This is a genomic window from Zoogloea dura (assembly GCF_012927165.1).
Lineage (GTDB): Bacteria > Pseudomonadota > Gammaproteobacteria > Burkholderiales > Rhodocyclaceae > Zoogloea > Zoogloea dura.
Genome location: NZ_JABBGA010000017.1, coordinates 56,320 through 111,572 on the forward strand (window position 1 = coordinate 56,320; position 55,253 = coordinate 111,572).

General features: G+C 65.8%; 50 protein-coding genes, 1 tRNA gene, 1 rRNA gene and 1 pseudogene (1 of these 53 running past the window's edge). 22 read left to right on the forward strand and 31 right to left on the reverse strand.

All coding sequences use genetic code 11. The annotated features are described in order from the left end of the window. On the reverse strand, nt 1-1,076 hold the 5' portion of the coding sequence (locus tag HHL15_RS18135; RefSeq protein ID WP_206198847.1) for a PHA/PHB synthase family protein. Its footprint begins 562 nt before the window's first position; 1,076 of the gene's 1,638 nt are visible here — the first part of the coding sequence; its start codon is at nt 1,074-1,076; the stop codon falls past the left edge of the window. Nucleotides 1,077-1,354: 278 nt separating this feature from the next. Between HHL15_RS18135 and HHL15_RS18140 the strand changes: the two genes are divergently transcribed. Then, nucleotides 1,355-1,798: a universal stress protein gene (locus HHL15_RS18140; RefSeq protein ID WP_169147217.1), complete on the forward strand. Its 444-nt coding sequence runs from the start codon at nt 1,355-1,357 to the stop codon at nt 1,796-1,798. 68 nt (nt 1,799-1,866) lie between these two features. Here HHL15_RS18140 and HHL15_RS18145 read toward each other — a convergent pair whose 3' ends face one another. From HHL15_RS18145 to rpsD, 10 genes and pseudogenes are all read right to left on the reverse strand, one after another. Then, nucleotides 1,867-2,109: a hypothetical protein gene (locus tag HHL15_RS18145; RefSeq protein WP_169147218.1), complete on the reverse strand. Its 243-nt coding sequence runs from the start codon at nt 2,107-2,109 to the stop codon at nt 1,867-1,869. A gap of 37 nt (nt 2,110-2,146) precedes the next feature. Continuing rightward, a complete protein-coding gene (locus HHL15_RS18150; RefSeq protein ID WP_169147219.1) occupies nt 2,147-2,287 on the reverse strand; it encodes a DUF3149 domain-containing protein in 141 nt (46 codons plus the stop codon). Between the two features lie 12 nt (nt 2,288-2,299). Beyond that, complete coding sequence (locus HHL15_RS18155; protein WP_169147220.1) at nt 2,300-2,833, reverse strand: FixH family protein; 534 nt, start codon at nt 2,831-2,833, stop codon at nt 2,300-2,302. 13 nt (nt 2,834-2,846) lie between these two features. Further along, nucleotides 2,847-4,286, reverse strand: a complete 1,440-nt coding sequence (gene ccoG, locus HHL15_RS18160) for a cytochrome c oxidase accessory protein CcoG (RefSeq protein WP_169147221.1) — start codon at nt 4,284-4,286, stop codon at nt 2,847-2,849. Between the two features lie 97 nt (nt 4,287-4,383). Then, the gene (gene ccoP / locus HHL15_RS18165) at nt 4,384-5,304 is read right to left on the reverse strand and encodes a cytochrome-c oxidase, cbb3-type subunit III (RefSeq protein ID WP_169147222.1); all 921 of its coding nucleotides are present in this window, start codon (nt 5,302-5,304) and stop codon (nt 4,384-4,386) included. Continuing rightward, nucleotides 5,297-5,488 (reverse strand): cbb3-type cytochrome oxidase subunit 3, encoded by a 192-nt coding sequence (locus tag HHL15_RS18170; RefSeq protein ID WP_169147223.1) that lies wholly within the window; start codon nt 5,486-5,488, stop codon nt 5,297-5,299. The genes ccoP and HHL15_RS18170 overlap by 8 nt, the downstream gene beginning before the upstream one ends. A gap of 138 nt (nt 5,489-5,626) precedes the next feature. Continuing rightward, nucleotides 5,627-6,229 (reverse strand): annotated as a pseudogene (gene ccoO / locus HHL15_RS18175) (cytochrome-c oxidase, cbb3-type subunit II); the annotation flags it as partial. Between the two features lie 19 nt (nt 6,230-6,248). Beyond that, entirely contained in the window at nt 6,249-7,670 is a 1,422-nt protein-coding gene (gene ccoN, locus HHL15_RS18180; protein WP_169147225.1) for a cytochrome-c oxidase, cbb3-type subunit I, read from the reverse strand. A gap of 357 nt (nt 7,671-8,027) precedes the next feature. Next, nucleotides 8,028-8,333 (reverse strand): hypothetical protein, encoded by a 306-nt coding sequence (locus HHL15_RS18185; RefSeq protein WP_169147226.1) that lies wholly within the window; start codon nt 8,331-8,333, stop codon nt 8,028-8,030. After that, entirely contained in the window at nt 8,330-8,941 is a 612-nt protein-coding gene (gene rpsD, locus HHL15_RS18190; protein ID WP_169147227.1) for a 30S ribosomal protein S4, read from the reverse strand. The genes HHL15_RS18185 and rpsD overlap by 4 nt, the downstream gene beginning before the upstream one ends. 341 nt (nt 8,942-9,282) lie before the next feature. Here rpsD and HHL15_RS18195 point away from each other — a divergent pair, with 341 nt between their 5' ends. The 6 genes from HHL15_RS18195 (at nt 9,283) to HHL15_RS18220 (ending at nt 18,339) form a co-directional block, all read left to right on the forward strand. Continuing rightward, nucleotides 9,283-11,562: a TonB-dependent hemoglobin/transferrin/lactoferrin family receptor gene (locus tag HHL15_RS18195; RefSeq protein WP_169147228.1), complete on the forward strand. Its 2,280-nt coding sequence runs from the start codon at nt 9,283-9,285 to the stop codon at nt 11,560-11,562. 2 nt (nt 11,563-11,564) lie between these two features. Then, entirely contained in the window at nt 11,565-15,542 is a 3,978-nt protein-coding gene (gene cobN / locus HHL15_RS18200) for a cobaltochelatase subunit CobN (protein WP_169147229.1), read from the forward strand. 17 nt (nt 15,543-15,559) lie between these two features. Further along, nucleotides 15,560-16,039: a MotA/TolQ/ExbB proton channel family protein gene (locus tag HHL15_RS18205; RefSeq protein ID WP_169147230.1), complete on the forward strand. Its 480-nt coding sequence runs from the start codon at nt 15,560-15,562 to the stop codon at nt 16,037-16,039. Nucleotides 16,040-16,042: 3 nt separating this feature from the next. Then, complete coding sequence (locus HHL15_RS18210; RefSeq protein ID WP_169147231.1) at nt 16,043-16,378, forward strand: DUF2149 domain-containing protein; 336 nt, start codon at nt 16,043-16,045, stop codon at nt 16,376-16,378. A gap of 39 nt (nt 16,379-16,417) precedes the next feature. After that, nucleotides 16,418-17,278, forward strand: a complete 861-nt coding sequence (locus HHL15_RS18215) for a ChaN family lipoprotein (RefSeq protein ID WP_169147232.1) — start codon at nt 16,418-16,420, stop codon at nt 17,276-17,278. A gap of 104 nt (nt 17,279-17,382) precedes the next feature. Further along, entirely contained in the window at nt 17,383-18,339 is a 957-nt protein-coding gene (locus tag HHL15_RS18220; protein WP_169147233.1) for a Tim44 domain-containing protein, read from the forward strand. A gap of 134 nt (nt 18,340-18,473) precedes the next feature. Here the strand turns inward: HHL15_RS18220 and nhaR are convergent, their stop codons facing one another. Then, entirely contained in the window at nt 18,474-19,418 is a 945-nt protein-coding gene (gene nhaR / locus HHL15_RS18225) for a transcriptional activator NhaR (protein WP_169147234.1), read from the reverse strand. Between the two features lie 131 nt (nt 19,419-19,549). On the opposite strand from nhaR, the gene HHL15_RS18230 reads away from it, so the two are divergent. Both HHL15_RS18230 and HHL15_RS18235 read left to right on the forward strand, forming a co-directional pair. Continuing rightward, nucleotides 19,550-19,900 (forward strand): HPF/RaiA family ribosome-associated protein, encoded by a 351-nt coding sequence (locus HHL15_RS18230; RefSeq protein WP_169147235.1) that lies wholly within the window; start codon nt 19,550-19,552, stop codon nt 19,898-19,900. A 167-nt stretch (nt 19,901-20,067) separates the two neighbouring features. After that, the gene (locus HHL15_RS18235; RefSeq protein ID WP_169147266.1) at nt 20,068-21,669 is read left to right on the forward strand and encodes an NAD(P)/FAD-dependent oxidoreductase; all 1,602 of its coding nucleotides are present in this window, start codon (nt 20,068-20,070) and stop codon (nt 21,667-21,669) included. A gap of 712 nt (nt 21,670-22,381) precedes the next feature. On the opposite strand, the gene HHL15_RS18240 is transcribed toward HHL15_RS18235, so the two are convergent. The 5 genes from HHL15_RS18240 to HHL15_RS18260 form a co-directional block, all read right to left on the reverse strand. Beyond that, a complete protein-coding gene (locus HHL15_RS18240; RefSeq protein WP_169147236.1) occupies nt 22,382-23,737 on the reverse strand; it encodes a porin in 1,356 nt (451 codons plus the stop codon). 112 nt (nt 23,738-23,849) lie between these two features. Then, complete coding sequence (locus HHL15_RS18245; RefSeq protein ID WP_169147237.1) at nt 23,850-24,914, reverse strand: AbrB family transcriptional regulator; 1,065 nt, start codon at nt 24,912-24,914, stop codon at nt 23,850-23,852. Between the two features lie 133 nt (nt 24,915-25,047). Further along, nucleotides 25,048-26,115, reverse strand: coding sequence for an ABC transporter ATP-binding protein (locus tag HHL15_RS18250; RefSeq protein WP_169147238.1), 1,068 nt, complete (start codon nt 26,113-26,115; stop codon nt 25,048-25,050). Beyond that, nucleotides 26,108-27,778 (reverse strand): ABC transporter permease, encoded by a 1,671-nt coding sequence (locus HHL15_RS18255; protein WP_169147239.1) that lies wholly within the window; start codon nt 27,776-27,778, stop codon nt 26,108-26,110. Before HHL15_RS18255 ends, HHL15_RS18250 begins: the two co-directional genes overlap by 8 nt. Nucleotides 27,779-27,881: 103 nt before the next feature. After that, complete coding sequence (locus HHL15_RS18260; RefSeq protein ID WP_169147240.1) at nt 27,882-28,985, reverse strand: ABC transporter substrate-binding protein; 1,104 nt, start codon at nt 28,983-28,985, stop codon at nt 27,882-27,884. Nucleotides 28,986-29,171: 186 nt separating this feature from the next. On the opposite strand from HHL15_RS18260, the gene HHL15_RS18265 reads away from it, so the two are divergent. After that, nucleotides 29,172-29,852, forward strand: a complete 681-nt coding sequence (locus HHL15_RS18265; RefSeq protein ID WP_169147241.1) for a response regulator — start codon at nt 29,172-29,174, stop codon at nt 29,850-29,852. After that, nucleotides 29,849-31,261 (forward strand): sensor histidine kinase, encoded by a 1,413-nt coding sequence (locus tag HHL15_RS18270; protein WP_169147242.1) that lies wholly within the window; start codon nt 29,849-29,851, stop codon nt 31,259-31,261. Before HHL15_RS18265 ends, HHL15_RS18270 begins: the two co-directional genes overlap by 4 nt. Here the strand turns inward: HHL15_RS18270 and HHL15_RS18275 are convergent. Continuing rightward, nucleotides 31,253-32,254, reverse strand: a complete 1,002-nt coding sequence (locus tag HHL15_RS18275) for a hypothetical protein (RefSeq protein WP_169147243.1) — start codon at nt 32,252-32,254, stop codon at nt 31,253-31,255. The two genes, HHL15_RS18270 and HHL15_RS18275, sit on opposite strands and share 9 nt — an antisense overlap. Before the next feature lie 150 nt (nt 32,255-32,404). Beyond that, a complete protein-coding gene (locus tag HHL15_RS18280; protein WP_169147244.1) occupies nt 32,405-33,310 on the reverse strand; it encodes a LysR family transcriptional regulator in 906 nt (301 codons plus the stop codon). A 121-nt stretch (nt 33,311-33,431) separates the two neighbouring features. Between HHL15_RS18280 and HHL15_RS18285 the strand changes: the two genes are divergently transcribed. Together HHL15_RS18285 and HHL15_RS18290 are read left to right on the forward strand one after the other, a co-directional pair. Further along, complete coding sequence (locus HHL15_RS18285; protein ID WP_169147245.1) at nt 33,432-35,015, forward strand: amidase; 1,584 nt, start codon at nt 33,432-33,434, stop codon at nt 35,013-35,015. A 26-nt stretch (nt 35,016-35,041) separates the two neighbouring features. Continuing rightward, entirely contained in the window at nt 35,042-36,403 is a 1,362-nt protein-coding gene (locus tag HHL15_RS18290) for a DcaP family trimeric outer membrane transporter (protein ID WP_235943482.1), read from the forward strand. A 25-nt stretch (nt 36,404-36,428) separates the two neighbouring features. Here HHL15_RS18290 and HHL15_RS18295 read toward each other — a convergent pair whose 3' ends face one another. Then, nucleotides 36,429-36,749 (reverse strand): DMT family transporter, encoded by a 321-nt coding sequence (locus HHL15_RS18295; RefSeq protein WP_169147246.1) that lies wholly within the window; start codon nt 36,747-36,749, stop codon nt 36,429-36,431. A gap of 140 nt (nt 36,750-36,889) precedes the next feature. Next, nucleotides 36,890-36,977 (reverse strand) — tRNA-Ser (locus HHL15_RS18300). A 132-nt stretch (nt 36,978-37,109) separates the two neighbouring features. Here HHL15_RS18300 and HHL15_RS18305 point away from each other — a divergent pair. Further along, a complete protein-coding gene (locus HHL15_RS18305) occupies nt 37,110-37,796 on the forward strand; it encodes a Bax inhibitor-1/YccA family protein (protein ID WP_169147247.1) in 687 nt (228 codons plus the stop codon). A gap of 66 nt (nt 37,797-37,862) precedes the next feature. Here the strand turns inward: HHL15_RS18305 and rlmD are convergent, their stop codons facing one another. Continuing rightward, nucleotides 37,863-39,176 carry a 23S rRNA (uracil(1939)-C(5))-methyltransferase RlmD gene (gene rlmD / locus HHL15_RS18310; RefSeq protein WP_169147248.1) on the reverse strand — a complete coding sequence of 438 codons (1,314 nt, stop codon included), beginning with the start codon at nt 39,174-39,176 and terminating at the stop codon, nt 37,863-37,865. An 85-nt stretch (nt 39,177-39,261) separates the two neighbouring features. Between rlmD and HHL15_RS18315 the strand changes: the two genes are divergently transcribed. Both HHL15_RS18315 and HHL15_RS18320 read left to right on the forward strand, forming a co-directional pair. Then, nucleotides 39,262-40,392, forward strand: coding sequence for a cupin domain-containing protein (locus HHL15_RS18315; protein ID WP_169147249.1), 1,131 nt, complete (start codon nt 39,262-39,264; stop codon nt 40,390-40,392). Between the two features lie 179 nt (nt 40,393-40,571). Further along, nucleotides 40,572-40,835, forward strand: a complete 264-nt coding sequence (locus HHL15_RS18320; RefSeq protein WP_169147250.1) for a hypothetical protein — start codon at nt 40,572-40,574, stop codon at nt 40,833-40,835. Nucleotides 40,836-40,956: 121 nt separating this feature from the next. Here HHL15_RS18320 and bamC read toward each other — a convergent pair whose 3' ends face one another. The 3 genes from bamC to HHL15_RS18335 form a co-directional block, all read right to left on the reverse strand. Continuing rightward, nucleotides 40,957-42,129: an outer membrane protein assembly factor BamC gene (bamC, locus tag HHL15_RS18325; RefSeq protein ID WP_169147251.1), complete on the reverse strand. Its 1,173-nt coding sequence runs from the start codon at nt 42,127-42,129 to the stop codon at nt 40,957-40,959. Between the two features lie 29 nt (nt 42,130-42,158). After that, the gene (gene dapA / locus HHL15_RS18330; protein ID WP_169147252.1) at nt 42,159-43,037 is read right to left on the reverse strand and encodes a 4-hydroxy-tetrahydrodipicolinate synthase; all 879 of its coding nucleotides are present in this window, start codon (nt 43,035-43,037) and stop codon (nt 42,159-42,161) included. 152 nt (nt 43,038-43,189) lie between these two features. Continuing rightward, nucleotides 43,190-44,116, reverse strand: a complete 927-nt coding sequence (locus HHL15_RS18335; protein WP_169147253.1) for a histone deacetylase family protein — start codon at nt 44,114-44,116, stop codon at nt 43,190-43,192. Between the two features lie 177 nt (nt 44,117-44,293). Between HHL15_RS18335 and HHL15_RS18340 the strand changes: the two genes are divergently transcribed. Genes HHL15_RS18340 through mltB form a run of 4 tightly spaced genes read left to right on the forward strand, consistent with a single transcriptional unit; the run spans nt 44,294 to nt 49,155 of the window. Next, nucleotides 44,294-45,214, forward strand: coding sequence for an AAA family ATPase (locus HHL15_RS18340; RefSeq protein ID WP_169147254.1), 921 nt, complete (start codon nt 44,294-44,296; stop codon nt 45,212-45,214). Then, complete coding sequence (locus tag HHL15_RS18345; protein ID WP_169147255.1) at nt 45,211-46,185, forward strand: DUF58 domain-containing protein; 975 nt, start codon at nt 45,211-45,213, stop codon at nt 46,183-46,185. The genes HHL15_RS18340 and HHL15_RS18345 overlap by 4 nt, the downstream gene beginning before the upstream one ends. Then, nucleotides 46,178-48,121: a transglutaminase TgpA family protein gene (locus tag HHL15_RS18350; RefSeq protein WP_169147256.1), complete on the forward strand. Its 1,944-nt coding sequence runs from the start codon at nt 46,178-46,180 to the stop codon at nt 48,119-48,121. The genes HHL15_RS18345 and HHL15_RS18350 overlap by 8 nt, the downstream gene beginning before the upstream one ends. Further along, on the forward strand, nt 48,118-49,155 hold the full coding sequence (gene mltB / locus HHL15_RS18355) for a lytic murein transglycosylase B (RefSeq protein WP_169147257.1): 1,038 nt from the start codon (nt 48,118-48,120) through the stop codon (nt 49,153-49,155). Before HHL15_RS18350 ends, mltB begins: the two co-directional genes overlap by 4 nt. On the opposite strand, the gene arsC is transcribed toward mltB, so the two are convergent. From arsC to surE, 5 genes are read right to left on the reverse strand one after another with little or no spacing between them, the layout of a single operon-like run. Continuing rightward, nucleotides 49,156-49,515, reverse strand: a complete 360-nt coding sequence (arsC, locus tag HHL15_RS18360) for an arsenate reductase (glutaredoxin) (RefSeq protein WP_169147258.1) — start codon at nt 49,513-49,515, stop codon at nt 49,156-49,158. 36 nt (nt 49,516-49,551) lie between these two features. Further along, nucleotides 49,552-50,487 carry an RNA polymerase sigma factor RpoS gene (rpoS, locus tag HHL15_RS18365; RefSeq protein WP_169147259.1) on the reverse strand — a complete coding sequence of 312 codons (936 nt, stop codon included), beginning with the start codon at nt 50,485-50,487 and terminating at the stop codon, nt 49,552-49,554. 38 nt (nt 50,488-50,525) lie between these two features. Next, a complete protein-coding gene (locus HHL15_RS18370; RefSeq protein WP_169147260.1) occupies nt 50,526-51,554 on the reverse strand; it encodes a peptidoglycan DD-metalloendopeptidase family protein in 1,029 nt (342 codons plus the stop codon). A 14-nt stretch (nt 51,555-51,568) separates the two neighbouring features. Then, the gene (locus HHL15_RS18375) at nt 51,569-52,228 is read right to left on the reverse strand and encodes a protein-L-isoaspartate(D-aspartate) O-methyltransferase (RefSeq protein ID WP_169147261.1); all 660 of its coding nucleotides are present in this window, start codon (nt 52,226-52,228) and stop codon (nt 51,569-51,571) included. After that, entirely contained in the window at nt 52,225-52,968 is a 744-nt protein-coding gene (gene surE, locus HHL15_RS18380; protein ID WP_169147262.1) for a 5'/3'-nucleotidase SurE, read from the reverse strand. The genes HHL15_RS18375 and surE overlap by 4 nt, the downstream gene beginning before the upstream one ends. A gap of 285 nt (nt 52,969-53,253) precedes the next feature. On the opposite strand from surE, the gene msrP reads away from it, so the two are divergent. Together msrP and HHL15_RS18390 are read left to right on the forward strand one after the other, a co-directional pair. Beyond that, nucleotides 53,254-54,177 carry a protein-methionine-sulfoxide reductase catalytic subunit MsrP gene (msrP, locus tag HHL15_RS18385; RefSeq protein WP_169147263.1) on the forward strand — a complete coding sequence of 308 codons (924 nt, stop codon included), beginning with the start codon at nt 53,254-53,256 and terminating at the stop codon, nt 54,175-54,177. Between the two features lie 9 nt (nt 54,178-54,186). Further along, complete coding sequence (locus tag HHL15_RS18390; protein WP_169147264.1) at nt 54,187-54,855, forward strand: protein-methionine-sulfoxide reductase heme-binding subunit MsrQ; 669 nt, start codon at nt 54,187-54,189, stop codon at nt 54,853-54,855. Nucleotides 54,856-54,981: 126 nt separating this feature from the next. Here the strand turns inward: HHL15_RS18390 and rrf are convergent. Continuing rightward, nucleotides 54,982-55,094 (reverse strand): 5S ribosomal RNA (rrf, locus tag HHL15_RS18395). Nucleotides 55,095-55,253 lie beyond the last annotated feature (159 nt).

Genomic DNA, 55,253 nt, shown 5'->3' on the forward strand with positions numbered 1-55,253 from the left:
ATCAGGCTGTTGGAACGGAGCAGGCGGAAGGAGGAAGCCATCTCGGCGCCATCGAGATAGCCCTTCCGCTCCATGTTCTGGGTGATGTAGCGGATGCTGCCCTCATCCACGAAGACCTCGATGTCGCCAGGCTTGTGGAAATCGACCAGCGTGGTGAACAGGGTCCAGTGGGCCACCGGGACCTCCTCGGGGGCGAATTGGCGATTGGCCCAGGCCATGTAGGTGCTCAGGGCGGTGCCCCCGATGCAGTAGCCGACTGCATGGACTTTGGGCGACCCGGTGAGCCCCCTCGCCGTATCCACCAGCGCCTGGATCCCTTCCACCAGGTAATCGTCGAAACGGACATCGCGCATCTCCGCACCGGGATTCTTCCAGCTGGTGATGAAGACGTCGAAGCCCTGCTCGAGCAGGTAGCGGATCATGCTCTTCCTGGGGGTCAGGTCGAGGATGTAGAACTTGTTGATCCACGGCGTGACGATCACGATGGGCGTGCGGTGCACCTTGCTGGCGACCGGCGTGTAATGCAGCACCTCGAGCAGGCGGTTGCGGAACACCACCTTGCCCGGCGTGACGGCGAGGTTCTCGCCGACCTTGAAATCCTCGGGGTCGGTCATGCGGATGTTGCCCGCCTCAAGGTCCGCCAGAAAGTTGTGAAAGCCCTTGCTCAGGCTCTCGCCGCGGGTTTCAACAGCCAGGCGCATCGCCACCGGGTTGGTGATCAGGAAGTTCGTGGGTGCCACCGCATTGAGCCAGTTACGCCACCAGAACGCTGCCCGGCGTCTCTCCGTCTGGGACAGGCCAGGGGTTTCGTAAAGCATGTCCTGCATATGGTGGGTCAGCACCAGATACCACTGCTTGACCAGATCCCAGGTGGGGGATTCGGCCCACACCGGATCTGAAAAGCGGGTGTCGTCGGAGTGAGGCTTGAGCGGGTCGGTGCTCGGCAGGCCCATCAGCCGGCGCCAACTGTGCCACTGGAGATCCCACAAGCTCGACGAAACCTTGGTCAGGGCTTCGGCGAGTTCCTGGGGATGCGCCGCCCAGGCCAGCTGGGCATGGACAAGGGGTGCCGTCATACCCAGGGGATCTATCGACGACTCCACCGAATCGTGGAGCTGCCTGATCGACTTGCGGGCCAGATCGAGCGGCGGCGCGGAGCCATGACGTGCCATGATGAATCCTCCTCAAACTCTGTAGGGGGCGGATCGGCCTGAATCGTGGGTGCAGGCGTGCCGCAGACTTGACTGGAATGCTGACCCAGGCTTTCGGTAGGACGATTGACTTTGGTCAAGCCTGTAGCGATCAGGCCCGGTCGTATAATGGACTCACCCCATCGCCCAAAAGGAGTTGCGCCATGTTCAAGAACATTCTGGTCCCCACCGACGGCTCGGAGCTTTCTGAATCCACCGTGGCAAGAGCCATCACTTTTGCCAAGGAGGCCGGCGCCCGGGTCACTTTCTTCTACGCACAACCCGACTTTCCGATGCCGATCTATGGGGAAGGCGCATTGATCGACCCCACCACGCCCGAACAGTTCAGTCGGGCCGCGCAAGCCGAGGCAGAACGCATCCTGTCCAAGGCCCGGGAGGCCGCCGCCCTCGCTGAGGTCACCTCCAGCGGTGACACGGTGGTCAGCGAAGTCCCCTACGAGGCGATCATCGAATCCGCCGAGCGCAACGCCTGCGACCTGATCTTCATGGCATCCCACGGCCGCCGCGGCCTGAGCGGATTCCTGCTTGGCAGCGAGACCCAGAAGGTGCTGACTCACAGCAAGATTCCCGTGCTGGTCTATCGCTGAACGCTTTCCGCGGACCCATGGAAAAAGGCCACGCGATGCGTGGCCTTTTTTGCGTCAGAACACCTGCCTCAGTCCTGGGATAGTCTGTTCACCTCTTCCGAAGTCCGCTGGAAGAAGAGCGTGGTGAGACTGGATGCCGCACACACGAGCCAGAAACCGAAGAAGCCGATCGAATAGGTGGCAATGGGCGAGAAATGAACCGGCTGCCCGAACAGGTAAAGCTCCTGCGGGGCGATCACGGTGAAGAACAGTATCTCGACAAGCCCGGCCACAAGAAAGGATGGCCACAAGACCTGAATCAGTTTCTGCATGTTCTGGCTCCCGGATAGGCATCAAGTCGATCACACATCATGTGTGCGACCGCTTCTCGTCCTCTGCGATATGCTGTTTGGCGAAGCGGTACAGATACCCCCCCATCACCACAACGAAACCGATGGTGAACAGGCTGAGCAGTCCGATATCGGTACTAAAAAGTTCTTTCCAGGCCATATTTCCTCCATATCAGTCAACGGGCTTGAGATCGGCCGAATTGATCCGGATCTCCGTCTCTGCGGGGAGGAATGCGTTCCCTGACAGCCGCCAGCTGTGGGACTCATCTTCTATTAGAATTTTCCAGTGCGCCGAGTTTAGGGCAACCGGGATCGACCCCTGGTACTTACCGCCCACACCCTCTATCTGCAGCTTCTGATCAAGCCCTGCCCGGGTCGGGTGGGCCAGGGTCACGTCCAGACGTTGCGGCAGGGCAACACCCGGGTTGGCCGTGAGTTCGATCACCAACGCCTCGGCCGAGAAGCGCACGGCGGCGACCAACCCCTTTTCCTGGGCGGCGGAGGCGCGGGCCAGCGTCTGGTTGATCGCCAGGCCCTGCTTGTAATAGTCGTCTGCCACAAGACCATCGAAAGTTGTCACCGCCAGCCACATGGTGATACTGCCGGCAATGACGGCGGTGGCAGGCATCACCATCAGCAGCCAAGTCCACCTCTCCTTGTACCAGGGGTTGCGGATGGAAGTGGCTTGGGGTGCAGGAGTGCTCATCGAATGGATCTCTTTATTGCGGAATCAGGAATGCGGTTTTCTCGCGAACGGAAACGGTTTCGTCGTCGAGGGCCTTGACCTCGATATACACCGTGTTGGAACCCGGCTTGCCGGATTCGGGCGGTACGGCAACCTCAACGGTGACGGAACGGTGACCTGCAGGATCAACCTCGAACGGCACATTCGGCGTGATCTTGATGCCATCCATGCCGCTTGCACTCAGCGCAAAGCGACGCGGCTTCTCGGTCATGTTCATCACCTGGAGATTGTACACGTTGGCAATCAGGCCACCCTCCACTTCCCGGCTCAGGGTCGAACGATCCTTGATCACATCGACGCGCAGGGTTGAACGGGTTGCCAGCCCCCACACAAAGGCAATGCAGAGGGCGATCAGCACCCCGGCGTAGATCAGGATGCGCGGGCGCATCACATGGCCGATGATCTCGCGGCGCCCCCAGTGGCGCTTCATCGCATTCTCGGTGGTGTAGCGGATGAGCCCCTTCGGGTAGTTCATCTTCTCCATCACTTGGTCACAGGCATCAATGCAGGCAGCACAGCCGATGCATTCGTACTGCATGCCGTTGCGGATATCGATGCCGGTCGGACAGACCTGCACGCAGATACCACAATCCACGCAGTCGCCCTTGGCCACACTCTTCGGCTCCACGCCCTTGCGACGCGGGCCGCGGGGCTCACCCCGCTCCGGGTCATAGGTGATGACCAGGGTATCCGGATCGAACATCACCCCCTGAAAGCGGGCGTAGGGACACATGTACTTGCAGACCTGCTCGCGCATCACACCGGCGAACAGATAGGTGAAACCACCGTAGAAGAGGATCCAGAACAGTTCCCAGGGACCGAAGCTGAAGCTGAGAGCCTCCTTGAACAAGTCCTGGATCGGCGTGAAGTAACCGACCAGCGTAAAGCCTGTCCATAGAGAGAGTGCGCCCCAGGCTCCGAACTTGGCAGCCTTGAGACCCAGCTTGCGGGCGCTCATCGACTCCTGATCAAGCTTCATGCGCTTGCTGCGATTACCTTCGATCTTCTCCTCGATCCACATGAAGATCTCGGTATAGACGGTCTGCGGACAGGCATATCCGCACCACAGGCGTCCCGCCACCGCGGTGAAGAAGAACAGGGAATAGGCGCTGATGATCAGCAGGATGGCCAGGAAGAACACGTCCTGGGGCCAGAACACCCAGCCGAAGATATAGAACTTGCGCTCGACAAGATCGAGCAGCACGGCCTGCCGGTCACCCCAGGGCAACCAGCACAGTCCGTAAAAGATCACCTGGGTCGCCCAGACGAGGATCCAGCGCCAGGTGGCGAAACGACCGCTTACCGCCCGGGGGTAAACCTTTTGCCGTACCGCATAAAGGGTGTCATCCAGTTCCTGACCGGCCTTTGATTGCGAATCGGCACTCTTCGGGGATTGTGTGTCTGGCTGGCTCATGATTGCCAATTAATAATATTCTAATATTTTAGGTCAAAAACTCCCCGGGTTTCCCCGGGGAATCGCTGACCAGGAACACATCGGCTCCCGGACAGGCTTACTTCTGGGCTTCCGCCGGCGCTGCCGCCTTCGAGAGGCTCAGCACATAACCGGCCAGCAAGTGTACCTTGTCTTCTCCCAGGAAGGCCTGGAAGGCAGGCATCTGGTTGGTGCGACCCTTCGTCACGGTCTCGATGATCGTGGCCTCGGAAGAGCCATACAGCCAGGTCTTGTCGGTCAGGTTGGGGGCACCCATGGCCGGCGTCCCCTTGCCTTCCGGACCGTGGCAAGCCGCACAGTTCTGGGAGAACAGCTCCTTGCCGCGCTGAGCGCGCAGGGAGTCGTGGGCGAGGCCGGACAGGGAGCGGACATAGTTCGCCACATCCTTGGTACCGTCGGCGCCGAGAGCCGGGCCGAACGGGGGCATCATGCCCATGCGGCCACCCAGAACCGTGGTCTTGATGGTCTCCGGCTCACCGCCATACAGCCAGTCAGAGTCGGTGAGGTTGGGGAAGCCCTTGGCACCCTTGGCATCTGCACCGTGACACTGGGCGCAGTAGGTCAGGAACAGGCGCTGCCCCATCGCATTGGCTTCCTTGTCGGCAGCCACGGCGTTGAGGTCCATACCCTTGTACTTGGCGAAGATCGGGCCGTACTTCTCGGCCGCAGCCTTCTGCTCGGCTTCCCACTGACCAACGGCAGACCAGCCCAGCTTGCCCTGGTTGTTGCCGAAGCCCGGGTACATGCTCAGGTAAACGATCGCGAAGACGATCGTGATCCAGAACATGTACATCCACCAGCGCGGCAGCGGGTTGTTGTATTCCTGCAGGGTTTCGTCCCACACGTGGTCATGCAGGCCAACCGGCCCGGAGGGACGCTTCGTCATGTTCGAGACAAGCACGAACACGCAGAAACTGATACTCAGGAACACCAGCACCATGACGTAGGCGTTCCAGAAACCGCTAACAAAGTCAGCCATTTTTATTTCCTTCCTTGGTTTGCCGGCCCGCGTCGGGAACCGGCAAGTCGTCCTCGCTGAACGGCAGGAGCGCAGCCTCGTCGAACCCCTTTCGCGCGCGACCGCTATACGCCCACAGGGCAATGCCGATGAAGCACACAAACCCGAAGACAGTCAGTGCTGCACGTGCGTCGTTGATATCCACAGTTGCGCTCCCTTTCGTTCGCCGAATCGGTTACTTGTTTTCCGGTGCGGCAGCCGGGGCCGGCGCTGCAGCTTCAGCCGGCGCGGCGGCGGGCGCCTCGGCCGGAGCAGCGGAAACCGCAACCGAAGGCTTGCCCGCATTCAGCGCGGTGCCCAGACCCTGCAGGTAGGCAATCACTGCCTCCAACTCGGTCTTGCCTTCCAGGGCCTTGCGAGCACCCTGGATTTCTTCGTCCGAGTAGGGGACGCCAACCTTGCGCAGGGCGTTCATCTTGGCCTCGATGTCATCGGACTTGGCCGGGCGGTCAAGCCACGGGAAAGCCGGCATATTGGACTCGGGAACGACGTCGCGGGGGTTCAGCAGGTGAATGCGATGCCACTGGTCGGAGTAACGGCCGCCGACGCGGTGCAGATCCGGGCCTGTACGCTTGGAGCCCCACTGGAAGGGGTGGTCATAAACGTACTCGCCAGCCACGGAGTAGTGGCCATAGCGTTCGGTTTCGGCACGGAAGGGACGGATCATCTGGGAGTGGCAGTTGTAGCAGCCTTCCCGGATGTAGATGTCGCGACCAACGAGGCGAACGGGATCGTAGGGCTTGAGGCCTTCCACCGGAGTGGTGGTGGACTTCATGTGGAACAGCGGAACGATTTCCACCAGACCGCCGACGCTCACGGTAAGGAGCGTGAAGACGATCAGCCAGCCAACCTTGCGTTCAATAAAATCGTGTTTCGATTGAGCCATGATTATTCATTCCTCCCGATCAGGCGTGGGCACCGGCAGGCGCCAGCACCGGAGCTTCATAGGGCTTCTGACCGGCAATGGTCTTCACCATGTTGTAGAACATGATCAGCATGCCGGTCAGGAACAACACGCCGCCGACGACGCGGATGGTCCAGAACGGGTAGCTGGCCTTGACTGACTCGACGAAGGAGTAGGTCAGGGTGCCATCCGGGTTGGTGGCACGCCACATCAGGCCCTGCATCACACCGGAGATCCACATGGAGGCGATGTACAGCACGATGCCGATGGTCGCGATCCAGAAGTGGGTGGTGATCAGCTTGGTGGAATACATCTCGGTCTTGCCGTACATGCGCGGGATCAGGTAGTACATGGCGCCGATGGACACCATGGCAACCCAGCCCAGGGCACCGGAGTGCACGTGACCGACGGTCCAGTCGGTGTAGTGGGACAGGGCATTGACCGTCTTGATGGACATCATCGGACCTTCGAAGGTCGACATGCCGTAGAAGGACAGGGAGGTGATCAGGAACTTCAGGATCGGGTCGGTGCGCAGCTTATGCCAGGCGCCGGACAGGGTCATGATGCCGTTGATCATGCCACCCCAGGACGGAGCCAGCAGGATCAGCGAGAAGACCATGCCGATCGACTGGGTCCAGTCGGGCAGCGCGGTGTAGTGCAGGTGGTGCGGGCCCGCCCACATGTAGGTGAAGATCAGCGCCCAGAAGTGCACCACCGACAGGCGGTAGGAGTACACCGGACGGCCGGCCTGCTTCGGCACGAAGTAGTACATCATGCCCAGGAAGCCTGCGGTCAGGAAGAAGCCCACCGCGTTGTGGCCGTACCACCATTGGATCATGGCGTCCTGCACACCGGCGTAGGCGGAGTAGGACTTGGTCAGGGAAACCGGGATTTCGGCGCTATTGACCAGATGCAGCAAGGCAACGGTCAGGATGAAGCCGCCATAGAACCAGTTCGCCACATAGATGTGTGTGGTCTTGCGGGTGGCGACCGTACCGAAGAACACAACGGCGTAGGAAACCCAGACAAGGGTGATCAGGATGTCGATCGGCCACTCGAGTTCGGCGTATTCCTTGCCGGAGGTGAAACCAAGCGGCAGCGAGATCGCGGCCAGCAGGATGACCAGTTGCCAGCCCCAGAAGGTGAAGGCAGCAAGGCCCGGGGCGAACAAGCGGGTGTGACAGGTACGCTGCACACAGTAGTACGACGTTGCAAAGAGAGCACAGCCACCAAACGCAAAGATCACTGCATTGGTGTGGAGCGGGCGAAGCCGTCCAAAGTGCAGCCATTCGGCAGCGTTCAATTCAGGCCACACGAGCTGTGCTGCGACGATAACGCCGACCAGCATGCCCACGATGCCCCATACCACCGTCATGATGGCGAACTGCCGCACGACTTTATAGTTGTAAGTCTGCGATTGCATTGTGAGTCACCTCATCTAAGAAAAACAAAACCCCCCGACTGCGCGATGGCGGACCACCGGCAGGCATCCGCGGAAGGATACGCCGCGACAAGGGCGACATTTTGACACAGATCAACTCGGCTGCGCCCCGTCACGGGCGGGAGTCGTTACTGTATGGGGCTCTCCGGGGAGCGCTGCCAAAGAGCAAAAGCGCGCGTACATGTCGCTCTGCTGGCGTCGGACAGGCTGGATATCGCGGTGCACCAAGGCACGGCAGGGAATTAGCGAAAACACTAAAAATGACAAACGGGCAGGCCGGATACCCATAATGGCATCCCACCTACCCGCTTTTGGGTATCCCGAAAATCTGGACGTGTTCTAGTTGACGCCCGGAGGCGTTGCGAGCGCCAGCGGCCCGGCTACCGGCAGGGAGAGCAGTTCGAGGGCCTGCCAGTTGCACATGAGCTGGGCTGCGCAATCCCGCAGCAAACCGTCGAGGCGCGGATCGGCGCTGACAACCTGCAGATGAGAAATGATGGAACGCGCCACCGCAGGCGAGCGACGCGCCGGAAAGCTCGTCATCAGGCTGAGCAGTGCGGCGAGCGCCAATTCCGGGGAGGATTCGTAGGCAGGCAGAAGGCTCTCATCCCCGTCCTCGCCAAAACAGTCGCACGGATCGCTCATAGCCGCACCGCGTAGTATTCGACGACATGCTGGACCTCGACCGGGAACGGCACCTCGTCCGCCTCCGGCAGCCGGGTCATGGTCGCAGCGGCCACCTGGCCGTTGAAGGCCAGCCACTCGGGTACAGCCAGGGAAGGCTGCTCCAGGCTCTCCCTCACCATCGGGATCCGTTGGCCACGTTCGCTGAGGGCGATCGCGTCGCCGGGCGCGACCCGGATCGAGGGGATGTTCACCACCCGTCCGTTGAGGATCACGTGCTTGTGGCGGATCAATTGGCGCGCCGCCACCGTGGTTGGCGCAAAGCCTGCCCGGAAAACCACATTGTCCAGCCGCCGCTCCAACAGTTCGAGCAACTTCCCGCCGGTCGGCGCCTTGGCCCGCTTGGCCTCGCGGAACAGGCGCTGGATCTGGGATTCGGTCAGGCCGTAGTTCATCCGCAGCTTCTGCTTTTCCATCAGCTTGATGCCGAAGTCCGACTTGCGGCGGGCACGCTGGCCATGCTGGCCCGGCGGATAGTCCCGCTCACCCACGGATTTCCGGGACAAACCGGGCAATTCGCACCCGAGAGCGCGCATGACCTTCAGACGGGGGCCAGTGTATCGGGACATCGTGTGTGCATTCCTTTGCTACAGAGTGTTTGAGGGATCGCGGCGTTACCGGCTCAAAACGGGCCGCCCGCGAGGACTCCGGCCAACAGAAGGCCAAGCACACAGACATTGATCAGCATCGAGCGCATCGGATGACCCCTGGGAACGGAAACCGGATTGCATCCTAGGCGAGACAAAACGAAATGTAAACGATAATGATTTGCATTTATAAATCTGCTCCGTTACATTCCGCTTTTCCGGCAGGCCTGCTTGCCTCTTCCCCCTCACCCGCGTCAAGCCAGCCACCACGGGATCGCCCGGTCGCCAGCTAGCCAGATGCCCTCTACATCTGGAGATAGACCGTGTCCGGTACCCGCCTTCCTTCCTGCTTCAGGAAACGTCACCTTCCCCTCCTTGTCAGCGCAGCGCTTGCCGGAAGCCCCTGCCTGGCCAATCCGGCTGATGCCGACCCGACGCTCGCCCGCGTCGTGGTCTCGGCAACCCGTACCGAGACGACTGCCGACACCGTCCCCACCACAATCACTGTATTGACCCAGGAAGACCTCGCCCGGCGCATGCCCCACGACGAGGCCGCCCTCTTCGTCGATGAACCCGACGTGGTGGTCGCCCGTGACCTGCGCCGCTTTGGTGCCGGCTCGGTGAACATCCGCGGCATCGAGGGCAACCGCGTCCTCCAGCAGGTGGACGGCGTGCGCCTACCCGACTACTACAACGGCGGCGGCCCCTCCAATGCCACCACATCCAGCTCGGACAGCCCCGAGTTCGACTTTCTCAAGCGGGTCGAAGTCCTGCGCGGCCCGGCCTCCAGCCTGTATGGTTCGGACGCTCTCGGCGGCGTGGTCAGCTACCTCACCCTCGATCCCCGCGACATCCTCGGCAGTCGTGACGTGGCCGCCCGCTACAAGGGCACCTGGCGCGGCGCCGACAACAGCTTCCAGAACACCGCCTACTTTGCCGGCGGCAACGAGCAGGTAGAGGCCCTGCTGGCCCTCACCCGGCGCGCCGGCAGCGAACTCGACAACCGGGGCGAAGCCGGTGGCAGCAGTGCCGGCCGCGAGCAGCCCAATCCCCAGGAGAACAGCTCCCGGGGCACCCTCGCCCGCCTGGTGGTGAAACCCGCGCCCGGCCACCGCCTGCGCTTCACCTACGAAGACCGCCACCAGCAGGCCGACAGCGAACTGCTGCGCCTGGCCACATCGCTGCCGCGTGTCAGCGCCGCCAACGGCAGCGAGGACGCCCGCCGCGAACGCGTCTCCTTCGACTGGGAATGGAAGCCTGCCGCCGGCTTCGTCGACCGTCTGCTCCTCAGCGCCTATCACCAGAGCGCCGCCAACCACACCAACACCCTGCAGACCCGCAGCAGCACCACCGCAACCTGCTCCGGCACCACCCGTGGCAGCAACACCTGCCTGATCGACATGAACTTCGACTTTCGGCAACAGACCACCGGGGCCAGCCTGCAGCTGGAGCAAGGCCTTGTCACCGGCGCCCTCGAGCACTTCCTGGTCCTCGGGGCAGACTGGCGGCGTCACCAGCTCGACGAGCTCCGCGACTACCTGATCACCAACCAGACCACCGGCACCGTCAGCAAGAGCCTCGCCGGCGACACCTACCCCCTGCGCGACTTCGCTCCCGGCGAGTCCACCAGCCTGGGCCTGTTCGCCCAGGACGAGATCGGCTTCGGCCGGCTGACCCTCACCCCGGGCCTGCGTCTGGACAGCGTCAAGCTGCGCCCCGACCCGCTCGCCAAGACCATCGGCGGCCAGACCTTCAGCGCCACCGGCCAGGACCACTCGGCCGCCTCGCCCAAGCTCGCCGCCATCTGGCGCCACAGCCCCGCACTGTCCTTCTACGGCCAGGTCGTGCGCGGCTTCCGGGCGCCTAATTACGAGGAGGTGAACGGCCTCTTCTACAACTCCGCCCAGAACTACGCGAGCCTGCCCAACCCTGATCTCAAACCGGAAACCAGCACGGGCGTCGAGGTGGGCAGCCGCTTCAAGCTCGCCGGCGGCGATGTGCACATCGCGCTGTACAACAACAAGTACAGCAACTTCATCAGCAATGAGCTGATCTGCTCGACCCCCTCCGGCGCCAGTCAGCCAGCCTGCCTGGGCAATGCCGTGCGCTCCGTGTATCAATCCATCAACCTCGCCAGCGTCCGCATACGCGGTGCGGAACTGCGCGGCAACTGGGCCCTGCCCGGCGGCTTCCGCAGCGCTGGCGCCATCGCCTGGTCCCAGGGCGATGTCACTTCCGCCGACCAACCGCTCAATACCGTCGATCCTGCCCGCCTCTATCTCAACCTGGGCTGGGATGGCAGCGTCGCTGGCCGCCCCCTGGCCGTCGACACCCGGCTGCGTGCCGCCCGCAAGAAGGACCGGGTGGACAGCTCCGAGGTGGACTACTTCCGAAGCCCCGGCTATGCCGTGATGGACCTGTCCGCCAGTCTGCAGATCCACCCCAGGGCCCGCCTCAACGTCGCTCTCAACAACCTCTTCGACAAGAAGTACTGGCTGTGGAGCGACATCCGCCAGGTCGGCCTCGCCAGCACCGACGCCGGCCCGGCCTTCTTCACCCAGCCGGGCCGCAACCTCGCCACGTCCCTGCAGGTGGACTTCTGAGCATGGCGCGCCTGCCCCATGCCCTCGGGCGCCTGCCCGCACTGTTGGCGCTGCCCCTGCTGTGCCTGCTGCTGCTCACCGGCAGCGGCCCGGTGGCGGCCGCGCGCATCCTGGTCATCAGCACCTCGCCCGTCCAGCCCGGCAAGTTTCTCAAGCTGGCCGACAGCGCCCTGAGCCACGGCCTGCAGCTGGATGCCCGCTTCGCCGAGAAGCTGGCGCCGGAAACCGGCCCGGAACTGTTCCGGGGCTATGATCTGGTTCTCTTCGACACGCCCCGGGACCACCTCCAGGCCTTTGTTGAAACCCGTCTGGCCACGGCACTCCCCGGTCTCAGGGGCCCGGCCCTGTGGCTGCACGACAGCCAACCCCGCTGGCAAGGCCTGCCGGACGCTCTGGCCCGGCGCTTGCACACCTATTATGTAAACGGCGGCCGCCTCAACTTCGACGCATTTCTGGCCACGCTCGCCGCACGCCTGGACGGCAAGCAGGCCGGCGGCGTCCGGGACCCCATCGTCTTCCCCAAGAGTGGCCTCTACCACCCGGACTACCCCGGCCTGGTGTTCGCCGAACCCGCCACCTACCTGCGCTGGAAGACCGGCTCCGATCAGCCCACCGCCCCGGTCATCGCCATCGCCCTGCACCAGCAGTACATCGCCGCCGAACAGACCGCCTTCATCGACGACCTGATCCGCCGCATCGAGAAGGCCGGCGCCGTGCCCCTGCCCTTCTACAGCCCGGTGATGGACTCGGACGCCGTCCGGCGCATGGTCCGCGTCGGAGATCGAACCCTCCCCCGGGCCCTGATCAACACCCAGATCATGCTCAACCCGGACGGCCGCCGCGCCGAGTTCGTCGAGCTGGGTATCCCGGTCGTACAGGCCATGCCCTACCGCAAGGGCGACGAAGCCGCCTGGGCGGCCGACCCGCAGGGCGTGGCGCTGATGGACGTGCCCTTCTACCTGGCCCAGGCCGAATACGCCGGCGTGGTGGACATCCAGATCGCCGCGGCCACCCGCAAGTCCGACGACCAGATCGCCCCCGTCGCCGGCCAGGCCGATGCCGTGGTGGGCAAGGCCCTGCGCCTCGCCCGCCTGCAGACCCTGCCCAACGCCGACAAACGGGTGACGCTGTTCTTCTGGAACTACCCCCCCGGTGAAAAGAACCTCTCCGCTTCCTTCATGAACCTGCCGCGCAGCCTGGTCGGCACCCTCGCAGCCCTCAAGGCCCGCGGCTACACCACCGAAACTCCGGGCGAGACCGAGCTCACCCTGTCCCTGCAGCGCCTCCTCGCGCCCTACTACCAGCCCGCCGACGACCTGCGCGAGCTGGAATCCCTGCTGCGCGACGGCCTCGCCGAGCGGCTGTCCGTCACCACCTACCGACGCTGGCTGAAGACCCTGCCGGACGGCGTCCGGCAGCAGCTCCAGGCGCGCTGGGGCGAACCGGAGCGCTCCTCCATGGTCATCCGCCAGAACGGCGAAGCCTGGTTCGTGATCCCCCGCCTCAAGCTGGGCCACCTGCACCTGCTGCCCCAACCACCCCGCGGCGAACGCTGGGAGGACAAGGAGAAGGCCCTCTACCATTCCACCAGCGCCGCCCCCTCCCACTTCTACCTGGCCGCCTACCTGTGGGCGCGGGAACAGGCCCGCAGCGACGCGCTCATCCACTACGGCACCCACGGCAGCCAGGAATGGCTGCCCGGCAAGGAGCGCGGGCTGTCGGTAACCGACTTCCCGATGCTGGCGGTCGGCGATGTGCCGGTGCTCTACCCCTACATCGTGGACAACATCGGCGAGGCCACCCAAGCCAAACGCCGCGGCCGCGCCACCATCATCAGCCACCAGACGCCGCCCTTCGCCCCGGCCGGCCTGCACGCCGCACTGACCCACATTCACGACCAGCTGCATGCCTGGCTGGCCCAGGACGACGGTGCCGTGAAGGACAAGATCCGCGCCGAACTCCTCAGCGCCGTGCGCAAGGAGCGCATCGACCAGGACCTGGGCTGGAACGAGGCGCGCATCCGCACCGACTTCCCCGCCTTCGTCACCGAGGTCCACGCCCACCTCCACGAGCTCGCCCGCAGCGCCCAGCCCATGGGCCTGCACACCTTCGGCCAGGGCGCCGGCGACGAATGGCGCCTCGCCACCGTGCTGATGATGGCCGGCAAGACCTTCTGGGAGGGCGTCGCCAACCCGGGCGAGGAAGCCGACGAGATGCTGGTCGGCGACTACACCCGCCTCAAGGAGAGTACGCCCTACCGCCGCCTGGCCGATCTCGTGGGCGGGCGCCTCGATCCGGCCAGCCTGCCCGCCCCGGCCCGCGCGGCAGCCGAACAGGCCCGCCAGCGGTATGCCGCCCTCGATGCCGCCCCCGAAATGGCGGCCCTGCTGGCCGGCCTGGAAGGGCGCCACATCCCCACCAGCTACGGCGGCGACCCGATCAAGAATCCGGACGCCCTGCCCACCGGCCGCAACCTGTACGGCTTCGATCCCTCCCGGGTGCCTACACAGGCCGCCTGGGAAGCCGGCCGCGAGGCCTTCGACCAGCTTCTCGCCGCCCACCGCGGCAAGACCGGCAAGGCCCCGCAGAAGCTCACCTTCACCCTGTGGTCGGTGGAAACCATGCGCCACTTCGGCCTGCTCGAAGCCCAGGCCCTGTGGGCCCTCGGCGTCGAGCCGGTGTGGGACGCCGGCGGCCGGGTCAGCGACGTGCGCCTGGTGCCCCGCGCCACCCTCGGCCGCCCGCGGGTGGACGTGGTGCTGTCCGCCACCGGCCTGTACCGGGACCACTTCCCCAACGTGATGCGCCTGCTCGCCAAAGCCGCCCGCCTGGCCGCCGAGGCCGGCGACGAAACCGATAACCCGGTGGCCGCCAACAGCCGCCGCATCGCCGCGGCCCTCAAGGCCAAGGGATGGAGCGATGCCCAGGCCCTCAATGCCGCCCAGACCCGCGTCTTTTCCTCTGAATCGGGCCGCTACGGCACCGGCCTGGACGACGCCGCCCTCGCCACCGACACCTGGAAGGGCAAGGCCGAGGGCGACCGCAAGCTGGCCGGCCTGTACCTGTCACGCATGCAGTTCGGCTACGGTCCCGACGAAGACAGCTGGGGCCAACCCGGCGCCGGCGGCGAGAATCTCTACGCCGCCCACCTGAAGGGCACCGAGGGCGCGGTGCTGTCACGCACCTCCAACCTCTACGGCATGCTCACCACCGACGACCCCTTCCAGTACCTGGGCGGCATCGCCCTGGCGGTACGCCACCTGGACGGCAAGGCACCCGAGCTTTACATCTCCAACCTGCGCGGCCAGGGAGGCGGCAAGGTGGAAGGCGCCGCCGGCTTCCTGGCCAAGGAGCTGGCCATCCGCAATTTCCACCCCGGCTACATCCAGGGCCTGATGCGCGAAGGCTACGCCGGCACCCTGCAGGTCCTGGACGGCATCAACAACTTCTCCGGCTGGCAGGCGGTGGCCCGCGAGATCGTCCGTGACGACCAGTGGCAGGAGTTCGTGGACGTCTACGTGCGCGACAAGCACCGCCTCGGCCTGCGGGACTGGTTCGAACGCAACAACCCCCACGCCCTCGCGCAGAGCATCGAACGCATGCTGGAAGCCGCGCGCCAGGGTTACTGGCAGACCGACAAGGCAACCCTCGACGAGCTCAAGGCCCGCTACCGGGATCTCGCCACCCGCCACCAGGTGAAGACCGACAACACCGCGCTACAGCGCTTCGCCGGCTTTGGCGAGGTGATCGCCCCCCCGGCCACCACGCCGGCCAAGGCCCCACCGCCGCAGGCCGAAGCCGCCCGGCAACAGCCCGCCGAAACGCAACCCGCACCGCCCCCGCCCCCCATCCAGGGCCAGCGCCTCGACAAGGTCGAACCGCCGGCTCCGGCAGCCCCCATCCGCGCCGCCCTGGGCCTGGCCCTCATTGCCCTGGCGACCCTGGGCGGCACGCTGCGGGGCCTCCGCACCCATCCCTGAAACCACCGTCGAACGCCATGAACCACCTCCTCGAAAACACCATGTACGACGTGGCACAGGTCTTCCTGCTGCCCACCCTGCTCCTCATCGCCGTGCTCTTCCTGTTCGCCTTCTGGTCCCTCGGCGAATTCCTGCTGCTCGCCTGGCGCCGCCGCGGCGGCAGGGGCCAGGTCCTGGTCGCCGCCTGGCGGGAACGCAAGGACCTCACCGACGACGAACTCGACCTGCTCGCCCACACCCTGCTCGAAGCTCCACGGGTGGCCAGCCGCGTCACGCCGATGCTGGGCCTGGTGGCCACCATGATCCCCATGGGCCCCGCCCTCAAGTCCCTCTCCGACGGCGACCTGGCGCAGGTCTCCCACAACCTCACGGTGGCCTTCTCGGCGGTCATCCTGGCGCTCATCGCCGCTTCCATCACCTTCTGGATCACCAACGTCCGGCGCCGCTGGCTGGCCGAGGAAATGATCGCCGTCGCGCGCCTGCGCAAGGAGGCCTGAAGCATGGCCCTCAAGCTCCTGCACGAACCCGAGACCGAGGACCCGATCCTCTCGGTGGTCAACCTGATCGACATCTTCCTGGTGATCATCGCCGCCCTGCTCATCACCATCGCCCGCAATCCGCTGATGACCCCCTTCAGCAAGCAGGACGTCACGGTGATCACCGATGCGGGCAAGCCCACCATGGAAGTCGTCATCAAGAAAGGCGAGAAGGTCGAACGCTACAAGTCGAATGGCGCCATCGGCAGCGGTGACGGCGAAAAGGCCGGCGTGGCCTACCGCATGAAGGACGGCTCCATCGTCTATGTGCCGGAGGGCGCGGACAACGCGAAGCCCTGACCCGGCGAACTTCCCCCGGTTCCCCCCGTCCACCTTCCCATGCGCCTCCTCTTGCTCTTCTCCCTGCTCATCAGCGCCCTGCCCTCCCCCCTGCACGCCGAGGCCATCGTCGACACCCGCAGCGGCCGCAGGCTCGCCATCGCCGACCTGCTCGACCTGGCCCGGCAGGCAGACTTCGTGCTCCTCGGCGAAGTCCATGACAATCCCCGCCATCATCAGCTGCGGGCCGAGTTCCTTGCCCGGCTTGCCCCGGACCGCGTGGTGGTGGAACACCTGGAACAAGGCCATGAAGCGCGGTGGGGCACCTCGTCCGACAGCGGGCGCAGCGTTCTCGAGGCCCTGAACCAGGCCGGCTTCGACAGCACAGGCTGGCAATGGCCCACCCACGCGCCCCTGTTTGAGGGCCTGGCCCGGGCAGGCATCCCGGCCACCGGGGGCAACATCGGTCGCGACCTGGCCCGCCGCCTCGTCCGCGAGGGGCTCCCGGCCCTGCCGCCGCCCCTGGCCGCCCCCCTCTCCCGTGCCCCGCTCAACGCCGACGCCCAGGCCGCCCTGGACGCAGACCTGCTGGACAGCCATTGCGGCCAGTTGCCGGCCAGCCGGGTTCCCGGCATGCGCCTGGCCCAGCGGGCCCGCGACGCGGCCATGGCCACCACCCTGCTCGCCGTGCCGGGCAGGCCGGCCGTCCTGCTGGCCGGCAACGGCCACCTGCGCAGCGACTACGGCGTCCCGGCCCTGCTTGGCGAACTGCGCCCCGGCGCCCGCATCCTCAGCGTCGGCTTCATCGAAGAAGATCGGCCGGATACCGGCGACAAGCTGTACACCCACGTCTGGCGCACCCCTCCGGCACCTCGCGGCGACCCCTGCGCGGCGCTGAAGGCGGGCAAACCGAAAACCTGACATTCAGTTTTTTCCGCACTTAAGCTACCAACAATTCTGATTTTATTTACCTCTCTCCGCGGCTATCCTTGCAGGGCTGAAATCCCCAATCACAGGAGACATACATGAAATCCTTTGCCCTGATGGGCGCCGCCCTGGCGCTGGGCCTGACCCTCGTTGCCGGCGATGCCGATGCCGCCAAGCGTTTTGGTGGAGGCAAGTCGTCGGGCATGCAGCGCCAGGAACTGAGCCAGCCCAAGGCCCCCACTGCCACCCCCGCCACCCCGGCCCAGGCTCCGGGTGCCGCCGCCGCGCCGGCCCGCGCCCAGCAGGCCGCTCCGGCCGCCGCGGCCCAGGCCCAGCCCAAGCGCTCCTGGATGGGCCCCCTGGCCGGTCTCGCCGCAGGTATCGGCCTGGCCGCCCTGGCCTCCCACTTCGGCTTCGGTGAAGAGCTTGCTTCGATGATGATGATGGCGCTGATCGCCTTCGCCGTCATTGCGGTGATCGGCTTCTTCCTGCGCAAGCGTGCCGCCGCCAACCAGCCGGCCCTTGCCGGTGCAGGTGCGGGCGCGCAAGGCATGCAGTACACCGCCAAGCAGGCTGATTACGGCAATGCCGCACCTGCCGCCGCCCCGGCCTTTGGTGGCGGTGCCGCAGCCCCCGTCGCGGCAGCTGCCGCGGCCGCTGCGACCGCCGGTGCAGGCTCCATCCCGGCCGATTTCGACGCGGAAAGCTTCGTGCGCAACGCCAAGGTGAACTTCATCCGCCTGCAGGCCGCCAACGATGCCCGCAACCTGGAAGACATCCGGGAATACACCACGCCGGAGATGTTCGCCGAGATCAAGATGAACTGGATGGATCACGGCACGGCCCCGCAGAAGACCGACGTGGTCTCCCTCAACGCCGAGGTCATCGACGTTGCCGAAGAAACCGAGCGCTATGTCGTCAGCGTCCGCTTCACCGGCCTGCTGCGCGAAGAAGCCAATGCCGCACCGGAAGGCATCGACGAGATCTGGCACCTCACCAAGCCCCGTAGTGGCAATGCTGGCTGGCTGGTGGCCGGGGTCCAGCAGAACGGCTGACCCCGACCGGCCTCCGGGCCGGTTGCTCCCACAACTTTACCCGTAGTACCTGTTGTACCCCCTAGCATTCCCCTGCCCCGGGCCAGCCGCGGCAGGGGTCTTTTTTTGTGCGCGCCCGGCGGCCTGGGGGCGGCTCAATCCGGCCGGAGCGCACCGCCCTCCCAGGCGTCCACCACGCCACCGCTGCCCATCGCCTCGAGGCCGGCCTTGGCCGCATCGGAAATGGCCAGCACACTCGGATGGGTCAGGCGCCGCTCCACCGAGATGGCGTAGTACTCGATCCGCACCTCCTCCGCCCGCCCCAGCACCACGAGATCGCCCGAACCGAGGATCTCCTGCTCGATCGCCGTCGGCACCATGAAGGTACCAACCCCCGCCCGCCCGAAGGCGGTCATCAGTGCCGTGTCGTCGAACTCACCGGCGATGCGCGGACGCAGCCGCTTGCGATCCAGCCAGTCCTCGAACTTCCGCCGCATCGCGGAGTCTTCCCCGGGAAGCAGGGTCGGCAGGGAGCCCATACAGGCCGGGAAGGGCTCCATGCCTTCGGTGAGCAATGAGCGGGCGGCGATGAAGCTCAGCCCCGACTCCCCCAGACGGTGGTTGTAGGCCCGCACATCCACCGAGGGCGGAATCGGCGAATCGGCGATGACCAGGTCCAGCTTGTGAATCGCCAGCTCGGCGAGCAGCCGGTCGAGGCGCCATTCGCGGCAGATGATGCGCACCGGATCGGCCGGGTCCACAGCGGGCCGCAGCAGGCGGTAGGCGATCGACTTGGGCACCGCGTCCGACACCCCGACCCGGAACTCCACCGGCCGGCCCTTGGGATAGTGGCGCAGGGCCTGCTCCAGCTCGGCGCTGAGGGAGAACATCTCGTCCGCGTATTCCATGGCCAGGCGCCCCGCCGGGGTCAGCTCCAGGCTGCGGCCGTCGCGGGCGAAGAGCTGGGTGTCGAGGCTGTCCTCGAGCAGGCGGATCTGCCCGCTGATGGTCTGCGGGGTGATGTGCAGGGCCTCGCCGGCCTTCACCACGCCACCGCTGCGGGCAGTCTTCCAGAAATAGAAAAGGTGCTTCAGGTTCATGGCGTTTCCGGCCTCTCCAAGCGGATGTAACACTTCGAATATATCGAAACAATACATCAGCTAATGCGACTTTACTTGATGTATTGGCGCCCATATAGTGAGGCCTCACTCACTGCAAAGGAGATGACATCATGGAAGTCCAGATCAAGGCCAAAGGCTTGCCCACCGCCAAGTACCTGCGCAATCACGCCAACCGCCGCATCCGCGCCGCCCTGGGCCGCTTTGGCCAGGCCGTGCAGTCGGTCACCGTGCGCCTGTCGGACGTCAACGGCCCCCGTGGCGGTGCCGACAAGCTGGCCCGGATCGTGGTGCAGCTGAAGAACCGCTCGCTGGTGATGGAAGAGATCGGCGCCGACATGCGCGAAGCCATCGACCGGCTGGCCGACCGGGTCCAGTACAAGGTCGCGTGCCAGATGGACCGCCTGATCCGTGCCCAGCGCCGCCAGGTCCTGATCCCCATCCCGATCCAGGCCGCCGACTAAGTCTTCCAATCGACTCCGCCCCGTCGCAGCCGCTCCGGCTGTGGCCGGGGCCGCCCTCCAACCCGCGCAGCAGCGGCCGGCGGCTTCCCGATTCTGGGTAGATTCCGGGTAAAATCGCCGCCCCATCATCAGCCATCTGCGGGATCCGCCATCCCGCCATGACGCCCATGCTGCGCATTTCCGAACTCCGCCTGCCCCTCGACCATCCGGCCGAGGCCCTGCCCGCCGCCATCCTCAAGCGCCTCGGCATTCCCTCCGCCGACATGGCCGGCTTCACCGTCTTCAAGCGCAGCTACGACGCGCGCAAGAACGCCCACCTTACCTTCATCTACATCGTCGATGTGGAGGTGAAGGACGAGGCCGCCCTACTGCACAAGTTCGCCGGCGACCTGCACATCAAGCCGACCCCGGACATGGCCTACCGCTTCGTCGGCAAGGCCCCGCCCGGTTTCGCCCAGCGCCCGGTGGTGATCGGCTTCGGCCCCTGCGGCATCTTTGCCGCCCTGATCCTCGCCCAGGCGGGCTTCCGGCCTATCGTGCTCGAGCGGGGCAAGGCCGTGCGCGAGCGCACCCAGGACACCTGGGGCCTGTGGCGCAAGAACACCCTCAACCCCGAATCCAACGTGCAGTTCGGCGAAGGCGGCGCGGGCACCTTCTCGGACGGCAAGCTCTACAGCCAGATCAAGGACCCGAAGCACTACGGCCGCAAGGTGCTGACCGAGTTCGTCAAGGCCGGCGCGCCGGAGGAGATCCTCTACGTGTCCAAGCCGCACATCGGCACCTTCCGCCTGGTCGGCATGGTCGAGACCATGCGTGCCGAGATCGAGGCCCTGGGTGGCGAGATCCGCTTCCAGCAGCGGGTCACCGACGTCCTCATCGAAGACGGCCAGGTGCGTGGCGTGCGCACTGCCAGCGGCGACGAGATCCGTACCGACCACGTGGTGCTGGCCCTCGGCCACAGCGCCCGCGACACCTTCGAAATGCTCCACCAGCGGGGCGTCTTCATGGAGGCCAAGCCCTTCTCGGTGGGTTTCCGCATCGAGCACCCCCAGTCGCTGATCGACAAGGCCCGCCTCGGCCCCCACGCCGGCCACCCGGAACTGGGCGCGGCCGACTACAAGCTGGTCCATCACGCCTCCAACGGGCGCGCGGTCTACAGCTTCTGCATGTGTCCGGGCGGCACCGTGGTGGCGGCCACCTCGGAACCCAACCGGGTCGTCACCAACGGCATGAGCCAGTACTCGCGCAACGAGCGCAACGCCAATGCGGGCATCGTCGTCAGCATCGACCCGAAGGACTATCCGGGCGGCCCGCTGGCCGGCATCGAGCTCCAGCGCCGGCTGGAGAGCCATGCCTTCGTGCTCGGCGGCGAGACCTATGAGGCGCCGGGCCAGTTGGTCGGCGACTTCCTCAAGGGCAAGCCGTCCACCCAGCTGGGCTCGGTGGAGCCGTCGTACAAACCGGGGGTGAAGCTGGGCGATCTGTCCACCGCCCTGCCCGACTACGCCATCGCCGCCATGCGCGAGGCGCTCCCCGCCTTCGACCGGCAGATCCGCGGCTTCAATATGTACGACGCGGTGCTCACCGGCGTCGAGACGCGCACCTCCTCGCCCCTGCGCATCACCCGCGGCGAGAACTGCCAGAGCCTCAATGTGAAGGGCCTCTACCCGGCCGGCGAAGGTGCCGGTTACGCGGGCGGCATCCTGTCGGCCGGCGTGGACGGCATCCGCGTCGCCGAAGCCGTCACCGCCGGGCTGCTGGGGCAGTAGGGGCGGCTTCAGCCGCCCGCGAACTCGGATCAAGCACTGCGTCTGTGCCTTTACTGGTCGGCTTTCCGTTGTTTTGAGTTGGATTGGCCGGGAATTCGCCCCGGCGGGCGACCTTCTTCTTTGCTTCGCCAAAGAAGAAGGCAAGAAAGGCGACCCGGCTTCCCCGGTCGTTCGCGTAGCGAACGACTCCCCTGCGCTGCTCGCATCGGGCGGCCGGCGCGGAACTCGTCGGCTGCGCCTCCTCAAACAGCCGCGCCGGACTACCCCGCCCGCTGCTGCGCGGATCAAAGGGTCAGGACGGGCTTTCAGCAAACACCGAGCCTCTACGGAAAAGGCAGTGGATGCGAGACGTTGGGGTTTTGCTTTTTCCATGAAAGCCAACCAAGGCTTCAGCAAACGCGCGGAGCTTGCGAAAAGCCCGTTCCGACCCTTTGATCCGCGGAACGGCAGGCGGGGTAGTCCGGCGCGGCTGTCTGAGCCCGCAGGGCGAGTTCCGCGCCGGCCGCCTGCCGTGAGCAGCGCAGGGCAGTCATTCGCGTAGCGAATGACCGGCGAGGCGGGTCGCCTTTCTTGCTTACTTCTTTGGCGAAGCAAAGAAGTGAGTCGCCCGCCGGGGCGAATTCTCGGCCAATCCAACCCAAAACAACGGAAAGCCGCCCAGATATGGCCCACACGGCGGGGAGCCAGTTCCCCTCCGCGGGGAACCCGGCGCTCAGAAGCGGTAGCGTGCACCCATCATCAGCGACTTGGGCGTGAAGTTGGCCGGCAGGTTGGTGTCGCCGTCGTAACCCTGGCAGGTGCCGCCGGCGCACAGGGAGTTCTTGCCGCCGTTCTGGTTGCTGACCTGGGCGTAGTAGGCGTACAGGTCGGTCTGGCGGTCGAGGGCGTATTCGTAACCCAGGCCGAAGTGGCTGGAGTCGCGATCAGTGCTCATGCGGTCATCCAGGTGCCCGTACACGGCGCGCAGGGTGTGCACGCTCTTGAAGGGCACCGCCACGCCCAGCCACCACACCCGGCGGTCCAGCTTCTTGCCCACCCCGTCCTGGGTGTCCTCACCCAGCAGGTACTGGGCATACACCTTGGCCACCTGGAAGTCGTAGGTAGCCGCCAGGTTGCGGGCCTTGCGGCGGACGTCCTCGGTGGCCGGCGCGGCAACCGTGCCCTGGCGCAGGAAGTTCAGATAGCCGGCGCCCACGAACAGGGGCCCCTTGCGGTAGGTCAGGCTGGCGCTGCTGCCCTTGCCTTCATCCTTGGGCCCGGTGCTGGTGGCGGAGCCGGTCACCCCCACGTTGCTGCGGCTGTTGTTCTCCATGCCCGCCGAGTAGGCCAGGCTGGCCTGGAAGCCGCCGATGTTTGGCGAGAAGTAGAACACCCCGTTGTCGAAGCGGCTGGCCGCCGCGCTGGACCACAGGCGGAAGGCCGTGGCGCCGCCGATGGTGAAGGGGTCGGAGCTGCTGGTGATCGAGTAGATCGGCGCATAGTCCCGGCCGAAGCGGATGTCGCCCGCCTTGCCGCGCAGGCCCACGAAGGTGTTGCGGGAGAAGATCGCCACGCCGGTGGTGTTGGGTGCCGAAGACGAGGCCGCGCCCTGCCCCGGATTGCTGATGTTGCTGGAGTGGCCGGTGTTCTGCCCGTTGTCGAAGGAGATGCCCGCCTCGAGCTGGAAGTAGGCCGACAGATCGTCGCCGAAGCCCCGCTCCCCCTTGAAACCCAGCCGGCTGGCCGAGCCGAGGCCGCTCTGCACGCGGACCTTGTGGCCCTGGCCGTAGTCGCCGTATTCGATACCGGCGTCGGCAATACCGTAGATGCTCAGGCCGGCCGGCATGGACAGGGACTTGCCGGCCGGCTTCGCCACAGCGGCAGCGCTGCTCTCCACCTTGGCCACCACCCGGGCGGTCTCGGCCTGGGCGGCGGTGGCGGCTGCCAGCTTCTTCTCCAGCTCCTCCAGGCGGGCGCGCTGGGCCGCCAGCTCGGCGCGCAGCTCATCGTTCACATCGGCCAGGGCCGGCGTAGCGGCAAAGCTCGTCATGCAGGCGGCAAGGGCAGCGTAAATCAGGGTCTGTCTCATCTCAACTTTCCTCTTTTATTGTGTGGGCGGTACGCCTCTCAGCTCCCCCGGCGATACCGGGTGGAACGCTGTCGATTTCAGCGGAATCACCTTTCGATCCGCTTTCGGTGTCTCAGCGCCCAAGCACGCGCAGGAGGCGCAAGAAGAGGCCGCACATGTGCGGCGCCCACACCGTAAACAGCACCACCCGCAGCACATGGGTGGCGGTGACCAGGGGAACGGCCAGATGCATCACCTTGGCCGTCACGCACATCTCGGCCATGCCACCGGGTGAGGCCGCCAGGGCCAGGGACGAAACGGGGATGGGCACGAAGCGTCCGAGCGCCGCCACGAAGGCTGCGGACAGGATCAATGCCAGCAGGGTGCTGGCGGCCGACACGGCGAGGAAGCGCGGCGCGGCACGGAAGAACTCGGGTGAGAAGCGGCAGCCCAGGGCCGTGCCGAGCAACAGCTGGCCCGCGCTCACCGCCCATGCCGGCAAGGCCGACAGGGGCACCTGCAGGGCCGCCAGGGCACCGACGCACAACAGCGGCCCCAGCACCCAGGCATTGGCGATGCGCAGGCGGTGCAGCAGCATCACCCCGGCCAGGGCGGCCCCCACCAGCAGGGGCAGGCGGGCCGGGTCAACGGCGCGCGCGCTGCCGCTGAAGACCTCGACCCCCACCGCCCCCCAGTGCTGCAGCACGAAGGGCACCACCGACACCACCACCATCACCCGCAGGGCGTGGGCCGCGGCCACCCGGTCCGGCGCACCGCCCTGGCGCTCGGCCAGCACCACCATCTCGGAAGCGCCGCCGGGCAGGCCGGCGAAGAAGGCTGTCTCGGCCCCCACTCCGGTCCACCGCCGGATCACCAGGGCGCTCAGCACCCCCACCCCGACCGCACAGGCGGCCATCGACAGCACCGGCAGCAGGTTGTCCCCCAGGTGCCCGAGCACCTCCGGCGTGAAGTACAGCCCCAGGGCGGTGCCGATCGCCCACAGCCCGGCCTGGCGGCCTCCCGGCGCCGCCAGCAGGGGCAGGCCCGCGGTGCGGGCCGCCGCCACGCTGAACAAGGGCCCGATCATCCACGGCAGGGGCAGGTGCAGGTGTTCGGCGCCCAGCGCCGCCCCCAGGGCCAGCAGCAGGGCGGCCAGGACCCACCCGACGGGGGCCTTCCTTGCAAGAGTCTGGAACATGATCCGATGAGTCATCAGCCCGAAGCGGGCCCAAAAAAAGAAGCCCCGCCGCCTTCCCCGGAAGAGGCGGCGAGGCGGGGCGCAAACCGGCGCAAGGGAGGTGGCGCGCCGGGGTCAGGGAACACTCAGGGAATCAGAACACCCACACCGCCTCCGGCGGAAACTCCAGCCAGCGCTGCCCAGCCGCCTCGGGGCGCTTGCCCCAGGCGCGCAGCAGGGTGTCGCCGGCATGGAAAACGTACTCGTAGCGATCCCCCAGAAACATCGAGGTGGCCAGGTCCATGGCCAGGCGGTGCTCGCCGGGTCCGTCGGCCAGGTGCAACTGCTCCACCCGCAGCACCGCCTTGACCTCCTGGCCGATGGCGGCGTCGCTGCGCCGGCGCCCCCACAGCCGCAGCTGCCCAGCCACCTCGACGCAGGCCTCGCCGTCGCAGATCTCGGTGATCCGCCCCTTCAGGATGTTGTTGCTGCCCATGAAGTCGGCGACGAAATAGGTCTGCGGCTGGCTGTACATCTCCTGGGGCGAGCCCTGTTGCTCGATCACCCCGCCGTTGAGCAGCAGGATGCGGTCGGACATGGCCATCGCCTCGGACTGGTCATGGGTCACCACCAGGGCCGACAGCTGCATCTCGACGATCAGGTTGCGCAGCCAGGCCCGGGCCTCCTCGCGCATCTTGGCGTCGAGGTTGGAGAGCGGCTCGTCGAGCAGGATCACCGGCGGGTTGTAGACCAGCGCCCGGGCGATCGACACCCGCTGCTGCTGGCCGCCGGAGAGCTGGTGCGGGTAGCGCTCGGCGAGGTGGCCGAGGCCCAGGTTCTTCAGCGCCGCCTGGACCCGCTCGGCGATCTCGCCCTGCCCCACCTTGCGCAGCTTGAGGGGGTAGGCCACGTTGTCGAAGACGGTCTTGTGCGGCCACAGGGCGTAGGACTGGAAGACCAGGCCCAGATCGCGCTTCTCGGCCGGGATGTCGATGCCGGCGGCGGCGTCGTAGATGGTCCGCCCGGCGATGGTGACCGAGCCGGCGTGGGGCTGCTCCAGCCCCGCCACCGCCCGCAGCAGGGTGGTCTTGCCACTCCCCGAGGGGCCCAGCAGGGACACCACCTCGCCGCGCCGCAGCTGCATGGAGACGCCCTTCAGGATGGGGTTGTAACCGTAGGACAGGGCGAGGTTGTCCACGGACAGGATGGTCTTGTCAGTCATGAAGTTTCACTCCGAAACGCAGGGCCAGGGCGAGGCCGGAGCCCACCAGCAGCATGTTGATCAGGGACAGGGCGGCCACCACATCGACGGCGCCGGAAGCCCACAGGGAGACGATTTGCGCACCGATCACCTCGGTGCCGGGCGACAGCAGATAGACGCCGGTGGAGTACTCGCGCTCGAAGATCATGAACACCAGCAGCCAGGCGCCGAGCAGGCCGTTGCGGATCAGCGGCACGGTGATGTCGAGGGACACCCGGGCCCGCGAGGCGCCCACCAGGCGGCCGGCCTCCTCGAGTTCCGGCCCCACCTGCATCAGCGCGCTCTGGATCAGGCGCATGCCGTAGGCCAGCCACACCACCGCATAGGCAAACCACACGCTGAACAGGGTCGAGCGCAGCGGCGCCAGGAAGGGCACGAAGAGGAAGACCCAGAACACCGCCAGGCCGGCCATCAGGCCCGGCACCGCACGCGGCGTGAGGACGATGTAGTCCACCAGCCGCGACAGGCCGTCCGGCTTGCGATGGGTGGCCAGCCCCACCAGCAGGTAGCCGCCCACCGCCAGCGCGCCGCCGAAGGTGCCGATCAGGATGGAGTTGAGGATGGAGCGGATCATCACGTCCTCCTCGAACACCGCCCGGAAGTGGTCCAGGGTCAGCACCTCCAGCAGGTTGATGCCCGTCCCCCAGCTGCTCACCACCGAGCGCAGGGCCACGCCGGACACCGGCACCACGATGGTCAGCAGCAGCCACAGGGCGATCACCGCCAGGGCCAGCCACTTCCACGGGCCCAGGGCCAGGGGCCGCTGGCGGGCCGACTTGCCCTTCATCGCCACGAAACGCTGGGCCGACTTGAGCAGGGCCCGCTGCAGCAGCACCAGCGGAAAGGTCACCGCGATGATGCAGGTGGCCACCGCCGCCATCAGGTGATACGAGGGCGTGCCCAGCTTGTTGGTGAGCTTGTAGAGGTAGGTGGTGAGCACCAGGTGGCCCTCCGGGTCGCCCAGGATCAGCGGCAGGCCGAAGATCTCGAAGCCCAGGAAGAACACCAGCACCCCCACGTAGAGCAGGGCCGGCGAGACCATCGGGATGGACACGTCACGGGCCACCCGGAAGGGGCTGGCGCCGCTCAGGCGGGCCGCCTCCTCCACGTCGGAGCCCAGGTTGCGCAGGGCCGACGACGAATACAGATACACGTGGGGGACGTGGGTCAGCCCGGCGATGACGACGATGGCGGCCAGCGAGTAGATGTTCCAGGGCACGTAGCCGAAGAGCTCCTCGAACCATACCGAGAAGAAGCCGACCGGCCCCAGCGACACTACGTAGCCGAAGCCCAGCACCACCGGCGACACGAAGATCGGGATCAGGATCGGCGTCTCAAGCCAGCGCCGCCCGGGCAGGTCGGTGCGCACCATGATGAAGGCCAGCACGGCGCCGAGGGGGATGGCGATCACGCTCATGCCGACGGCGACGATCAAGGTGTTGCGGGTCGCCATCCAGAAGTCCGGATCCTCGAAGATGAAGACGAAGGACTCCAGGCTCAACTGCGCCGAAGGCATGAAGAAGGGACCGGACAGGACGCTTTGCCAGAGCACCAGGCCGAGCGGAAAGAAGACGGACAGGGCGAGCAGCGCCACCACTGCCCGTCGGGGCAATGTCTGCAACATGGGGAATCTCCGCGAGAAGGGAGTTTGAAAAGCGGGGAGCGGAGGCGTCAGGCCCGGCCGGCACGCAAGCGCGCAGCCGGCCCAACGGGGCGGCAGGGCCCGCTTACTTCGCCTTGACGGCGGCGTTCCACTGCTTGAGGAAGTCGAGGCGCTTGGCCTGATCCAGGTAGGTCAGCAGGCCGGTGCCGATGGGCACAGGGCGCAGGGCGTCGCCCAGTTGCTTCTTGAGGCCGCTGGCGGTGGTGTCGCCCTCCACGTCGGGGCGGATGGCGTAGAGGTCGGCCTTGCTGGCGATGATCTCCTGGCCCTTCTTCGACAGCACGAAGTCCACCCACAGCTTGGCCGCGTTGGGGTGCCTGGCGCCCTTGGCGATGAACATCACCCGGGACAGCACCAGGGTGTAGTCCTTGGGCAGCACGATGCCGATCGACGGATCCTTCTGCGCCCGGGTCAGGGCGTAGGCGGTGTTGAGGTTGTAGCCGATCAGGTTCTCGCCCGAGGCGATGCGCTCCATCATGGTGCCGGTGGCGCCCTGCACCCTCACGGACACGCCACCGAAGGCCTTGAGCAGGTCGGCAAAGCCGGCACCATTGACCTGCTTGTCCTGGGTCACCAGCATGAAGCCGACACCGGACTTCTCCGGGTCGTAGGTGGTCACCTTGCCCTTGTACTTGTCGGCCTGGGTGGTCAGCAGGCGGATGAAGTCGGCGTGACTCTGGGGCACGTCGGCGGCCGGCACCAGGCGCTTGTTGTAAACAATGCCGATCGGCTCGTAGGTGGTGCCGAAGGCCTCGTTCTTCCAGTTGGCCCACTCCGGCAGCTTGGCCGTCTCGGCCGACTTGTGGGGCTGGGCGTAGCCGTCATTCACCAGCTTGACCTGCAGGTCCATGGCCGACGACCAGGTGACGTCCGCCGAACTGCCCGCCGCGCTCTCGGAGATGAAGCGGTTGTACAGCTCGGTGGTGCTCATGTTGCTGTACTCGACCTGCACAGCCGGGTACTGCACGCGGAATTCGCGGATCAGGTGGTTGGCCTGCTCGTTGTCGGTCACGCCATAGATCACCAGCTTGCCTTCCCGGGCGGCCGCGGCGGCCAGATCGGAAGCGGACTGGGCGCGGGCCGGCAGGCTGCCGGCAGCCAGCCCGACGAAGGTGGCGGCGATCAGGAAGCCAAGGCGGCGGCGGGACTGCTGGAACGGGAACGTCATGATGTCTCCTCTGTGTTTTTGTGAGCCGTCCATCGCATCCGGGTGGGGCCTGTGCCCACTGCCGGAGCGTGTGGGACGGATCATTCGCCGATCGCCTTTCGATTCGCTTTCAGTCTTTCCTGGCGCTACGCTGGCGACACTTTCCGCTGTCTGCCCCCTCCCGCCCGTTGATCGAAAGCGAGCGCCATGCGCATCCTACTCGTGGAAGACCACCCTGAACTCGGCGAATGGCTGGCCAAATCCCTGCGCCAAGCCGGCTACGCCATCGACGTGGCCGACCGGGGCGACCATGCCGAGCACTTCCTGCTGACTCAGGAGTACGACGGGGTGATCCTCGACCTGACCCTGCCCGGCAAGGACGGCCTCGACGTGCTGCGCGGTCTGCGCGCCCGCGGCTCGCGCATCCCGGTGCTGATCCTCACCGCCCGCGGCGCCGTGGACGACCGGGTCAAGGGCCTCAACCTGGGGGCCGACGACTACCTGGCCAAACCTTTCGAGTTGAACGAGCTGGAGGCGCGCCTGAAAGCCCTGCTGCGCCGCTCGGCGGGCTTCAACCCGGTGGTGCACATCGGCCGCCTGGACTTCGACACGGTGAGCCGGATGGCCAGCGTGGACGGCCAGCCCCTGCACCTGACCCCGCGGGAGCTGGCGGTGCTCGAGGCCCTACTCCTCCGCGGCGGCCGCCCCCTCGCCCGCGAAGCCTTGTTCGAGAAGGTCTTCAGCCTGGATGAGGACGCCCGCGCCGAAGCCATCGAGATCTACGTCCATCGCCTGCGCAAGAAGCTCGATGGCAGCGGGGTGCGGGTCACCACGGTGCGCGGCCTGGGCTACATGCTCGGGCCGGACAGCCTGCCGGAGGCCCCGTGAAGGGCAGCAGCCTCAAGCGCCACCAGACTCTCTGGCTGGTGGGCGTGCTGTCGGTGCTGCTGGCGGTGGACGCCTGGTTCAGCTACGGCGATGCCCAGCGCGCCGCCAACCACGCCTACGACCGCTCCCTCTCGGCGTCCGTGCGCGGTATCGCCGAACGGGTGTACGCCACCGAGAGCGAGGTGGTGGTGGACGTGCCCTACTCGGCGCTGGAGCTCTTCGAGGCCGGTAGCGCCGATCGCATCTACTACGCCGTGCAGCACCAGGGCGGTGCCCTGATCACCGGCTACGAGGGCCTGCCGCCCCCGCCGGCGGCCGACTTCAACAAGGCGGTGTTCTACGACGGTGTATACAAGGGCCAGATGCTGCGCCTCGGCGCCATCGTCAAGCCCCTGTACCGGCCGGAGTTTCCCAAGCCGGTCATGATCGTCGTGGCCGAGACCACCAATGCCCGCCAGGACGTGGTCAACCAGCTCTTCCTGTGGGAATTCGCCCGCAAGGGCCTGGTCATCGCCGTGGCCCTGGTGGTGGTGCTGGTGGCCACCGTCGTCGCGGTGAAACCCATTGACCGCCTCGGCGCCACCCTCCTGGCCCGCCCCGAGGACGACCTGACGCCCCTCGACGGCCGTGACGTGCCGGCCGAGATCAAGCCCCTGGTGGACGCCACCAATCACCACCTGGCGCGCATCGGCAAGATGCTGGAAGCCCGCCGCCGCTTCATCACCGATGCGGCCCACCAGCTGCGCACCCCGCTGGCCGTGCTCAACACCCAGGCCGAATACGCCCTGCGCCAGGACGACCCGGGCGAGATGCGCAGTGCCGTGGATGCCCTGCACAGCAGCCTCGGCCAGGCCATCCGGCTGGCCAACCAGCTGCTGTCCCTGTCGCGTGCGGAGCCGATCAACGGCCTGATGGTCCATCCCCAGCCGGTGGACCTGAGCGCCACCGCCCGCGAGGTGGTGATCGACCTGCTGCCCCTGGCCGGCCGCAAGGCCATCGACCTGGGCATCGAAGGCTCGGAGTCGCCCCTGATGGTGGACGGGCAACCCCTGCTGCTGCGCGAGATGGTCTCGAACCTGGTGGACAACGCGCTGCGCTACACGCCGCCCGGCGGCATGGTCACCGTGGAGGTGGATAGGCCGGCAGACAGGCTCGACACCACCCGGCTGCGCGTGATCGACAACGGCCCAGGCGTGCCGCCGGCTTCCCGCGACGAGGTCTTCCTGCGCTTCTTCCGGCTGCCCGGCAGCGATCACACGGGCAGCGGACTGGGCCTGTCCATCGTCAAGGAGATCGTGCTGGGGCACCACGGCGAGATCCGCCTGCTGGACGGCCAGGCCGCCGGCATCGGGCGGCCGGGTCTGACGGTGGAGATCAGGCTGCCCCTGCGGGCAGCGGCCTCAGCGTAGGGCCAGGGCCCGGAAGCGGTTCGGACGCCCCAGCATCAGCGCGCCGAATTCGTCCAGCAGCGCGGGGCAGATGGCCTCGGGCTTGAAGGTAAAGGTGGCGAAACCGAGGCGCTCCAGGTTGCGCGACTCCAGGACGATCTCGTTGTTGTCGAAATCGGCGCGCCACATCACCTTCACGCCAATCTCGTCGGCCACGGTGAACAGTGCCCCCTCCAGCTCCCGCTGGCGGTTGCGGCGTTCCTGGCATTCGAATTTCATGCCCAGGTCAAAGAGCACCTGGCGCAGCCGCTCGACCCCTCCGCCAACGCGCTCGAGCGTGCGCACGCCCGGCCCCCTGAGGGTGTAGCCCAGGGTCACCCGCTCGATACAGCCGCCGTTACGCTCTTCCTGGGTGCGGAAGTCCGTATGCCCCTCGACCCACGAAAGATTGCGGAAGGCATCGTCGGAATCCATGAAGAGGTAGTCACGGCTGACGCGCGGCTTGAGGTAGTTCAACTGGGTGGTGAGGTCGTGGAAGTAGCCGAACACCAGGCGCAGGCAGCGGCCCATGCCCTCCCGCACCTGCTCGATGCGCTGGCTGTCGGCACCGGCCTGGCGCTGACGGCTGGCCACCTCGCCCCGAAGTTCATCGAGCAGCCCGCCGGCCAGCAGGCCCGGCAAGGGCATCTCCGCCTCGGCGGGCTTGGTGGCGGGCTCGGCGCTGGCCTCGAAAGCGGCTTCGGCCGCCTCTTCGATACGCGGAAACATCGAGTCGACCGGCTTGCCCGTCAGGTCCTTGCGCACCATGCCCAGGCCTGTGTAGCGCGAATCCAGCTTCTGCACCCGGCGACGGGCGGCCTCCATGTCGAAGGACTCGATGTCGGCGAGGAGCGCAGCGGCGTCGGCGTCGAGGGTCGGCAGGGTGCTCGTTGCGGCATCCTTGTCACGAGCAGGAAACTCAGGCTCGCCGGGGGCGGCCTCGGCCGGCGGATGGAAGCGGGGATCTGGGCACACGGTTCTTTATCTGACCACGGACTGTAACTTCAGGATACAACGCCCCGGAGCCTGCGTGTCGTCGAGACATGCACTCCAGGCCTTTCGCCTTGCAGGATACTGACATTATTCTAGCCCACGATCACCCGGCAGCCAGCCTCCCCGCATGCATCAAGCCGCCCAGGGGCTGAACACGCGGCGGGCAATGCCATAGATCAGCGCCTGGGCCGGTGCCGGGGTCCTCCCGGCGAGGCGCACCACGGCGTAACGCCCGACCAGGCTCGGCGGGAACAAGCCGAGAGGCACCAGCGCCCCCGATTCGATCTCCCGCCGCACCGCCGCGAAGACGCTCATCAGGATCATGTCGCTCTCCAGCGCCACCTCCCGCTGGATGTCGTAGCTGTCACAGCAGAATGTGACCAGGCGATCCGGATGGCCATCGGGCCCGAAAGCCTCCACCAGGCGGCGCGTCAGATCTCCGCTGACCACCGAGCAGGACACCGGGTAGCGCCGCACCGCCCCCAGATCGCGCTGGGGCATGGCCAGGATCGGGTGCCCCTTCCGGCACAGGAAGTCACCAGGCTGGTCGGGCAAGCGCTCAATGTCCAGGCCCTCGGGATCGAGGATGGCGCTGGAATCCACCACCACCAGGTCGTAACGCTCCGCCCGCAGCTCGTCGATCAGTTCGGGGGTCCGCCCCATGAAGGCGTTGATGCGCAGACGGGGATGCTCGCGGGCCAGTTCGACCATGCACGGACGCAGCAGGACCGAGGCCGGGGTCGGGCTGAGGCCGAGGTTGACGCTGCCTGCATCGCCCCCGTGCATCAGCGCGAACTCCCGGTGGATCTCGTTGCTCTCCAGGATCATGCGGCGGGCCCGGGCCAGCAGGGCCTTGCCGAAGGGTGTGATCAGGCTGCGATGCCCGCTGCGGTCGAACAGGGCCACACCCATCTCCTGCTCCAGGCTCTGGATGCTGCGGCTCAAGGCCGACTGGCTGAGATGCACCGCCTCCGCCGCCCGGTGAAAGGTGCCGTGGTCGCACAGGGCCACAAAGTGCTTCAACTTGCGGATATCCATGTCGAGCCCTCCTGATGATGCAGAGACCGCATCAAGCCGATGAAATATTTACGATTGTGTAATCCATTCTGCCAAACAGAAAATCCCTCTGCCACACCCGGCAATCACACCAGGAGGAAACATGGACACCCGATCAAGCTCGCCAGAAGCTGCCACCCCCAGCCGCCGGCGTTTTCTGAAGGCCGGCGGCCTGCTGTCAGCCGCCGCGCTGGCCCCCGGCCTTACCACCGGTCTGGCCCAGGCCGCCACCGTTCGCCCACGGGCAACAGCCGGCGACATCGTGATGGCGGATGCCATCGACCTGTCCGGCTGGATCCGCAGGCGCCAGGTGTCCTGCCACGAAGTCATGACGGCATTCCTGGACCACATCGACCGGATCAACCCCAAGGTCAACGCGATAGTCTCCCTGCAGGAGCGGGATGGGCTGCTCAAGCAGGCCGACGAGCGTGACCGCCAGCTTCGCGCCGGCCAATACCTGGGCTGGATGCACGGTCTGCCCCAGGCCCCCAAGGATCTGGCCGCCACCGCCGGCATCGTCACCACCAGCGGCTCGCCGATCTTCCGCAACTACGTGCCAAAGCAGGACGCGATCATCGTCGAGCGGGTCCGGCGCGCCGGCGCAATCCTGGTCGGCAAGACCAACACGCCGGAGTTCGGCCTCGGCTCCCACACCTACAACACCGTCTTCGGCACCACCGGCAATGCCTACGACCCCAGCCGCTGTGCCGGCGGCAGCAGCGGCGGCGCAGCGGTGGCCCTGGCGACCCGCATGCTGCCGGTGGCCGACGGCAGCGACATGATGGGCTCCCTGCGCAATCCGGGGGCCTACAACAACGTCTTCGGCTTTCGTCCGTCCCAGGGGCGGGTCCCCTTCGGGCCCTCCAGCGAAGTCTTCTACCAGCAACTCGGCTACGAAGGCCCGATGGCCCGCACAGTGACCGACCTGGCCCTGCTGCTGTCCGTCCAGGCGGGTTTCGATGCGCGCATGCCGCTGAGCATCGACCAGGACCCACGCAGCTTTGCCACCCGCCTCAAACGCGACTTCAAGGGGGCCCGCATCGGCTGGCTGGGCGACTTCAACGGCTACCTGCCCATGGAGGCCGGCGTGATGGACCTCTGCCGCGAAGCCTTGAAGGGCTTCGAGGTCATCGGCTGCCAGGTCGAGGAAGCCCGCCCCGACTACGCCATGGAGCAGCTCTGGCAGACCTGGTTGACCCTGCGCCACTTCCTGATCGCCGGCCTCGCCTCCGGACTTTACGCCGATCCGGCAAAGCGGGCGCTGATGAAGCCCGAAGCAATCTGGGAGATCGAGAACGGCCTGCGCATCAGCGGCGCCGACGTCTACCAGGCCTCAGTCCAGCGCAGCAAGTGGTACGAAGCCCTGCGCAAGCTCTTCCAGCGCTACGACTACCTGGTCCTGCCCACCGCCCAGGTCTTCCCCTTCGACAGCGTCATCCACTGGCCCACCGAAATCGCCGGCCGCAGCATGGACACCTACCACCGCTGGATGGAGGTGGTGGTTGGCGGAACCCTCTCCGGCCTGCCGGTCATCAACGTCCCCGCCGGCTTCAACGCCGCCGGCCTGCCCATGGGCCTGCAGGTGATGGGCCCGGCCCAGGCCGACCTGGCCGTCCTGCAACTTGCCCATGCCTACGAGCAAGCCACCCGCTGGGTCCAGAAGCGTCTGCCGGCCCTGATCGCCTAAGCCCCGAGCCCCTGCCAAGGAGAACAATGATGAACCTCACCGCCCGCCGTACCCCCCTCGCCACCCCGCTCAGCACCCTGCTCGCCGGTCTGCTGCTGGCCGGCGCCACACCCGCCTCCGCCGCCGACGAGGCAGCCGAACTGCGCAGCATGCTCAAGCAGATCCAGGAACGCCTGGAGGCCCTCGAAAAGAAGGACAAGGCAGCCACCGTCGCTACCGCGGCCGTCCCCCCCGCCTCCGGCAAGCAATACATCGAGGCCGGCGACCTGCCCGGCTCCTTCCGTGTCCCCGGCTCCGACACTTCGATCAAGCTGTACGGCAACGTGCGGACGGATGCCACCTATGACTTCAAGGGCCGCATTGCGGCAGTCAACAGCTATGGCTGGGCCAACAGCCTGTTTCTGCAGCCCTTCGACAGCAGCGCCGCCGGCAAGCGCAGCGGCCAGACCTTCGCCACCGCCCGCGGCTCCCGCTTCGGCTTCCTGACCAGCACCCCGACCGCCGAATACGGTCCGGTCACCACCAAGCTGGAGGGCGACTTCGACGGCCTCAACACCCTCGGCGGCGAAACCCAGACCACCGTGCGCCTGCGCGAGGCCTGGGGCAAGATCGGCGGCCTGCTGGTCGGCCAGACCTGGAGCACCTTCGTGGATCTGCGCGCCCAGCCGGACCTCATCGAGTGGAACGGCACCGGCATCACCCCGACGATCCGCCAGGCCATGGCCCGCTACAGCCTGCCTGTGGGTGCCCGGGGACGGGTGGACCTCGCTGTCGAGAACACGATCGGCTCGACCCTGGTCAAGTCGCCAGTAGCCGACTATGACACTGGCTTCGACTATGTCGCCGCCTTCACCCAGGACACAGATTGGGGCCACTATTCCGTGCGCGCCGTGACCCTCGGCTACAAGAACGACCAGCACAGCAAGCAGGGCTATGGCCTGGCCGCCAGCAGCCGTATCAACCTGGGCCGCCAGGACAGCATCGTGCTGATGGCCGCCGGGGGCGAAGGGATCGGACGCTACATGTACAACGGTCTGGTGCAGGGCGCCGTCAATACCCCCGACGGCATCCGCCTGTGGCGTGGCTGGGGTGCCCATGCCGGCTATACGCACCGCTGGTCCGACAGCCTGCGCTCGACCCTCGCCATGGCCGAGACTCACTTCGAACGGGATGACCTGGCCAATGCCGCCCAGCGTGCCAACAGCCCAGCCGGCGCCGACTTCTACCCCAATGAGAAATTGCGCCAGTTCTGGATCAACACCTTCTGGAACCCGGCCCGCAACGTCGACCTCGGGGTGGATTACAGCTACGGCAAGCGGGAAACCTTCAACGGCGAGAAAGGCACGGTCAGCCGTCTGGGCACCATGCTGCGCTACAACTTCAACTGAGCACGCCCATCACACCAGCCCCCGCCTACTGGGGGCTGGACAGCTTCATCAGCACCAGGCCGGCAACGATGAGCGCGGCGGCCAGGACCCGCCCGACACCAAGCGGCTCGCCCAGCACCATGACGCCGACGACGAAAGCTCCCAGCGCACCGATGCCAGTCCAGATGGCGTAGGCGGTACCCAGCGGGAGCGTTTTCATGGCAAGGGAAAGCAGACCGAAACTGGCCGCGACGGTGACGAGGGTGATCACGCTCGGCACCAGCCGGGTGAAGCCCTCGGACTGCTTCATGGTGAACACCCACACGATTTCCAGCAGTCCCGCACACAACAACATGATCCAGGCCATCAACGGCTCCTCAGAAAAGAGCCGGGCCGTCCCGGACATTGCGCCCCTGGGCAGGGGGAGGACGTGGCCTCTGCTATCAGGACAGCCTGGCCGGGAATCGGTTCCCAGGAGGGCCAGACGTGCCCGCAAAACGGTTCTGCTGGCGGAGGCGGTGAGATTCGAACTCACGAAGGGTTTCCCCTTGCCGGTTTTCAAGACCGGTGCAATCGACCACTCTGCCACACCTCCCGCAGGGCGCGCATTCTAACACGCCCATTCCAGCCGCCAAGACCATGGAATAGCCGCGGTTGAAACTTCCTGGGGCCTCCGCTACTCTCAGGCAGTGCAGGCTCAGCTGCTCAACGATTTCGGAGGATTTAAATGCAACTCGACACTTACGGTCAGCAAACGCAGGTTTTGGCGCAAGGCGCGAACCGCGTGCTGCGCAATACCTACATGCTGCTTGCCCTCACGATGGTGCCGACCGTTGCCGGTGCGCTGCTCGGCGTGCAGATGCAGTTCTCGTTCCTGGCCGGCAACCCCTTCCTGGCCTTCATGCTGTTCCTGGGCATCTCGTTCGCCTTCTTCTACGGGATCGAGAAGAACAAGAACAGCGGCCTCGGCGTGGCACTGTTGCTGGGTTTCACCTTCTTCATGGGCCTGATGCTGTCGCGCATCCTGCAGGTGGCCCTGGGCTTCTCCAACGGCGGTTCCATGATCGCCCTGGCGGCCGGCGGCACCGGTGCCATCTTCGCAACGATGGCTGGCATTGCCAGTGTGTCCAAGCGCGACTTCACCAGCATGGGCAAGTTCCTGACGGTAGGCCTGGTGGTTGTGCTGCTGGCTTCCGTGGCCAACATCTTCCTGCAGATGCCGGTGCTGCACCTGGTCGTGTCGGCAGCGGTGGTGCTGCTGTTCTCGGGCTACATCCTGTACGACATCAGCAACATCATCCAGGGCGGCGAAACCAACTACGTCACGGCGACCCTGGCGGTGTACCTCGATGTGTACAACGTCTTTGTCAGCCTGCTGAACCTGATCATGGCCTTCGGCGGCGATCGCGACTGATCCCTGCCAGCCTGCATCGAAAACGGCGACCCGCGGGTCGCCGTTTTTTTGGCCGACGGATGCGCCTCAGGCCCGCTCGAACAGCGCAATCGACTCCACGTGGGAGGTTTGGGGGAACATGTTGGCGATCCCCGCTCCCTTCAGCACATAGCCCTTTTCGTGGATCAGCACCGCAGCATCCCGTGCCAGCGTAGCCGGGTTGCAGGACACATAGACGATCCGCCGAGGCGCCTTCGGGCCGAGGGCCTTGGCTACGGCAACAGCCCCCTCCCGCGGCGGGTCGATCAGCATCTTGTCCAAGTGCCCCAGTGCATCGATGCTGTCCTCGGTCGCCTCGAACAGGTTGGCGGCATGGAATTCGCTGAGCGCCGCCAGGCCGTTGGCTGCCGCATTCTCGGCCGCCCGCCGCACCAGTGCGTCGCTGCCTTCCACCCCGATGACCCGGGCGCCCAACTTGGCGATGGGCAGGCTGAAGTTGCCCAGCCCGCAGAACAGGTCGGCAATGCGCTCGCCCGGCCGGGGATCCAGCAACTGCATCGCACGGCGCATCAGCAGACGATTGATGCCCATGTTCACCTGGGTGAAGTCGGTCGGCCGGAAGGCCATCGAAACGCCAAACTCCGGCAGGGAATAGGCCAGCCCGGGAGCCTCCGCCGGGAACAGGCGACGGGCCGAATCGGGACCACTGGCCTGCCCCCACACCTGCACACCCTCCGCGGCCGCGAAGGCCTCCAGGCTCGCCTCATCGGCCGCCGTGAAAGGCAGCAGATGCCGCAGCACCAGCACGATGATGCCCTCTCCGACTGCGATTTCGATCTGCGGCACCCGGTCCGGCGCAGACAGGCCGGCGATCAGCGCTTTCAGCCGGGGCACCATCTGCGACACATTGGGTGGCAGGATCCGGCACTCGTCCATCGGCGCCACATAGCTGCTCCGACGCTCGTGGAAGCCCAGCAGCAAGCCTCCCTTGCTGGGCACCAGGCGGACGGTCAGGCGGGCGCGGTAACGGTAGCCCCAGGTCGGGCCGAGGATGGGCGGATAGATCACTTCGGCCCGGATCCGGCCAAGGTGCCACAAGGCATCCTCCAGGACCCGCTGCTTGGCCGCCACCTGGGCCCCGGGCTCGAGGTGCTGCATGCTGCACCCACCGCACACGCCATAGTGGGGACAGGGCGGCGTCACCCGCCGGGAACTGGCCTTGAGGATGCGGACCGCCTCGCCCACTTCAAACTTGGGCTTGCTGCGATAGGCGCGGTAGATCACCCGCTCTCCGGGCAAGGCGCCATCGATGAAGACCACCTTGCCCTCCACGTGCGCCACACCACGCCCTTCATGGTCGAGGGATTCGATGGTGGCTTCGCGGTGGGGCGTGGCATTCATGGCAGGGCAACCGGAGAGAGGCAGAAGGGGCGCCATTTTAGCCCGCGCAAAAGTGTTGGCAAGACAAGGCGTTATAATCCGTCCCATGACTCAGATACTTCTAGGCGGCCTGACGGCGGAGGAATTCCTCGCCGAATACTGGCAAAAGAAACCACTGCTGATCCGCCAGGCAGTTCCCGGCTTCACCGGCGTCGTGACCAAGGACGAGCTTTTCCAGCTCGCCCGCGACGAGGATGTGGAGTCCCGTTACGTCACCCACGACGGGCGCCACTGGGAAGTCATCCGCGGCCCCCAAAAGGCCTCCGACCTCAAGCGCAAGAAGCATCCGTGGACGGTGCTGGTACAAGGCCTCAACCTCTTCTGCCCGGATGGCGACGCCCTGCTCCACCGCTTCAACTTCATCCCCCAGGCCCGCCTGGATGACCTGATGGTCAGCTACGCCATCGACGGCGGCGGGGTCGGCCCGCACTTCGACAACTACGACGTGTTCCTGCTGCAAGGCATCGGCCAGCGCCGCTGGCAGATCGCCAACCAGGACGACCGCAGCCTGGTCGAAGGCGCGCCGCTCAAGATTCTCAAGGATTTCCGACCGGTGCACGATTGGGTCCTGAACCCCGGGGACATGCTCTACCTGCCCCCCCACTGGGCCCACAACGGTATCGCCATCGGCGAATGCACGACCTATTCGATCGGCTTCCGCTCACCCAGCTACCAGGAGCTGGCCCAGCAGTTCCTGGGACACCTCCAGGACAGCCTCGAACTGGACGGCATCTATGCCGACCCCGACCTGAAACTCCAGTCCCACCCGGCGGAAATCGGCGATGCCATGATCGACCGGGTCGCGGAGCAGCTAACGCGCATCACTTGGAGCCGCGAAGACGTCCGCAGCTTCCTGGGCAGCTACCTCACCGAGCCCAAGCCCCACGTCTTCTTCGATGCGCCCGACGAACCCCTCGATTTCGACGAGTTCATTGCCGCCTGCGCCACCGACGGCTTCAGCCTGGATGCGCGCAGCCTGTTCCTGTTCTCCAACGGACAGTTCTTTCTCAACGGTGAAACCGTCGAGGTCGACGAAAGCGACCGGAAAGCCCTGTGCCAGCTCGCCGATGAGCGCCGTCTTCCAAGCCTGGCGGGCATCTCCGGGCCAATGCAGGAAGAACTCCACGAGTGGTATTGCTGCGGCTTTGCCTTCCCATCAGGCGCTTTGATGGACTGATCAGGGCCGGAGCTTGAAGCTGCCAAAAGTTGACAGAAAGCCGAAAGGGTTGCCGCGTCGCAACAATGTCTTTATTCAAGCACTTCCTCCGTGTTAACATACACAGTAGATCGGGTCCCCCACCTGATTGCCCCTAAATTTAGTTGTCGCACTTCATTTATCGATAAGGGAAATCAACAATGAAACAATCTCTCCTGGTTGCTGCTCTCGTTGCACTCGCTGTGTCCGCCTGCGGCAAGAAGGAAGAGCCGAAGCCCGTTGAAGCTCCGGCCCCCGCTGCTGCCCCCGCTGAAGTCAAGCCCGCTGAAGCTGCACCCGCTGCTCCGGCCGCTGATGCCAAGCCCGCTGAAGGCGCTGCCGCCCCGGCCGCCGACGCTGCCAAGCCCGCCGAAGGCGCTGCTGCCGCTCCGGCCGCTGAAGCCAAGCCCGAAGAGAAGAAGTAATATTCTTTCCGGCAAAAAAGCCAACCTGCGGGTTGGCTTTTTTTACGCCTGATGACAGGCAAAAAAACAGGCGCCGGACATGTCCGGCGCCTGTTTGCATACCTGCCCTGTCGTTGGCGACTTACTTGAGCTGCTGGAACAGCAGGCCCAGGATCTTCCGGGCGGATTCCGAAGTATCGGTGCCCCCTTCGCGGGTCAGGACCTGGATGGACGACCCCGCCCCCGCGGTCTTCACATGGATCCGGTACTGGCTGCCGGAGACCACGCTGGGCTTGGCCGAGGAACGCCAGAAGGCAAGCTTGGAGAGGATGCCCTCATCGTCGCCCTTCTTCTTCACGTCCACTTCCGGATCGACGTAACGGACGTAGTAGAGGCCCTGGGAACGATCCCGATCCTCCACGGTGAAGCCGACACGGTCGAGCGCCAGGCCGACACGCCGCCAGGCACGGTCGAAACCCTCTTCCACCTGGAGTACCGACGCGCCGGTCGGGGCACTCTCCAGCTTGGCCTTCTCCGCCTGGGGCTTGGCAGCGATCTGGGCCTTGGCCCGGACTTCATCCGCGCCAAGACGGATCATCAGGCGCTGCAGGAACTCGGCTTCGAGCTCGGGATCGGCCGCGCGGGGCTGCCAGATGGTCCGGTCCTTGGCCTCGTTGGGGTAGATTTCCATCATGCCGCGATGGCTGACGTAGATCTCCACGAAGCCTGCCTCGCCCCCCTTCTCCAGCCGGGTGCGGAACTTATCACGCTCGGGGGTGGAGTAGAGGCCATCGATGACCTTGCCGATGGTGTTACGGATGATGCCGTTATCGATCTTGGCCCGGTTCTCAGCCCAGTCGGTTTCCATGACACCAATCTCGGGACGGTCCACGTTCAGGAGGAAACCGTTCTCCTGCCAGAACTCACGCACCAGCGGCCAGATCTTCTCCGGTGTACCGGGCACGACGAGCCAGCGCTGGGTACCGGAGCGCTCCACCCGCATCTTGTCGATGGACTGCGGCGCCACGGCCACCGGCCCACTGGTGGCCGAAGGCGCGCCACCCTGTGCAGTGCGCTCCGCGTTGTAGGCGGAGAAGGTGGCACTACCCTTGGGGTTGATGTCAGGGACCGCATACCGGTCGTCCGCCGTGGGCGCCGTCAGGTCGGGCGGGATTTCAAGGGTAGACCGCGCTGGCGCGGAAGAGGCACTCTTGTAATCGATCTTCTTCGATTCCAGCAAGGAACCAGAGCAACCGGCGAGGGCGATCGTCGCGACAACGACCGCCGAACCGGAAGCCAGCTTTCGGCTTTGCATGCGTAACCCTCGGGGTGGGAACAACAGATTCAAACTTCGATGCCGGCCTGACGCATGGCGTCGCGGACACGTTCGTGGCAAGCCTCGGACAGGGTCGTCAGCGGCAGGCGGATGCCCTTGCCAACAAAACCCATCTGCTCGACCGCCCACTTCACCGGAATGGGGTTGGCTTCACAGAAGAGGTGGCGATGGAGGCCCACCAGCTTCGCATTGAGATCACGGGCACGGATGCCGTCGCCCGCAGCAGCGGCCACGCACATCTCGTGCATCAGGCGGGGCGCCACGTTGGCAGTCACCGAGATGGTGCCATGACCACCCAGCATGATGAAGGCCATGGCCGTCATGTCATCGCCGGTATACAACGCGAAACCCTCGGGCGCCCGTGCAACCAGGTCGCAGGCGCGATCGATGCTGCCGGTCGCATCCTTGATGCCGATGATGTTGGGCACCTCGGCCAGCCGCAGCGCGGTGTCGTTGGACAGATCGGCCACCGTGCGCCCGGGCACGTTGTACAGGATCATCGGCAGCGGGCTGGCCTCTGCGATGGTCCGGAAGTGCTGGTACAGGCCTTCCTGGGTCGGGCGGTTGTAATAGGGAACCACGGACAGCCCCGCCACCGCCCCCGCCTTGCGGGAGAACTCAGTCAGCTCGATGGCCTCACGGGTGCTGTTGGCACCGGTGCCGGCGATGATCGGCGTGCGGCCCGCAGAATGCTCGACGGCCACCCGGATCAGCTCGCAGTGCTCTTCGACATTGACCGTCGGCGATTCACCGGTGGTGCCGACAACGACGATCCCGTCGGTGCCTTCCTTGATGTGGAAATCGATGAGGCTGCGGAATCGGGGCAGATCCAGGCTGCCATCCTCGTGCATCGGAGTGACGATGGCGACAATCGAACCGGTAATCATGGGCTATCGGGGAAAGAGGGAAAGTTGAGTATTGTACCCAATCACTTCGGGAAGGCTAGACGGACGCAAACTGCGCTTACCAAATCCGTCGCGGAACAATGATCCCCGCCGAAACGGGGATGGCCCGCCCTGACTCCAGGGCAGCAGGGGTCTTAAAGGTCGGCCAGCGTCTTGATGTGGGCAACCACGCTGCGGGCGAGGGACGACAGGGAGTAGCCGCCCTCCAGCAAGGACACAATGCGGCGATTGGCAGACTCGGCCGCCACAGCCTTGATCTGCTCCGTCACCCACATGTAGTCCGCTTCGACCAGGCCCAGGGAACCCATGTCGTCCTCGTAGTGGGCATCGAAGCCCGCCGAGATGAAGATCATCTCGGGCGCATGGTTGCGCAAGGCCGGCATCCAGATGCTGGAAACGATCTCCCGGAACACGTCCCCCCGGCTACCGGCCTTGATCGGCACGTTAACCATGTTGGGCGCCGGGTTGTCGGCGCCGCTGTAGGGATAGAAGGGATGCTGGAAGATGCTGACCATCAGCACCCGTGGATCATCCTTGAAGATATCTTCCGTTCCATTGCCGTGATGCACATCGAAATCGATGATCGCGACACGCTTCAGGCCGTGTTCTTCCAGGGCGTGCCGGGCGGCCACGGCCACGTTGTTGAAGAAGCAGAAGCCCATGGCCTTGTTGGCCTCGGCGTGGTGACCGGGCGGGCGGATGGCGCAGAAAGCGTTTTCGGCCTGCCCCGACAGGACGAGGTCGGTCGCCATGATCCCGGCTCCCGCCGACCGCAGGGCGGCCTTCATGGAGTGGGGACACAAGGCGGTGTCCGGGTCGAGGTGGCGGATACCGTGTTCCGGCACGCTGGCGAGCAGCTCTTCAACGTGCTCGCGGGGATGAGCCCGGGAGATCTGGTCAACGCTGGCCACCGGGGCATCGTGGAAGGAGAGGTACATGTCGAGCCCGGCGGCGATGAGCCGGTCATTGATGGCCCCCAGGCGCTCCGGCGACTCCGGGTGGTGCTCACCCATGTTGTGCAGCCAGCAGTCCCGGTGCGTGATGAATGCGGTACTCGTCATAAACTCTCCCCTGCCTCTCGCTATGCGTCTTCTGTGCGTATCGATTGTCGCCCCGGCCAGCTCCCCCGCCCGGCACCACTCCGCATGAAAGCAGGAGCCGGCGCAGGGTTTCGAGCATGCGGAATGCTGTTGTGGAATCATTATCCACTTAACTCGAACCTGAAAAAAGCCTGCATCATGCCGATCCACCTCTGCAACCGGCTGCTCGACGCCGCCGGCGAAATCATCCTCGGCAAGGACCGCGCCCTGCGGCTCGCCTTTGCGTGCCTGCTGGCCCGCGGCCACCTGCTGCTGGAAGACCGGCCCGGAGTCGGCAAGACCACCCTGGCCCATGTCCTGGCCCGACTGCTCGGGCTGGAGTTCCAGCGCATCCAGTTCACCAGCGACATGCTGCCTGCGGACATTCTGGGCGTCTCCATCTTCAACCAGCACGATACGGCCTTCCGCTTTCATCCGGGCCCGGTGTTCTGCCAGCTGGTCCTGGCCGACGAGATCAACCGGGCTACGCCCAAGACCCAGAGCGCCCTGCTCGAAGCGATGGAGGAGCGCCAGATCAGCGCGGAGGGCAGGACCTGGCCCCTGCCCACTCCGTTCTTCGTCATTGCCACCCAGAACCCCGCCGACCAGATCGGCACTTTTCCCCTGCCGGAAAGCCAGCTGGACCGCTTCCTGATGCGCATCGCGCTGGGCTATCCCGACCGCGCCGCCGAAAGGCTCCTGCTGGCCGGCGAGGATCGCCGCGAGGTCCTCGCCAGTCTGCGCCCGGCCCTCGCCCCGGGAGAGTTGGACACGCTCTTTGCCGCAGCCCGCCAGGTCCATGTGGCTCCACGCCTCCTCGACTACATCCAGGATCTCCTCGCCCACAGTCGCGAAAGCGCCGGGTTCTCCCTCGGCCTGTCACCGCGTGCAGGCCTGGCGCTGATCGCCGCAGCCCGTGCCTGGGCCCTCCTGGCGGGACGGGAACATGTCCTGCCCGAAGACGTGCAGGCCGTCCTGCCCGCCGTGGCCGGACATCGCCTGAGGGCTGCCGGAGACGCGCCAGCCAGCCCGGAAGCCCTCGTGCGCAGCCTCATCGAAGCAGTTCCCCTGCGCGGATGAAGCTCCGCCAGCTGCCCCATGCGCTGCAGCGCTGGCTGTTCCGGGTCAGCGGCCCCGAGCGAGCGCCGATCGAACTCGGGCAGCGACGGATCTTCGTCCTGCCCACACGCTTCGGCCTGAGCCTCGGCCTCACCCTGACGGTGATGCTGCTGGCCTCCATCAACTACACGCTCAGCCTGGGCTTCGCCCTCACCTTCCTGATCGGGAGTGTCGGCTGGGTCAGTATCCACCACGCCTTTCGCAACGTGGTAGGGCTGAGCATCGCCCCGGGACGCGCAGAGCCGGTGTTCTGCGGCCAGCCGGCCCACTTTGGGGTGATCCTCAGCAACCCGGGCCTGCGCCCCCGGCTGGGCCTCCACCTCGCACCGACCAGACAGCCTCAACCCGGAGCAGGACTCTTCGACATCCCCGGCGACGCCTCGGTCGTCCGCGACATCGAGCTGCCGACCACCGCGCGGGGCTGGCTCCGGCTGCCCCGACTCACCCTGGAGACACACCATCCCCTGGGGTTGATCCGGGCCTGGAGCCTGTTCCAGCCGGATCTGCGCTGCCTCGTCTATCCCGCGCCGGAACCCGCAGGCCCGCCCCTGCCCGGCGGCGGCGAGGGCGCCGCCGGCGATGGTGGCAGCGGCCCCGGGCGGGACGACTTTGCCGGCCTGCGTCACCACCAGCCCGCCGACTCGCCACGCCACATCGCCTGGAAAGCAGTGGCCCGTGGCGGCCCCTGGCGCACCAAGGATTTCGACGGCAGCACCGCCACTGACATCTTGCTGGACTGGTCCTCGATGCCCCCACAGCTTGGCACCGAAGCACGCATCGCACGCCTGACCCGCTGGGTTCTGGAGGCGGACCGGGCGGGCGGCAGCTATGCACTGGCCCTGCCAGGCCGCCGCCTGCCGCAGGGGCGGGGCGCCCCCCATCTCCACCTGTGCCTGAGCGCCCTGGCCCTGCATGGACATGCCGATGCCTGACACACCGCTGCGCCCCGACCAGTGCGACTGGCTGATCGCCGTTGCCGTGCTCACCCTGCTGCCCCACGCCAGCCACCTGCCCGCTGGCCTGTCCGGCATCTGTGTGCTGCTGCTGATCTGGCGCGGCGCCATTGCGCGAGGCAAGGGCTCCATGCCAGGCCGCTGGACACTGCTGGCACTGGCTGTCGTGCTGATCGGATTTGTCGCGCTGGAGTTCAGGCAGGTGTTCGGCAAGGAGCCGGGCATTGCCCTGCTTGCCGGCCTGATGAGCCTTAAGTTGCTGGAGACCAACCGCGTCCGTGACGGGCGGGCGGTCGTCCTTCTCAGCTTCTTCATGCAGCTCGGCCAGTTCCTGTATCGCCAGGACATGCTCATCGCAGCCCTTGCCCTGAGCGGCAGCGTCGCCTCCATCGCCGCCCTGTCCGCCCTGCAGGGCGCCGCGCTCGATGTCGGCCGGCGCATCCGCCAGGCGGCTCTGCTGGTGCTGCAGGGGGTTCCCCTGATGCTGGTGCTGTTCGTGCTGTTTCCCCGCGTCCAGGGCCCGCTGTGGGGCCTTCCCGCCGACGCCTACAACCGCAGCTCAGGCCTGTCCGACACCATGGCGCCCGGCGACATGGCGCGGGTCAGCCAATCTGCCGAGATCGCCTTCCGGGCCAGCTTCGAGGCCCCCCCCCCGCCCTCCGCCGAACGCTACTGGCGCGGCCCGGTGCTGACCCGCTTCGACGGTCACGTGTGGCGCCAGATCCGGACGCCGCTCAGGGAGATGCCCGCCTACCAGACGCAAGGCACAGCCTATGCCTACACGCTGACCCTCGAGCCGCACAACCAGCGCTGGCTGCTAGCCCTCGACTTCCCGGCCGCCGCCGCCGGACTGCGCTACACCAATGACTTCCAGCTGCTCGCCAGGGAGGCCGTCACGGCGCGCCAGCGGATGAATCTGGTTTCCTACCCAGCAACCCCGGTGGGGCTCGACGAATCTCCCTTGCAACTGCGCCTGGCCCTGGCCCTGCCCCCCTCGGGCAATCCCCGGACCCGGGCGCTCGGGGAAGCGCTGAAGGCCCGCGCCGCGAATCCGGCAGCAATCCCGGAGCTGGCCATCGCCCATTTCCGGCAGAGCGGTCTCGCCTACACGCTGGAACCTCCCGCCCTGGGGCAGGACGACGTGGACAGCTTTCTCTTCGACATCCGCCAGGGCTTTTGCGAGCACTTCGCCGCGGCCTTCGTGGTCACCCTGCGGGCCGCGGGCGTTCCCGCCCGAGTGGTCACCGGCTACCAGGGCGGCGAGCTGAACCCGATCGACGGCAGCTTCGTCATCCGCCAGTCCGACGCCCACGCCTGGGCCGAAGCCTGGCTGCCCGGGCGGGGCTGGGTCCGCTTCGACCCCACCGCGGCCAGCGCCCCGCGGCGTATCGACGGTGGCCTCGCCGGGGCCCTGCCCGATAGCGTGGGCGTACCCCTGCTGGTCCGCACCGACCTGGCCTGGCTGCGTGCCGTACGCGACCGCGTGGACGCGCTGAACAACAGCTGGAACCAGTGGGTTCTCGGTTACAATCCGGCCCGCCAGCAGGAGCTGCTTTCCAGCCTGGGGCTTGGGAAAAACGGGCTCGCGGAGCTGACAGCCCTCATGGCAGCGGCAAGCGCGGTCGTGATGGGTGGGCTGATGGCCTGGGCCCTGCGCCGACGCAGCACCGATGACGCAATCGACCGGGCCTGGCAATTGTTCTGCAAACGCATGGCCGCCGCCGGGCTGGCCCGGCTGTCATGGGAAGGCCCTGTCGATTTTGGCCGACGCATCAGCCTGGCGCGTCCCGACCTCGCGTTGCAGGTCGAGGCCATCGTCAACGACTACACCCGCCTCCGATACGCCCCTCCTCCTGGCGACGACGCGCAGCTCAAGCGCTTTCAGGACTCCATCAAGAACTTCCACGCCCGATGACGACCGCTCCCACCTTCCCCCGTCTCCGCGCCCTGGCTGCGCTGCTGCTGACCCTGGCAAGCACCGGCACCAGCCACGCCGCCGAACGCTATGCCGATCGGCCGGAGACCCAGCAGTTCATCGAGGAGATGCAGCAGCGCCACGGCTTCGACAAGGATGCGCTGACCTACATCTTTCGCCGGGCCCAGTACCTCCCGTCCGTGATCAAGGCCATTTCGCCCCCGAAGGACCCGGTTGCGGTACGGTCGTGGGAGCGTTACCGCAGCCGCTTCGTCGAGCCCGTCAGGATCAAGGCCGGCGTGGCCTTCTGGGAAAAGCACCAGGACACCATCCGGGCCGCCAGTGAAAAATACGGGGTGCCGGAAGAGATCATCGTCGGGATCATTGGCGTGGAGACCATCTACGGACGCAACATGGGCAGCTACCAGACCGTCTCGGCCCTCGCCACCCTGGCTTTTGACTACCCGCGCCGGGCACCGCTGTTCAGGGGTGAGCTCGAGCAACTCCTTCTGATGGCCCGTGAGCAGCACCGGGACCCGCTGGATTACCAAGGCTCCTACGCCGGCGCGCTGGGCCTGCCGCAGTTTCTGCCGAGCAGCGTACGCAATTACGCGGTGGACTTTGACGGCAACGGGCAGATCGACCTGCTGGGCAGCCCTGCCGACGCCATCGGCAGCGTTGCGAGATACATGCAGATGCATGGCTGGGAAAGCGGCGCTCCGGTGGCCCGACGGGCCCGGATCGCGCCCGACGCAAGCCTGTCCGAGCTGCTCGCCAACGACATCACACCGGCCTTCGATGCCGCGGCCCTGGGCAGCCGTGGCGTACAGCCCGCCGAGGGCGAAGCCCACACCGGCAAGGCGGCGCTGGTGGAACTGGAAACACCGGGGCGGGACAGCGAGTTCTGGCTGGGCTACCAGAACTTCTACGTGATCACCCGCTACAACCGCAGCAGCTTTTACGCCATGTCGGTCTTTCAGCTGGGCGAGGCGGTCAAGGCCGCCAAGCTGGGCGCGCTGGCGGCCAGACGCTGATCAGGCGTCTTCGAGCAGGGCCAGCACATTCTCCGGCGGCCGTCCAATCACGGCACGCCCGCCACGCACGGCAATCGGCCGTTCGATCAGGATCGGATGCCGCACCAGGGCATCCAGCCATTCATCTTCGCTCAAGGTTCGCCCTTGATACTCCGTCTTGTAAACCTCTTCGCCCTTGCGGACGATGGACTCAGCCGGCACGCCGAGCTTGCGGACAATCCCGGCGAGCTCATCGCGGCCGGGCGGCCGCTTGAGGTATTCAACGATTTCCAGTTCGGCGCCCTTGTCCTGCAGCAGTGCACAGGCGGAACGACTCTTGGAGCAACGGGTGTTGTGATAGATGCGGATGATGTCGGACATGATTCCCGGGGATGGCGATGAAAAGCAGAGCTGGCGCTACAGCAGGACATCCTTTGAGACGCCCCGCCGCTTGATGATCCGCCGCAACTGCCCAAGCGCCTCAAGTTGAATCTGGCGTACCCGCTCCCGGGTCAGGGCGAGGCTCTCGGCCAGTTCCTCAAGCGTGCGTACCTCGCATTCATCGAGGCCATAGCGATGCCGGATGACCATCCGCTGCTTCTCGCTGAGCTGGCTGATCCACTCCCGCACCAGGGTTTCGACTTCGAGGTCCTGGATCTGCACATCGGGCGACTCAGCGTCATCGTCAGCCAGGGACTCGCCGATGGAGAGGGTCGGATCGATGTCGAGGGGTGCGTCCAGCGACGCCGTATGTTCGTTGAGGGCCAGGATGGCGCGGACCTCGTCGACCGAACGCGCGACCCGCCTGGCCACCTCCTCGATCGAGGTGTCACCGTTGCCAGCGGCCTCGAGCTGCCGCTGCGCGCGCAGGACCTGGTTGAGCTCCTTCACCACGTGCACCGGCAGGCGGATGGTGCGCGACTGGTTCATGATGGCCCGCTCGATGTTCTGCCGGATCCACCAGGTCGCGTAGGTGGAGAAACGGAAGCCGCGCTCGGGATCAAATTTCTCGAGGGCGTGGATGAGGCCCAGGTTGCCCTCCTCCACCAGATCGAGAAGGGGAATTCCGCGGTTGAGATAGTGCTTTGCAATATTGACGACGAGGCGCAGGTTGCGCTCGATCATCTTCTGGCGGGCTTCGAAATTGCCCAGGCGCACCTGCCGTGAGAGGTTCAGCTCCTCCTCGGCGGTCAGCAGCGGGTTGGCCCCGATCTCGTTGAGATAGAGCTGCGTGACATCACCCAGAAACTCGGTATCCGGCGACGCAGCAGGCACCTCCAGGAATACCTCGACCTCCGGGGGTAAATCCGGTTCAGGGTTTTCCAGTTCTTCAGGCGCAGCCGGATCGTACATGGAATCCTCTCTGGGTTCGCGCCCTCATCGGGCAGGCGTCAGCGTGGCGGCAGGTACTTGCCCGGATCCACTGGCTTGCCCTGCCGGCGGATCTCGAAATGCAGCTTGGGACGGTCACTGTCGGTGTCACCCAACTCGGCGATCTTCTGACCCTTGTTCACCGCCTGCCCCTCCTTGACCAGCAGGGTCTGATTGTGGGCATAGGCGCTCAGGTAACTATTGTCGTGCTTGACGATGACGAGTTTGCCATAACCACGCAGCCCCGTGCCTGCATAAACGACGCGGCCTCCGGCAGCAGCCAGCACCGCATCCCCGGGCTTGCCCGAAAGATCCACGCCCTTGCTGGAGGTCTCGTTGAATCCGGCGATGACCTTCCCGGCAGCAGGCCAGCCCCATTCGATCGTGCCATTCCCCCCGACAGCCTTGGCATCATCAGCACGTGCCTCGGTCTTCGGTTCCGGCTTGGCCTCGGCCTTCACCTCAGGTCTGGCCTCCGGCTTCTGCTCGGGCCGCGCTTGTTCGGGCCTGAGCTCTGGCTTGACCTCCGGCTTGGGCTCCACCCGGGCGACCACCAGCGGAGCCTCGGGCTTCTGGGCCTGGGCCCAGGCCTTCTCCGAGTAGGGCTGCTTGCCCCCCAGCGGCTCGCGCCGCACACCATCCGACGGCACCGGAGCGGCCACGGCAGCTCCGGCAGCCGGTTTGACCTCAACAGGAGACGAGGTTACCGGCCTGGTCACCGCGGTGGTTTCGGGCGGACGCACCCGCAGCTCCTGCCCGACCTCGATCAGATTGGGGTTCTCGAGCCCGCTCCATGCCGCGATATCCCGGTAGTTCTGCCCGTTGTCCAGCGCAATGCGGATCAAGGTGTCACCCGGCTTGACGATGTAATACCCAGGCCGGGCCACCCTCGGCGGTGCCGGCGGAGCAGCTTGCTCTCCCTTGTCTGCGGAAGCAGGCTGGACAGGACGGGTACGCTCCGAAACCGGAGCGGGAGACTTGGTGGTGGCACAACCGGTCATCCCCAGGGCAACAAGGACGCAGCAGAGCGCAAAACGGGACGACATCATTCGTTCGGGATACATCATTCGGTGCCAGGCAGCAGTGGCACGAAGCGCACTGGGCTGAGGCGTGTTTCTCGGATTCCGCGGGAGGTCCGCTCGATCATCACAAGGACCTGCTCGGCTGCGCCGACAGGAAGCACCATCCGGCCCCCCTCGCCCAACTGCTCGACAAGTGCGGGCGGTATCTTGGGAGCGGCTGCCGCCACGATGATCGTGTCGTACGGCGCAGCCTCGCGCAGGCCCACGCTACCGTCGGCATGTTTCAGACGCACATTCGGCAAGCGCAGGTGGCGCAGATTGTTCCGGGCCCGGTCAAGCAGGTGGCGGAGGCGTTCGACCGAATAGACCTCGGTGGCCACATGAGACAGCACCGCCGCCTGATAGCCACAGCCGGTGCCGACCTCCAGGGTCTTGCCCAGCTCCCTGCCGGCCCTCAGCAGCTCGATCATGCGGGCCACCACGAAAGGCTGGGAGATCGTCTGCTGCAACCCCAGCGGCAGGGCCGTATCTTCATAAGCGCGGGAGGCCAGCGCCTCCTCGACAAAAAGGTGGCGCGGCACCGCCATCATCGCGGCCAGCACCTTCTCGTCCCGCACACCCTGCTCGCGCACACGCTCCACCATGCGGGTCCGCGCCCGCAAAGCGGTCTGCAGGGCTGTCCGCAAGACCTCGCTGCTCATTTTCCGAGCCAGGTGCGTACGGTCGGAATCTGCCCCTGGTGGGTCAGATCCATCTGCAGGGGCGTGATGGAAGCATAGCCATTGGCCACCGCATGAAAGTCAGTCCCCTCGCCGGCATCCTGGGCCGCGCCGGCAGCGCCCACCCAGTAGACCGTCTCGTTGCGCGGGGTCACCGATTTGATGGTCGGCTCCGCCTTGTGGCGCTTGCCCAGCCGGGTCACCTGGATGCCCTTGATCTGATCGTAGGGCAGATCCGGTACGTTGACGTTCAACAGTGTCGGCTCCCTGACCGGAGCCTGCTGGAAGCGCTCCACCAGCTCGCAGGCGATGCGCGCCGCGCCGGAGAAGTCCGAGGCCCCCTTGGCCACCAGCGAGATGGCAATCGCGGGGACACCCAGCAGGAAGCCCTCGGTGGCAGCGGCCACGGTGCCGGAGTAGATCGTGTCATCGCCCATGTTGGCGCCGTGATTGATCCCCGACACCACCATGTCCGGCAATTCGTCCAGCATGCCGGTCACGGCAAGATGCACGCAATCGGTCGGGGTGCCATTCACGAAGTAGAAACCGCTGGCCGCCTTGCGCAAGGACAACGGACGATCCAGGGTCAGCGAGTTGCTGGCCCCGCTACGGTCCCGCTCGGGCGCAACAACGGTCACCTTTCCCATCCTGGAGAGGGCTTCGGCCAGGGCCTGCAGACCGGGAGCAAAATAACCGTCGTCGTTGCTAAGCAGAATGCGCATGGGAGGCAGGGGTCAGACGTTCAGGATTGGAAAATCAGTACTGCGGGAGCCACCCGGCAAGCGGGCGGAAACCTGCAAACCGAAGGGGCAAGAGCCACTCCGGACGGGCGTCGAGTTTAGCAGAGTAGGCTTCCCGGCTGCTAGGCGATCAGGCACCAGCGCAACCGCCGAAAAACGAACCCCGGACGACTTGCACTGTCTCTTCGTTGCGGGGAAGCGCCCCACTGTAAGTTTTCCTGTCCAGATCCGTCTAAGTGACATTGCCAGTCCCAACGAGGTATCACCATGTTGATCCGAACTCCTGCCGACATCCTTCCTTCGGAGATCACGTCACAAGCACACTACGAAGGCCGGAGACGCTTCATAGCGCAGGCCGGCAGCTTTGCCCTGGCCTCCGCGCTACCGGCAGCGCCCGCACTTGCCGGCAACCTGGGACCACTGGCCCGCAACCCCTTCAGCTCCCAGGAGGAGTTGACCAGCCGGAAGGCGATCACCACCTACAACAACTTTTACGAGCTAGGCACCGACAAGGCAGATCCAGCCCAGAACACACACCGCCTCAAACCCAGCCCGTGGACCTTGCGCATCGAAGGGCTGGTCAACAAGCCCCGCAGCTTCAGCTTGGACGAGCTGCTGAAGATCGCACCGCTGGAGGAACGCATCTACCGGATGCGCTGCGTGGAAGGCTGGTCGATGGTCATTCCCTGGGTCGGCATCCCCCTCGCCGCCCTCCTGAAACAAGCGGATCCCCAGGGCAGTGCCAAGTACGTCGAGTTCATTTCCCACTACGACAAGGCGACCATGACCCATGGCGTACTGGACTGGCCCTATAACGAAGGCCTCCGTCTCGACGAAGCGCGCCATCCGCTCACCATCCTTGCTGTCGGGCTCTACGGTGAAACCCTGCCCGTACAGAACGGCGCACCGGTCAGGCTGGTCGTCCCCTGGAAATACGGCTTCAAGGGAGCCAAATCCCTTGTCACCATCCGCCTCACCGAGAAACAGCCTCTGACCGCCTGGATGAAAGCCGGACCGTCCGAGTACGGTTTCTATTCGAACGTGAACCCCGAGGTAGACCACCCCCGCTGGAGCCAGGCCACTGAAAGGCGCATTGGTGAATTCGGCAAGCGCAAGACACTCATGTTCAACGGCTATGGCGAACAGGTCGCCTCGATGTATTCGGGCATGGATCTGCGCCGCTTTTTCTGATTTGCAGCCATGACCCCAACTTCACGCCAGATCAGCAGCCTCAAACTGACGCTGTTCGCGCTCTGCCTCAGCCCTGCGATCCTGCTGCTGCGGGACCTACAACTCGACCGGCTCGGCGCTAACCCCATCGAAGCGCTGACACGGGCCAGCGGAGAATGGACGCTCCGTTTTCTCCTGATCACTCTCACCGTCACGCCCCTGCGCAAGTATTCCGGCTGGCACTGGATCCTGAGATTCAGACGGATGCTGGGGCTTTTTGCCTTCGCCTACGGCACGATGCACCTGATGACCTATGTCTGGCTGGATCAATTCTTCGACTGGCCGGCCATCGTCCGTGACATCTACAAGCGCCCCTTCATCACCGTGGGTTTTACGGCCCTGGTGCTGATGACGCCGCTGGCGCTGAGCTCCAACGCCTTCGCCATCCGGAAACTGGGCGGTCGGCGCTGGCAGGCCCTCCACCGCGCCATCTATCCAATCAGCCTCCTGGGCTGTCTGCATTTCTGGTGGCTGGTCAAGAAGGACATCACCGAACCCCTGATCTACACCGTAATCGCGTGCGCCCTGCTTGGCCTGAGAGCCTGGTGGAGAGAGCAGGAAAGGCGCAAGCAACTGGCTGGAGGTTATTTGCAGCAACAGCGATTTGACGGAAAAGTCATCAGAATTGTCGCCAAATGATCGACTGAGAGCGCGATTGACGATGTGCCGAGTTCAGACAGGGATTCGGCACGTCGCCCTTCCGCAACGAAGCGTAGACGCAATAAACCCCCTGAACGCATTCGTTCAGGGGGTTTTTGTTGGTGAGTCTGACGATGACCTACTTTCACGCACGCGTGTGCACTATCATTGGCGCGGTCCCGTTTCACTGTCCTGTTCGGGATGGGAAGGAGTGGTTCCAAGACGCTATGGTCGTCAGACTGTAACTTGTCCGGTGCTGGCTGTGGCCTGCACCGCAAACTGGAAGAAGTGTTTTGTGTGTTCTTTGGGGTGTGTGACTGTATTTTCTTGCGAGCGTTTCTATTGATGCAAGGTTATAGGATCAAGCCTCACGGGCAATTAGTACTGGTTAGCTTAAC

Excerpts from the sequence above, each read along its gene's own strand:
- HHL15_RS18140 (WP_169147217.1), top strand. The coding sequence starts at position 1,355 with ATGTTCAAGAACATTCTGGTCCCCACCGACGGCTCGGAGCTTTCTGAA.
- HHL15_RS18145 (WP_169147218.1), bottom strand. The coding sequence starts at position 2,109 with ATGCAGAAACTGATTCAGGTCTTGTGGCCATCCTTTCTTGTGGCCGGG.
- HHL15_RS18150 (WP_169147219.1), bottom strand. The coding sequence starts at position 2,287 with ATGGCCTGGAAAGAACTTTTTAGTACCGATATCGGACTGCTCAGCCTG.
- HHL15_RS18155 (WP_169147220.1), bottom strand. The coding sequence starts at position 2,833 with ATGAGCACTCCTGCACCCCAAGCCACTTCCATCCGCAACCCCTGGTAC.
- ccoG (WP_169147221.1), bottom strand. The coding sequence starts at position 4,286 with ATGAGCCAGCCAGACACACAATCCCCGAAGAGTGCCGATTCGCAATCA.
- ccoP (WP_169147222.1), bottom strand. The coding sequence starts at position 5,304 with ATGGCTGACTTTGTTAGCGGTTTCTGGAACGCCTACGTCATGGTGCTG.
- ccoN (WP_169147225.1), bottom strand. The coding sequence starts at position 7,670 with ATGCAATCGCAGACTTACAACTATAAAGTCGTGCGGCAGTTCGCCATC.
- HHL15_RS18185 (WP_169147226.1), bottom strand. The coding sequence starts at position 8,333 with ATGAGCGATCCGTGCGACTGTTTTGGCGAGGACGGGGATGAGAGCCTT.
- rpsD (WP_169147227.1), bottom strand. The coding sequence starts at position 8,941 with ATGTCCCGATACACTGGCCCCCGTCTGAAGGTCATGCGCGCTCTCGGG.
- cobN (WP_169147229.1), top strand. The coding sequence starts at position 11,565 with ATGGCGCGCCTGCCCCATGCCCTCGGGCGCCTGCCCGCACTGTTGGCG.
- HHL15_RS18205 (WP_169147230.1), top strand. The coding sequence starts at position 15,560 with ATGAACCACCTCCTCGAAAACACCATGTACGACGTGGCACAGGTCTTC.
- HHL15_RS18210 (WP_169147231.1), top strand. The coding sequence starts at position 16,043 with ATGGCCCTCAAGCTCCTGCACGAACCCGAGACCGAGGACCCGATCCTC.
- HHL15_RS18215 (WP_169147232.1), top strand. The coding sequence starts at position 16,418 with ATGCGCCTCCTCTTGCTCTTCTCCCTGCTCATCAGCGCCCTGCCCTCC.
- HHL15_RS18220 (WP_169147233.1), top strand. The coding sequence starts at position 17,383 with ATGAAATCCTTTGCCCTGATGGGCGCCGCCCTGGCGCTGGGCCTGACC.
- nhaR (WP_169147234.1), bottom strand. The coding sequence starts at position 19,418 with ATGAACCTGAAGCACCTTTTCTATTTCTGGAAGACTGCCCGCAGCGGT.
- HHL15_RS18230 (WP_169147235.1), top strand. The coding sequence starts at position 19,550 with ATGGAAGTCCAGATCAAGGCCAAAGGCTTGCCCACCGCCAAGTACCTG.
- HHL15_RS18235 (WP_169147266.1), top strand. The coding sequence starts at position 20,068 with ATGCTGCGCATTTCCGAACTCCGCCTGCCCCTCGACCATCCGGCCGAG.
- HHL15_RS18240 (WP_169147236.1), bottom strand. The coding sequence starts at position 23,737 with ATGAGACAGACCCTGATTTACGCTGCCCTTGCCGCCTGCATGACGAGC.
- HHL15_RS18245 (WP_169147237.1), bottom strand. The coding sequence starts at position 24,914 with ATGTTCCAGACTCTTGCAAGGAAGGCCCCCGTCGGGTGGGTCCTGGCC.
- HHL15_RS18250 (WP_169147238.1), bottom strand. The coding sequence starts at position 26,115 with ATGACTGACAAGACCATCCTGTCCGTGGACAACCTCGCCCTGTCCTAC.
- HHL15_RS18255 (WP_169147239.1), bottom strand. The coding sequence starts at position 27,778 with ATGTTGCAGACATTGCCCCGACGGGCAGTGGTGGCGCTGCTCGCCCTG.
- HHL15_RS18260 (WP_169147240.1), bottom strand. The coding sequence starts at position 28,985 with ATGACGTTCCCGTTCCAGCAGTCCCGCCGCCGCCTTGGCTTCCTGATC.
- HHL15_RS18265 (WP_169147241.1), top strand. The coding sequence starts at position 29,172 with ATGCGCATCCTACTCGTGGAAGACCACCCTGAACTCGGCGAATGGCTG.
- HHL15_RS18280 (WP_169147244.1), bottom strand. The coding sequence starts at position 33,310 with ATGGATATCCGCAAGTTGAAGCACTTTGTGGCCCTGTGCGACCACGGC.
- HHL15_RS18285 (WP_169147245.1), top strand. The coding sequence starts at position 33,432 with ATGGACACCCGATCAAGCTCGCCAGAAGCTGCCACCCCCAGCCGCCGG.
- HHL15_RS18290 (WP_235943482.1), top strand. The coding sequence starts at position 35,042 with ATGATGAACCTCACCGCCCGCCGTACCCCCCTCGCCACCCCGCTCAGC.
- HHL15_RS18295 (WP_169147246.1), bottom strand. The coding sequence starts at position 36,749 with ATGGCCTGGATCATGTTGTTGTGTGCGGGACTGCTGGAAATCGTGTGG.
- HHL15_RS18305 (WP_169147247.1), top strand. The coding sequence starts at position 37,110 with ATGCAACTCGACACTTACGGTCAGCAAACGCAGGTTTTGGCGCAAGGC.
- rlmD (WP_169147248.1), bottom strand. The coding sequence starts at position 39,176 with ATGAATGCCACGCCCCACCGCGAAGCCACCATCGAATCCCTCGACCAT.
- HHL15_RS18315 (WP_169147249.1), top strand. The coding sequence starts at position 39,262 with ATGACTCAGATACTTCTAGGCGGCCTGACGGCGGAGGAATTCCTCGCC.
- HHL15_RS18320 (WP_169147250.1), top strand. The coding sequence starts at position 40,572 with ATGAAACAATCTCTCCTGGTTGCTGCTCTCGTTGCACTCGCTGTGTCC.
- bamC (WP_169147251.1), bottom strand. The coding sequence starts at position 42,129 with ATGCAAAGCCGAAAGCTGGCTTCCGGTTCGGCGGTCGTTGTCGCGACG.
- dapA (WP_169147252.1), bottom strand. The coding sequence starts at position 43,037 with ATGATTACCGGTTCGATTGTCGCCATCGTCACTCCGATGCACGAGGAT.
- HHL15_RS18335 (WP_169147253.1), bottom strand. The coding sequence starts at position 44,116 with ATGACGAGTACCGCATTCATCACGCACCGGGACTGCTGGCTGCACAAC.
- HHL15_RS18340 (WP_169147254.1), top strand. The coding sequence starts at position 44,294 with ATGCCGATCCACCTCTGCAACCGGCTGCTCGACGCCGCCGGCGAAATC.
- HHL15_RS18345 (WP_169147255.1), top strand. The coding sequence starts at position 45,211 with ATGAAGCTCCGCCAGCTGCCCCATGCGCTGCAGCGCTGGCTGTTCCGG.
- HHL15_RS18350 (WP_169147256.1), top strand. The coding sequence starts at position 46,178 with ATGCCTGACACACCGCTGCGCCCCGACCAGTGCGACTGGCTGATCGCC.
- mltB (WP_169147257.1), top strand. The coding sequence starts at position 48,118 with ATGACGACCGCTCCCACCTTCCCCCGTCTCCGCGCCCTGGCTGCGCTG.
- arsC (WP_169147258.1), bottom strand. The coding sequence starts at position 49,515 with ATGTCCGACATCATCCGCATCTATCACAACACCCGTTGCTCCAAGAGT.
- rpoS (WP_169147259.1), bottom strand. The coding sequence starts at position 50,487 with ATGTACGATCCGGCTGCGCCTGAAGAACTGGAAAACCCTGAACCGGAT.
- HHL15_RS18370 (WP_169147260.1), bottom strand. The coding sequence starts at position 51,554 with ATGATGTCGTCCCGTTTTGCGCTCTGCTGCGTCCTTGTTGCCCTGGGG.
- HHL15_RS18375 (WP_169147261.1), bottom strand. The coding sequence starts at position 52,228 with ATGAGCAGCGAGGTCTTGCGGACAGCCCTGCAGACCGCTTTGCGGGCG.
- surE (WP_169147262.1), bottom strand. The coding sequence starts at position 52,968 with ATGCGCATTCTGCTTAGCAACGACGACGGTTATTTTGCTCCCGGTCTG.
- msrP (WP_169147263.1), top strand. The coding sequence starts at position 53,254 with ATGTTGATCCGAACTCCTGCCGACATCCTTCCTTCGGAGATCACGTCA.
- HHL15_RS18390 (WP_169147264.1), top strand. The coding sequence starts at position 54,187 with ATGACCCCAACTTCACGCCAGATCAGCAGCCTCAAACTGACGCTGTTC.